Source organism: Agrobacterium sp. YIC 4121, assembly GCF_002008205.1.
In the GTDB taxonomy this organism is placed as follows: Bacteria; Pseudomonadota; Alphaproteobacteria; order Rhizobiales; family Rhizobiaceae; genus Agrobacterium; species Agrobacterium leguminum.
In genome coordinates, this window is record NZ_MRDI01000017.1 from 1 (window position 1) to 57,671 (window position 57,671).

Sequence of the window (57,671 nt, forward strand, 5' to 3'; positions counted from 1 at the left end):
CGCCATCGCGCTGTCGCCCTTCACCAATGAGATCACCTATCTGGTGGATGGCGACTGCGCCATCGTGACCCGGCAGGGTGCTGAGATCATCGATTTCTCCGGCAAGCCGGTGAAGCGCGAGCGTCAAATCTCGCAGGCGACGGCCTATGTGGTCGACAAGGGCAACCATCGCCACTTCATGGAAAAGGAAATCTACGAGCAGCCGGAAGTCATTTCCCATGCGCTCAGCCACTATGTGGATTTCGCTTCCAAGACCGTGAAGCAGGCGGACACGGCCATCGATTTCGCCAAGCTTTCCGGCCTTGCCATCTCCGCCTGCGGCACGGCCTATCTGTCCGGCCTGATCGGCAAATACTGGTTCGAACGTTATGCCCGCCTGCCGGTGGAAATCGATGTCGCCTCGGAGTTCCGCTACCGCGAAATCCCGCTCGTCCCCACGCAGGCTGCGCTGTTCATTTCGCAATCGGGCGAAACTGCCGATACGCTGGCGGCCCTGCGTTATTGCCAGCAGGAAGGGCTGAAGATCGGCGCGGTGGTCAACACGCGTGAATCCACCATGGCGCGCGAATCCGATGCGATCTTCCCGATCCTCGCCGGTCCGGAAATCGGCGTCGCCTCCACCAAGGCCTTCACCTGCCAGCTTGCCGTGCTCGCTTCGCTCGCCGTTGCCGCCAGAAAAGCGCGCGGTACGGTCACGGCCCAGCAGGAAACCGACCTGGTTCGCCATCTCACCGAGATGCCGCGCATCATGAGCAAGGTTCTCAACAGCATCCAGCCGCAGATCGAAGCGCTGTCGCGCGATCTGTCGCGGTTCAAGGATGTGCTTTATCTCGGCCGTGGCACCAGCTTCCCGCTGGCGCTGGAAGGCGCGCTGAAGCTCAAGGAAATCTCCTATATCCACGCGGAAGGTTATGCCGCCGGCGAGTTGAAACATGGCCCGATCGCGCTGATCGACGAGAACATGCCGGTCATCGTTATCGCGCCGCATGACCGCTTCTTCGAAAAGACCGTTTCGAACATGCAGGAGGTCGCCGCGCGCGGCGGTCGCATCATCTTCATCACTGATGAGAAGGGGGCCGCCGCATCCAAGCTCGACACCATGGCGACGATCACGCTGCCCAATGTCGATGAGCTTATTGCGCCGATGGTCTTCTCGCTGCCGATCCAGCTGCTCGCCTACCACACCGCAGTCTTCATGGGCGCGGATGTGGACCAGCCGCGCAACCTTGCAAAATCGGTCACGGTGGAATGATTATTCTTGATATTGGGAGTCGGCTAAAGTAGGCGCTAGGAAAATTAGGGCGCGGACTCGTTAAATGATGCAATCCATATCCTTATCGCTGCGAGCTTGAGTGCTGCCAGATAGTTGTCGGCCCGGCGGTCATATCGCGTTGCAAGGCCGCGCATCTGCTTGATACGATTGAAAAGCGCTCGACGTGGTTGCGCTGGCGATAGACCCAGCGGTTTCCTTTTTAGCGTTGGCACCGTGCTGGTGAACGCGAACGTAGGAGCTGTTGATCATCACGATGTCACCCGCATAACGCCGCCGCGATATTCCGCTTTCAGATCAGGTGGCGCAAAGCACACCCCAAATCGCAAGATAAAACCTCGTCGATCGTTGCAACCGGTCGCTGATTTATCTAAGGCTTTGGAGTATTTCGCGTGAGGGGCGCATGAACACGACACAAAAAATTCCGGCCAGTGATCACCGGTCGAACTCATTTGACTTGTTTCGGCTGCTTGCAGCCTCGATGGTAGTGGTTGGCCACTCATACGTGCTGTTGGGTAAAGCGCCGCCGCTACTGTTTGGCATACCTGTGCACGTGATGGGGGTCTTCAGCTTCTTCTCGTTGAGCGGCTACCTAATCACTCAAAGCACAATGCGAGACTCGAACCCAGTCAGGTTTTTCGCTCGCCGTTTGGCCAGGATAATGCCAGCGTTATGGGTCTGCATCTTTCTTTCAATTGTATTCGGGGCTTTCCTGTCCCGGCTTTCGATGGCGGAGTATTTTGATCACCCATCCACGATCGCTTATCTCCAGAATCTTATTCTTCGAATTCAGTTTTTCCTGCCCGGCACATTCGAAGAGTCGAAGGTGACCTCCGCTTTTAATGGTTCTCTATGGAGCATATCAGCCGAATTTTTGATGTATTGTGTCGCGCTATCTGTAGCGTTGGCATTGCGGTTCCGGGTGATAGTGCTTGTTTCCATTTTTGCCATCGCAACGATTGTTCGGCTGACAACGGAAGATTTTGTCTTTTACAACATATCATTTTATCAGCTTTACTCAGCCGGCATTTATTTCGTGTTCGGGATGTGCGTTGCGCTGATGCCTTCTTCTACGGTTGATCGGAAATATGAGCTGTCGGCACTTCTGCTATTTGCGTGCCTAATGTTGTCTTCCGCTGGGACATTCCAACAATTCGGCCTACCCGCGCTATATTCGTTCGCAGTGATCTCGATTTGCCGCACAGGTTCGACATCAAGCAAAGCGATTTCCAGTAAGATCGGGGATGTTTCCTACGGCATATACCTGTATTCCTTCCCAGTGCAGCAGGCTCTCATATTCAATGCTGGAATCAAGTCTGCGTTGGTTCTGATACTGATCACCTTCGCTATTGTCCTGCCGCTGGCATATGCGTCTTGGCGCGCAGTGGAAAAGCCATGCCTGGACTTTGTGAAAACCACGCTTAAAAAGAAAAGGGGAGCTATCGCATGAGACGAGTCCTTGGGATTGCGACAGCTATCGGATGCCTGTTTGGGCAAACAGCGTCAAACGCTGGCGTCGGTTACTTCAGCCCTAGCGGTGTGCGCGCGGAATTTGCCGCGGCAGTAGATATGGCAACAATAAACGCCATCGACGGGCCAGCACATATCGCTGAAAACTTCCGACTAGCAGCGGAGTCTGGGCTAAAGATCAATCTCGACATTGGCCCCTTAATTTCCAAGCCGCGCCCAGCCGGAAAACTCGTTACTTCATACGCAGCCCAGGACGGGAGCCGAAAAGAAAAGGCTCTTCCCGGCATGAAAACGAACAAGCTCCGCGATTTTGTTTCAGACGATCAAATTCGAGAATTCTTAAAACCTTATCTGGATGCCATTGCGCCCCACAAATCAGCGCTTTACAGCGTCTTCTTGGTAGACGAGCCATATCTTAATGGCGTCTCTAAAACGGAGCTTCAGCGGGTCGCAAGCCTCGTTAGATCGGTCTTCGCCGAACATGGATACCCCGAGATCAAGATCGGTGTTATTTTCGCTGGCGCCATGTTCAATAAACGCTTCTCCGCAGCGGCACAGAAAGCCGCGCTTGCGTACGTGGATACCATTGACAGCTATGCCCAATCTGAACAAGCTCGCATCGAAACCCTTCCGAGAAGCGAAGCTAAAACCGCACGTGCCGAATTCGATAAATGGAAGGAAGTCATAAACAATTTCCGCCTTACGACCTACGACACCGCCGGGAACATCTACGACGGTGGCGGCATCCCTGCTGGCTTTGATATTCTGGCGTTCGATCTCTACGTATCCACGGCATTGCTCGACGGGGCTTACGAGGACGCAATGTCCGTCTTGGCGTCGGAGTCTGGGATTCCAGAATGCGCGGACTTTGCTAATGTAAAGATGAGCAAATTCAGGTCCACACTCTCATTCATGCAGTCTGGTCCCATGTCGGCTGGCGACCATCTGAGGGACAATGACAACGATAGGCTCACTCGCTTCTATAACTGCCGGGTGAAGGGGACGATTAAGCTCTTGCAAGACGAAGCGAAAGCCTCTGGCTACTCCAAGTTTGAAACGATGGTGATCACCGAATCCAGTTCGAATGGATTTCTTGAGTTCGCCGCCGATGGTAGCCCCGAAGCCGAACAGCCTGAATTGCTAGTGAAAGCCCGTGTGGTCGAGGAAGTAGAAAGAGCGATCAGGCTCTACAAAGAACCTGGGTCCGGCATAGACCATATGTTGTTTTTCACGTTCGACGACGAATACGACAAAAGCATCAACCTTCAGGTCGGAGGGGTAGCCTCCAACCTTAAGGCTATAGCGGCGATCTCCGCCGCCTCTGACCGAAATTAAACCGGCCGGTGAATTGCGAACCCGAAACAACGTCCGCTGCGGCGGGCGTTGGAGGCGCAAGCCAAAGGAAAGGTGTTGATCCACTCGGATCAGGGCTCCCAGTTTACCAGCATGGACTGGGCACCGTTCCTAAGGCACCATAATCTGGTTCGCTCGATGAGCCGACGCGGAACTGCCATAACAATGCGGTGGCGAAGAGCTTCTTCAATCTTCTAAAGCGACGGCGGATACGTCGCAAGGTCTACCGTTCACGCGATGAAGCACGCCACGACATGTTCGACTACATCGAAATGTTCTACAACCCGAAACGCAAGCACGTCAGAAACTGGATGCTGTCGCCCGTCGAGTTTGAGAAGCAGCAAAAAATCTAACCCGAGGACGTCTACCAAACTGGGAGCTATTCAGCTTGAGCCCTTCTGTTTATGCCAACTGTCCGGTCGAAATGGGGCAGTTCACAGGCTAAATTGGCGCGTCCCGACGCCATCTGGCTCGACTTGGTGAAAATAATAAGGTATCGCCGGCAACTAGAGCGGGCGCGGAAGAACCGAGGCTATGCAAAGCAATGCGAATTATCTAGTACTACCGAAACAAAAAATGCGCCATTAAGCTGCAGGTCGCGTTTTTATTTTTGACACAAATCGGATCGTTGGCGCGCACATAAGGCTTTCGTCGCCACACCGGAATTCAGGAAAAGATGGGATATGGAATTCACAGGCGAGCGGTATATTCCCGGCGTGGGAGGGAGCATTGCACTCGAGCACGAGCACAGATACCGCATGTGTCTCGACGCCGTTAAAGGCAAAACGGTACTCGATATTGCATGTGGCGAAGGCTTCGGATCCTCATTGTTGTCAAAAAACGCTGAATTTGTCTTCGGCGTGGATATCGACCCTGAGGCAATCAGCCATGCTTCGGAAACTTACGATGCCGAAAACATCACATTTTTACAAGGATCTTGCTCACAGATCCCGATTGAGGATAACTCGATAGACATCGTCGTAAGCTTCGAAACAATAGAGCATCACGACGAGCACGAACAAATGATGCTGGAAGTGCGGCGCGTTTTGAAGGCTGATGGCGCTCTTATAATATCAAGTCCTGACAAAAAAACATATTCAGATTCACGCAATTTCAGAAATGAGTTTCATGTCAAAGAGTTATATCGTAACGAATTTCAAGAATTGCTTACAAAACATTTCAAGTATGTGGCCATGATGGGCCAAAGAATTGTCTACGGTTCTGCGATTTTTAAAGAAGAGGGAAAGGGGGAAATTCAATCCTACGGTATCGAATCCGTCGAGCCGACACCAGGTCTTCCAGACCCCCTGTATTTAATCGCTGTTGCTTCAGACCATCAAGGCTGGGACGAAAAGGTGCGCGGAGGGCTTCTAGAAGAAACTGTGTACAGAAGTGAAGCAATCATCGAAAGAGCTCATCAGCATAGTAAGGTTGCTGAGGCAATGCGCGCCGAGATTGCTTTGTTAACAGGAACAATGAGTGCCGCTGAAATGATTGACGGCCTAGTGGGCAAACTCAGTGCCGCAATGTCGATTGCGGACACCCTTGACGAAAAATTGCAACATTTGAGCAATGAACTAAATTCGAGGGGAGAAAATAACGTATCGGTATCTAATAGCCCGGCCAGAGGCTCAAAGCTAATGCGGCTTGCATTTCACCGGGATGGCCGTCCTCGGGGATGGCTGCGCAAGCTTGTCCTCAAGGATCGGAAATTAGGGCTGCCCAGAGAATCAACGAAACGGATTTTGCTAAAGAAGGACGGTCGCGTACGGCCCTGTTTTCAACGGTGGTATTCACGTTACGACGCGAGCCCAGAATTACACTTTAACTTAGAATATACTGACTTCCTCCGCGAGATATTGAGGTCGGGCACGGTTGCGCGAGCGGAAACGTTGCACATCGTAACCACGCCCCATACAAAAATAATCGCTCAACTGATCCAGGAGGCGCTGAAGCACAGCCGATTTAAGTTCTCAAGCTCCACTGTGATGCCTGATAAATTTGAGCATGACCTGTACGTCGTCGTGGCACCTCAGATGTTTGCATTGATGCCACCTGCCAATAAGACGATAATCTTCCAGATGGAACAGGTTAGGGCATCTTCTTGGGCCACTAACGAGTATTTGGGCAGACTCAGCAACAGTTTGGCTGTGATCGATTATTCCTCTGACAACATTGCCGCCCTTCACGAAAGATCGCTGCCGTCCAAGCAGCTATATTACGTTCCGATCAGACCGTTACAGCTCCAACCCGAGAAAAACGAGGTGGAGCGAGATATTGACGTCCTATTTTATGGTTCGATAGCGGCGGAGCGGCGCGGGCGCTATTTGAATGCGCTATCAGAGAAATTCAATATTCGAGTGGAATCGAACCTTTTCGGCAACGACCTCCAAGACCTACTGAAAAGAACTAAAGTCGTCGCTAATATACACTACTACGAAGGCGCATTATTGGAGACAACGAGGTTAAGCGAAGCTCTTTCTTTTGGGGCCCGTGTAGTATCGGAGGAGTCAGTAGACCAAGTCGATCGAACAGACTTTGCAGACTTGGTCGATTTTGTCCCCGTGGGCGATGTTCAATCATATTTGACGCAAGTTCAAAAAGCCTTGGATGGTTGGGATGGACCGGCGACAGTTGACAAAGATACCGACTTTTCCGGAATGACGTATCATCTCGCGCGGGTTTTAAACGGGATCGGCGCGATATCAATGGAAGAAGTGTTTGACCTTTGTCGTGATTTGCGCATGCCATCGGCTAGGGCCGTTCTTGCACTTCCTGAGCAGACAGAGCGTTACAACTTCGCAAAAAGAAATCTTTTGCCCGATGCTTGGCTCTTTAATGGCTTGAGGGACATTGATGGTTGGAAGGGTTGTGCCAGAAGCTATAAGTTTCTCGCGTCTCAGGCCCTTCGTCAAGATTTCTCTAATATGATGATATATGAGGATGACGCAGGTTTCCAAGTCGAAGTAAGGGAAAGGCTACAGATAGTCGAGCAGTACCTGTCCCAGAGTTCTGACTGGGATGTGTTTTCCGGTCTACTCAGTGATCTTTCCGACGATGCCGTTGTAACAAAAGTAACCAACTTCGGCGGAGAGGAATTCTTGCACCTTAATAGCGTGATCGGGATGGTGTTTGGTATCTACAACAAAAGCGCTCTGGAAATGCTAGCGCGTTTCGAGATTGAGGGAAATGATACTCAGAAACATACGATCGACCGTTACTTGGAGGCTTTGTGCCCGAAGTGCATTACAACGCTACCGCCGATAGCGAGTCATTCTGAACATCTCATTTCAACCCTTTGGCCGGTCGATAATTCCGCAACGATAAGGATGATCTCAAGAAGCCTTGAAAAGCTGGATTCTAAACGGTTGTCTGTTGTCCACAGCAGTGGATCGTAGATTACGCTGAATGAGCCCCCGAAAGGTCCGGACATGCTCCCCACTTAGCTAAGTGGGTAGGAGTAATGTTGGTAATATGACTAGTAGCAACTTTAAGATGGAAGTCCTTTCGGGTCCGGAACGGCGACGGCGCTGGAGCACGGCGGAGAAGCTGGCCATCATTCAAGAGACGTACGAGGCGGATGCGACGGTGAGCGTCGTTGCCCGGCGGCACGGCATTCAGCCGAACCAGTTGTTCGCCTGGCGCAAGCTGGCGTCTCAAGGGGCGTTGACGGCGACGGCCGCCGAAGAGGAGGTTGTCCCGGCATCCGAATATCGGGCGCTTCAGGCCCAGGTGAAGGAGTTGCAGCGCCTGCTGGGCAAGAAGACGATGGAGAGCGAAATCCTCAAGGAAGCCCTCGAAATCGCCGGAGGCCCAAAAAAACGGATGTTGCGCTCGATCTCTCTTCCGAAGGACTTTTTGAAATGAAGACCGTCTGCGAGACTTTGGGTGTCGCCCGGTCGAATATCGCTGCCCGTGCCACAGGTTCCCCTTCCAGCGCCAGAGGACGCCCGCCACTCCCGGATCGGGAGCTGGTGGAAGATATCAAGGCCGTCATCGCCAACATGCCCACCTACGGCTATCGCCGGGTCCATGCCATCCTGCGCAGGAATGCCCGAAAACAGGGCAAGTCATGGCCCAATGCCAAGCGCGTCTACCGGGTCATGAAACTGCATCATCTACTGCTCGTGCGACATAGCGGAGCCGTCGATGATCGTCTTCATGACGGCCAGGTCGCCGTCGCCCGCTCGAACACCAGATGGTGCTCCGATGGCTTCGAGATCGGCTGCGACAACAAGGAGAAGGTCCGAGTGGCCTTCGCTCTCGATTGCTGCGACCGGGAAGCAATCGCCCATATCGCCACCACGGAAGGCATCAAGAGCCGGGATGTGCAGGACCTCGTGATCACGGCTGTCGAGAACCGCTTTGGCCGCATCAACATGTTGCCGCAGCCTATCGAATGGCTCACCGACAACGGCTCCTGCTTCATCGCCAAGGACACCAAATCCTTGCTCCGCGACATCGGCATGGAGCCGTGCTCGACGCCGGTGCGCAGCCCGCAGTCGAACGGGATGGCGGAGGCCTTTGTCAAAACATTCAAGCGCGATTACGTCTCGGTAAACCCAACTCCGGATGCCGAAACCGTCATCGCACAACTGCCCTTCTGGTTCAGCTCGCAATCTCAAACCTGAGCACGTCCGGTCTTTTGGGGGCAACTCCAGATCGTAGATTACGCTCCGCGCCAAGTACATGACGATCGTTGGCTGTGTACCCACTTCGACTCAAAGCCTGGCGTCGCCACCTGGCGGCGGACAAAATATCGTGGATGCGGCTCCAGCGAGGAAGCCGGCTGCTTTCGCGCGCCGCCGTGCCGAATATATGATCGCGGGGGATGCAAAAAGAGCAGCGGCTTGCATAAGAGTCGAAAAAACTACAAGCGGCCGCTGATGCTTCTTTCCAGCATAAATTCTTGATTGCGCCATATGAAACGCCTTGAGCCGAGCAATTTCTGGAGATCGTCCCGATGAGTGTCCCGCGGTGTGGTAAACAAGGGCATCTCGTACGAATACAAGTTGTCCTAGTTTCGCAAGACGCAATGATAGGTCATCGTCTTCATGATAGAGAAATATTGCTGGATCAAAGCCTTCCACAGCAACGAATTTTTGTTTTGCAACAAAAAATGCAGCGCCGCTCAAGACCGGAACGACAGTGTCAGCCACTGGCCAGCCCTTTTTCATGTAGCGGTTGCGCGGCAATAGCCAAGACCTCCGCTTGAAGTACTCACTCCCGTCCGAGTTTGAGATTCTTGGATTGAAGGCGACGCCCAAGGGATGACGGGCGACTGCTTCCAGCAACGCCTCAACTGACCCAGTTGTTAACCGGGCGTCGGGGTTCAGAAACAGTATCCAAGGTGTCTGCACAAGGGCTGCGCCTGCATTACAACCGCGTCCGAACCCCTGATTCTCTTCCAACTGAACGATCCTGATGTCCCTATCTGCAGGCAGGTTAGCGAAACTGTTTGTTTTCCCGTTGTCAACAAGAACGATTGGTGTTGCTTCTGGGATGGTTGCGATCATATCCGCTATTAGCGCATCGCTCTTATAGCAAACAGATACAACCGTTACGTCCGAGAGCGACAAGCTAGCCATTTTGACCCCAGAAGTTAGGCGCATCATCCCACGCCCCTTGGCGAATTTGTTTATTAGCTTCTGTGGCAGAACGCCGCGGCGCAGTTCGCATCAATAGACTCGAAAAAATACTCGAAAGAATTAATTAGAGGCGAGTCTCCTCAGATAAATGCCATAATCGCCTTTGCCGGCATTTTCTGCGAGCGCTGAGAACTCGGATTTCGTGATAAAGCCCTTGCTCAAGGCGATCTCTTCCGGGCATGCAATCTTGAAACCCTGTCGCTTCTCCAACGTCCGCACGAATTCACCGGCTTCAAGAAGACTCTCTGGCGTGCCAGTATCAAGCCACGCATAACCGCGCCCCATGATAGATACCTTCAGCTTGCCACGCTCGAGATAGGTTCGATTTACATCTGTAATCTCGTATTCGCCGCGCGCGGACGGTTTTAGATTGGCGGCGATATCGACCACATCGGCATCGTAAAAATAAAGACCGGTGACCGCCCAGTTGGACTTGGGTTTTGCCGGTTTTTCCTCGATGGAGAGGGCGCGCATTTCACTATCGAAATCGACCACGCCATAACGTTCGGGATCGTTCACATGATAGGCGAAGACCGTAGCACCGTCGTTAACGCTCGTACCAGCCTGCAGAAGTTCCGGTAATCCATGGCCGTAATATATGTTGTCACCCAGGATAAGGCAGGACGGCGAACCCGCCACGAAGTCCGCGCCGATCATATATGCCTGCGCCAGCCCATCCGGGCTCGGCTGGACCGCATATTCAATGGAAAGTCCCCATTTTGAACCATCACCCAGGAGAGACTGGAAAAGCGGCATGTCATGGGGTGTCGAGATAATGAGAATCTCGCGAATGCCGGCCAGCATCAGCGTGGTCAGCGGGTAATAGATCATCGGCTTGTCGTAGACTGGCAGGATCTGCTTCGAGACCGCCAATGTCATCGGATGCAGACGCGTGCCGCTGCCTCCGGCCAGAATGATACCCTTCATGGCATTTCCTTTTTGCTCTGCGCAAGAGCGGTGACCACCGCGCGCGTTGATGTTTGCCAGCTCGGTAGCTTTATGCCGTAAACCTCTTCCAGCTTGCTGCAATCAAGCCGCGAGTTTGCCGGGCGCCGGGCCGGGGTAGGGTATTGCGCTGTCGTGATGTCGTTGACGACAATGGACTTCCCGCCGTTTTCCGCGGAAAGGGCGAATATCTGTTTCGCGAAATTCGCCCAGTTCGTTTCACCGGTTCCAGACAGATGAAACACCCCACGAAGAGGGGCCGAGGAATCTTCCACGAGCTTTCTTGCGATTGTAACGACCGCGGCAGCGATATCGTTGGCCGAAGTAGGGCATCCAAACTGGTCCGCAACGACGTTGATTTCGTCGCGGTTCTCGCTCAGCCGGAGCATGGTCTTCACGAAGTTGTTGCCATATTCCGAATAGACCCATGCGGTCCGCAGAACCACATAATTGTCGGTGGCCTCCGAAACGGCTCGTTCGCCTTCGAGCTTCGAGCGGCCGTAGACGGAAGTGGGGCCTATCGGATCACTTTCGACATAAGCGGTGTCCTTGGTGCCGTCGAAAACATAATCCGTAGAAAGATGAATAACGGGAATGCCGATGTCACTTGCCGCTTGTGCAACAGCCCTTGCTCCATCCCGATTAACGGCAAAAGCGATATCCTGCTCGCTTTCTGCCTTGTCGACGGCTGTATAGGCTGCAGCCGATACCACGACATCGGGTTTTACCTCGCGTAGCGCCTTCAAAACAGTTTCAGGCTGTGCAAGGTCGAGTTCCGGTCGACCAAGAGCCACGATCTCCAGCTCGTCACTCGCCAATGCCTGGAGGGCGCTGACGACCTGACCATTTTTGCCCGTAACTGCCAGCCGCATTCGCTCAGCCCTTTGTCAGAACGCCGAGGCGTTCTCCGGCGTAAACACCCTCGCGAAGCGGCTGCCACCACCACGCATTGTCGAGATACCATTCCACCGTCTTGCGGATACCGGTAGCGAAGTTTTCCTGCGCTTTCCAGCCGAGTTCGGTTTCGAGCTTGGTCGCATCAATGGCATAGCGGGCATCGTGGCCGGGACGATCCGTCACATATTTGATAAGCTCGGCATAGGGCCTAGATTGTGGGCGCAACTCATCGAGAATGGCGCAGATGCAGTTGACCACATCGATGTTCTTCTGCTCGTTTCTGCCGCCGACATTGTACTTCTCGCCGGCAAGACCTTTCTGGACAATGAGCCACAGGGCGCGGGCATGATCATCCACATAAAGCCAGTCGCGGATGTTCGCGCCGTTTCCATAGACCGGCAGAGGCTTGCCTTCCAGCGCGTTGAGAATGATCAGGGGAATTAGTTTTTCCGGGAAATGGAATGGTCCGTAATTGTTGGAACAATTGGAAATGACGACCGGAAGGCCATAAGTACGCTGCCAGGCCGTGGCAAGATGATCGCTTGCGGCTTTCGAGGCGGAGTATGGCGATGAAGGGTCGTAGGGGGTTGTTTCTTCAAACAGGCCGTTGTCCCCGAGCGAGCCATAGACCTCGTCGGTTGACACGTGGAGCATGCGGAAATTCGCCTTGGCGTCTTCCGCAAGGCCGCTCCAATATTGGCGCGCCGCCTCCAGCATCGTGAAAGTGCCGTTGATATTGGTTTGAATAAAATCGGCGGCGCCGGTTATGGAGCGGTCGACATGGCTTTCAGCGGCCAGATGCATCACGTAGTCCGGCTGAAATGCCGCGAATGCCTCATTCATCGCAGCCCGGTCACATATGTCGGCCTGAAGAAAGCGGTGGTTCGGCGCATTTTCGATCGGCTTGAGGGACGCCAGATTTCCTGCATATGTCAGCTTGTCGACAGTGAGAACATCCGCGCCAACCTCGCTAACGAGATAACGTACGAGGGCTGAGCCGATAAATCCGGCGCCGCCGGTAACGAGAACGCGCATCATCAGTTCCCAGTGTTTTGGTAGGTGAAATATTCGGGCAATTCCGACAGAAGCGGTTGCCTCTCGTCCTTCTCGGAAAGCACGCAGCCCTCCAGCTTTGGCCAATTGATGCCAATCGCTGGATCATCCCATTTAACACCGCGGTCGTTGGCAGCACTGTAGGGGGCCGTGACTTTGTATGAGATGACCGTGTCGTCAACGAGCGTCATAAAACCGTGGGCAAATCCCGCCGGAAGCCACAGCTGCTCGCCATTTTCGGGCGAAAGCTCGACGGAGGCCCATTGTCCGAAGGTGGGCGATCCTGTTCTAATATCAACTGCCACATCGAGCAGCCGTCCGCGAACACAGCGGACAAGCTTGCCCTGTGCAAAAGGCTCGGTCTGAAAATGAAGGCCGCGGACAGTTCCGGCTCGCGCAGAGAGCGATTCATTATCCTGCACGAACTCCACGTCCGCTACATTTTCGCGAAACCACTCACTCCTGAAAACCTCGCTAAAGTAACCCCTGCTATCACCGAAACGGGTAGGTATTACCTTTTTCAAGCCAAATATCGAAAACGCCTCGAATTGCATTCACTCATCCCGTTTCGTAGACATACCCACGGTGGTATGGCGGTCACCCCATTCACAGTCAATATCGCTTTCTTGACCTCAGATACAAGTCCCAGACTTACACGTTAATATCGCAAACACGCTTCGAACTGTGCCTGAGGCTTACTCTGCTGGAACAAGCACCGGCCGCATCGAGACCAATTTTGCACTGAACCACACAATCGTACGCAATCGAAACGCGCGGCCTATAGCTGGCCTTTAAAACACCTTCAAGTCTCCACCTCCGTCGACGCTCATAGGCAAAATGCAGATGTTCTCTGGCTCGCTGCGTTTGCTCGAATAAAGCCGGCAGACAATTACGACTGGAATTGGGCGGCCGACCACCAAAACCCGATTTTTCCGCGTCCTCGGCTCCCTCTTACCCGTAGATTTAGTCCTATAGGCGGCAGGGCGCCAGATTGTAAACTGCAAGTCACAATCGCAGAGATGGCCACCAAATATTGACAGCATTGGGAGTTCGACGTATTTGCAGCGCTGCAACAAGGTAACTCGGAATGCCGGCAAAAATCACTGCCTCCTCAACGGCTGGATTTACACATGAGGTGAGCCATTTTTGAAAACTCCGGCAAGCGGCTCATTTACCAAAACTGAATAGGATGCTTCCTTGATCGGATCGTTTTTGTCGCCAAACGACAAGAAGTTGCTGACGCGGCTCTTCAAAGAGAACTTTAAAAAACACGTTGGTTGGTATTCCGCGGCGATAGCGGCGATGGTTGTGGTGGCCGCGTCGACCTCTTTGAGCGCGTGGATAATGCGCGACATCGTCAACAGCGTGTATTTGAAGCAAGGATTTGACGTCGTCCTCGAGATCGCCTTCGCTGTCGCCGTAATTTTCATTGTGAAGGGCCTAGCAACTTTCGTCCAGAGCTTCTATCTCAGCAAGGCTGGCAATAGTATTGTCGCAGAGCAGCAGCGCAAGATTTACGACCGGCTTTTGAAACAGGGGGTGTCCTTTTTTCAAAATTTGCCATCTTCTGAGCTTCTCATCCGCGTGACCTATAACGCCCAGGCTGCACGGAGCGTCATTGACACAATCGTCACATCTTTCGTGCGCGATCTGTTTTCGCTCATCGGTCTGATCATCGTGATGTTTGCACAAAATTTCCTTTTGAGCGCGATCTCCATGATCATAGGTCCGTTGGCGATATTCAGCGTCCGCCTCGTGCTGCGGCGCGTCCGAAAGATCATGGAGGCTGAGCTTGCGTCGCTTGGTGAGATCGTCAACGTCGTCCAAGAAACCAGCATCGGTGTGCGGGTCATCAAAGCCTTCTCGCTTGAAAAGTTGATGCGTCAGCGCATGAACAAAGCGGTTTCCGATGTAGAGCAACGTGCCAACGGCATAGCCAAGCTGGAAGCGGCGACGAGCCCAATTATGGAAACGCTATCTGGCCTTGCCATAGCTGTGGTCATTGCCGTTTCCGGTTACACTGTGCTGGAGAAAGGTGGCTCCCCCGGCGATTTGATGGCATTTATTACAGCACTTCTCTTAGCCTATGAGCCTGCGAAGCGATTGGCACGTATGCGGGTCCAGATCGAAAGTGGGATGATCGGCGTGCGTATGATGTTCGAGGTCCTTGATGCCCCTCTGACGTTGACCGAGAAAAAAGGCGCAGTCGCGCTTCCTAAGGCAAGTGGCGATGTCGAACTCAAGAACGTCAGCTTCGAGTACGTTTCCGGCCAGCCGGTTCTCAGGGATGTCAGCGTACTCTTCGAAGGAGGCAAAATGACTGCACTGGTGGGCCCTTCTGGCAGCGGCAAATCTACCATCATCAACCTCATAATGCGTCTTTACGACCCACAGAACGGCTCCGTTGAAATCAACAGCACGGATCTGCGCGATGTTTCTTTTGCTAGCCTGCGCGAACACGTTTCGTATGTCGGCCAGGAAACCTTCCTGTTCTCCGGGACGATCAAGCACAACATTTCCGTCGGCCGCGACAACGCGACTGAGGAGGAAATCATAGCGGCAGCAAAGGCTGCAAATGCGCATGATTTCATCATGAAGATGCAAAACGGATACGACACCAGGCTGGGCGAAAACGGCTCCGGCCTGTCGGGCGGGCAGCGACAGCGTGTGGCGATTGCACGCGCAATGCTTCGGGACGCGAATATCCTGATCCTTGATGAAGCGACAAGTGCACTGGATTCCGAATCCGAGGCTCTCGTGCGTGATGCGTTGGAACGCCTGACGCTCAACAAGACATCCATCGTGATCGCCCATCGCCTTTCCACAATTAATCGCGCCGACAAGATCGTCGTCATGGACAATGGTGAAGTGGCCGAACAGGGAAGCCGGCGTGAATTGCTGGCGAATGACGGCCTTTATAAACGACTTCATAGTATCCAGTTCGATGCAGACGTCGCTTGACACCAAAATAAAACGGGCGGCCAGTGCCGCCCGAATTTTATTTCAGCTGCCATTTGGGCGAAGAAGAGCCGTTCCCGCTACCAGGCCATTTCCATGTCGCTTGCAGCCCTTGCCAGAAGCGGCAATATCTCCGCCACGCGCTCCTCCGTGAGACGTGTCAGCGGCACCGCAACGCTCATGGTGCCGACGACCTCATTCCCTTGGCGGATGGCGACAGCAATTGCACCCACTCCCTCCTCAGCGTCGCCAACTGCACGGCCGTAACCGAGACCTGCAACGGAGTCGAGTTCCCTGTTCAGCGCCTTGGCCTAGCCCTGCTTTAAGGGCGATCCTGAGCGCCCTCTCCCGCTCCAGGCTCGCGAGTCATATTTTACCGTTTGCCGTGCGTAGGGGGACTATGCCGGCGCTCATATCGGGTTAGAAGACAAGGCCCGAGCGGTGGCCGCGGGCGGAACCGATCCATACGAGCGTATTGTTCCGTACAGCCGTCAAGCGAACAAGCTCGCGCGTGCGCTCCGCGAGTGCATTGAGAATCGACTGACGCAGATCAGAGACCTGCAGCCGCGCCAGTTGTTTCTGCCCCACCAGCGCCATCCGCATGGTCAGCGCATAACAATCGCTCTCAGGTCTTTGCCACGCCTAGCCATTATCAATAAGAGAGGTAAGGATGCGGCGGCATGCACTTTTTGGTATATTGAGTTGATGAGCGATTTCGGATACCTGAAAATTAGCCCGCCAAGGCGAGGAGCATGGCGATCGTCCGCTCTACGCCGCCGCTTAGTACATTGATAGTCCTGTCAATTTCATTCTTTGGTCACATCTGCGTCGCTAATTTCCATCAAAGGGCAACGCCTCATTACGAGGATATAGGACCATCTGCCACCGCTCAACAGCTGGGCAAAAGGCCCTATCGGATCAGGCATGGCGTTGCCAAATTCCACATAATACCGGACGAAATCGGAGACGTGAAAATCTTGTCCTGTGGCTCGACGTCAACGGCCAACGCATACAGAGCGGTTCGACATCCAAGATGATTTTCCCGATCGCAACGCTTGTTTCTCACATCAGCCGCTTCATGCGCCTCACGCCGGGCGACGTCATCACCACGGGCGCGCCGCCCGGGGTCGGCCCTGAATGAAACTGCCAGTCTTCCTAAAAGCCGGCGATGTGGTCGCACTCGGCATTGATGGCCTTGGCACACAGCGTCAAATCGTGACAGCATTCGGCGCATGAGATCATCAGGAGACGTAAGTGAATGACGGCAATCGAAAAACTGGCGGAAATCTTCACGACAGCGAGCCGCGAGGGGGCGAAGATTTCTCTGGCGGCGGTGCAGGCCGAGGGTCTCATTCCTGCTTCGCTTGGAGAGGCTATGGCGGTCCAGCGGGCTTTTGCTGAAAGCTGTGCGAAACCGGTTGCCGGCTGGAAATTGGCTATCCGCGCGGATGGCAAGGCCATCGGGGCGCCTATGTTCGATTGTGTGCGGGTCGATGAAGCCAATGCCGCTTCTTTTCCCCATGACGGCACCGAAGGCATCGAGGTCGAGATCTGCTTTACGCTTTCGGCGGATATTCCCGCGGCTGCGGCGGGACCGCTGACCAGGGAGGACCTGATAGGATTTATCGACAAGGTCCACCTTGGTGCTGAACTTCTCCGCTACAGGCTGGTGGAGAAAAATCAGGTGCCGTTTCCGCTTTTTCTCGCGGATCGTCTCGCCAACCACGGCTTCGTCACCGGCCCGGAAGTCGATAAGGACATCGTGGACGTCTTTGCCGGAAATGGCGAGAACCTGCCGCAGCTCACCGTTACCGAGGGGTCGGCATCGCTGTTCGATGCCGGGGTAAAACATCCGAATGGCGATCCGCTCGCGCCGCTGATCGCCTTTGCCAATGCGGCATTCAACACCGGCGAGATGCTTAAGGCGGGCAATGTCGTGACGACTGGCAGCCTTTGCGGCGCGATACCAAGCACACTTGCCGGCGAAACACACATTTCGCTGAAATCGGCTGGCGCCTTCGCGCTGTCCGGTCCGAGACCATAGGCGTCCGGCCATCCGGATGCACCTTTTTCCAGCCGCCTGCCGTCTTCATCCCGCCGCGACTTCCGATGCCATCGGAAGGTCATTTCACTCGCCCATATTCGCCGAGAAAATCGAGCAGGGCCCGAATGCGGGCGGGAAGCGGCCCGCGCTGGCCGACATAAACGGCATGAAACATCTCCGTCTCACCCGTATCGAGGTGATCGAGGACCGGTATGAGCCGGCCGGCGGCGATATCCTCCCGCACGGTGAAGGCGGCAAGGCGAACCAGCCCGACACCGGCAAGGGCAACACGGCGAAGGCCCTCGCCATCGCTGACCTGCACGCGCCCTGTCGCCGGAATGACGACGGTCTTTCCGGCGTCCCGCAACGGCCACCCGTCGACTGACCGCGCGTAACCGAATCCGAGCCGATTGTGGTCTTCCAGATCGGCGACGGTTTGCGGCACGCCGCAGCGCTGCAGATAAGCCGGGGCGGCAGCAATGATCATCCCTGTCTCACCGAGTTTCCGGGCAACGAGAGTTGAGCTTTTGAGCGGTCCGGCGCGTACCGCCACATCCATGCGTTCCGCAAGAAGGTCAACCACCATATCCGTCTGGACGATATCGAGCGTGATGCCCGGATGAAGCGCCAGAAACCGTGGCAGGATGGGCGCAAGAATATGCGTTGCATAAGAAGCGCTGGTGTTGATCCGCACGCGGCCGACAGGCTGTTCGCCCTCACCGGCGGCGCGTTCGGCCTCTTCGAGATCGGCGAGGATACGGGTGGCCCTTTCATAGAAGGCGCAGCCCTCCGGCGTGATCTGAAGCTGCCGGGTGGAACGGTTGAGCAGGCGCGCGCCCAGGCGGCCTTCCAGCCGCGCGATCAGCTTGCTCACTGCAGAAGGCGTCATGTTCGCCGCCGCGGCCGCGCGGGAAAAACCGCCGAGTTCGACGACCCGCACGAAGATTTCCATCTCCCCTGCCCGGTTGATCTCCAGTCGCGCCATGATGACTTCATCTCACAAGTGATAGTATTTTCGGCATTCTATTTCATTGAAGAGCGAGCGTCTATCTTCAGACAGCGATTGAAACGCATCGCAATCTTCATCTGCCAGATCATGACGGGATGGACAGAGCGCGGCGCGGCCATAGCCCCACCCGCGACCATTTCGAAGCAACAAAGGAACGCCCCATGGAATATCGTCATCTCGGCCAATCCGGCCTGAAAGTGCCGGTCTTGAGTTTCGGCACCGGAACCTTCGGCGGCTCCGGCCCGCTCTTCAGCAACTGGGGCAATTCAGACGCCACGGAAGCCCGGCGCCTGATCGATATTTGCCTGGAAGCCGGCGTCAACCTGTTCGATACCGCCGATGTCTATTCCAATGGCGCATCGGAGGAAGTGCTCGGCGAAGCCGTCAAGGGAAGGCGCGACAGCGTTCTGATCTCAACCAAGACCAGCCTGCCGATGGGCGATGGGCCGAACGAGGCGGGCTCGTCCCGCTTCCGGCTGCTGCGCGCGGTGGATGACGCCCTGCGCCGCCTAAAGACCGACTATATTGACATCCTTCAGCTCCATGCCTTCGATGCCTTCACACCGGTTGAGGAGGTGCTGTCGACGCTCGATACGCTCGTCCGCTGCGGCAAGGTGCGATATACCGGCGTCTCGAATTTTTCAGGCTGGCAGATCATGAAATCGCTTGCCGTCGCGGACCGATATGGCTGGCGGCGTTATGTGGTCAACCAGGTCTATTACTCCCTGGTCGGCCGGGATTACGAGTGGGATCTGATGCCGCTCGGCGCGGATCAGGGTCTTGGCGCAATGGTCTGGAGCCCGCTTGGCTGGGGGCGATTGACGGGAAAAATCCGCCGCGGCACACCGCTGCCTGAAGGTAGCCGCCTGCATGAGACCGCCAGCTTCGGCCCGCCGGTTAATGATGAACATCTCTACCGCGTAATCGATGCGCTCGACGCTGTCGCGCAAGAAACCGGCAGGACGGTGCCGCAGGTCGCCCTCAACTGGCTGCTCAGACGCCCCACTGTTTCCACGGTCATCATCGGCGCACGCAATGAGGAACAGCTTCGCCAAAACCTCGATGCCGTGGGATGGGAATTGACGTCCGCACAGGTAGCGACGTTGGACGAGGCAAGCGCGACGACTGCTCCCTATCCGCATTTCCCGTATCAGCGCCAGGAGGGGTTTGCCCGGCTTAATCCACCGGCCGTAACACGCCAGACCATGCCGTTCTAAGGCAGGGTCAGGCCGCCTGAACGACATGCGGCCTGACAGATGGTGAGCTTCAGGCGGCTTTGTTGGCGGAGCCTGCGTCTACACGGCCGGAAAACCAGTTTGCCAGGATTGCACCGGAAATATTGTGCCAGACGCTGAAAATGGCGCTCGGAACCGCAGCGAGAGGCGAAAAATAGGCCGTTGAAAGTGCCGCGCCAAGGCCCGAATTCTGCATGCCGACCTCTATCGCAATGGCCTTGCTTCGCAAGCGACAGGCCCGTTGCCTTTGCCGCGAGGTAGCCGAGGAGATAGCCAAGGCCGTTGTGCAGCACGACGACGGCAAAAATCATCAGGCCGGACTGCGCGATGGACGCCTTGGATCCTCCCACCACCGCCGCGACGATGAGGACGATGCCAATGACGCTGACGAGTGGCAACGCCGGTACGGCGGTTTTGACAAGGCCGGGCAGCAGCTTTTGCAGGGCGGCACCCAGCGCCAGCGGAACCAGAACGACCTTGACGATGCTGAGGAACATGGCCCAACCGTCGACGGGCAGGAACTGGCTTGCGAACAGCCAGACGAGGAATGGCGTCACCAGCGGCGCCGCGAGCGTGGTGACCGAAGTGCAGGCAACGGACAGCGCGACATCGCCCTTGAAGAGGTAAGTCATGACGTTGGAAGACGTGCCGCCCGGGCAGCAGCCGACCAGAATGACGCCAGCCGCGACTTCCGGCGGCATGGGAATGATAAGCGTCAGCAGGACGGCCAGAAGCGGCATGATGAGAAACTGGCCGAGTACGCCGATCGTCACATCGAACGGCCTTTTCACGACCTCCCTGAAGTCGTCGACCGAAAGTGTGAGACCCATGCCGAACATGATGATTGACAGAAGCGTTACGATCCAGGGCGCGATCTGCTTGAACGTATCCGGAAAGAAAAAGCCGAGGACGGCAAACAGGATGACCCAGATGGCAAAAGTCCCACAAAAGCCGAAACGGCTGCCAGCGTCTTCATTTTCATACTCCCAACATGATCATGAAAACCCCTCTAGACTCCTGTGGTGCCCTGTCAAGGTCATTACCCCGTTGCTAGACCTCGCGGTCGAAAACGATCCCTCCGCCGCGATACCACCGTCGCCACAGGACTGCAATTTGGACGAAGGCTCATCTATCCGCTTCCCGTTGCGCCGAAGAGAGCCCAAGGGCCGCGTACACAAGGTCTCAAATGCTGGACTGCCTTTTCGTCGTGCATCCGTTAGACTGCGTCAAACATCTCCCTGAACTCCGGATCGGCAAAATAGGCAAGCTTGTTAGCGAAAATTGGCCGTTGCCCGGCCAGGAACAGCAATTGTCCGTGCGCCGGCAGATTGCGCACCTCGTCCGGGGTGAGTAGCGGCCGGCCGGTATGTTGTTGGCTGTAGGAAATCCCGGTCTTATCGGAATCGAGCGCTCTCGCCATCGTCTGGAACACGACCGTTTCCTGTCCGAGCAAATCAGAGATGAGGCGGGCGCTGTCATTATCATTGACGCCAAAAACCTGCAGCACGCCGGCGTTCGACAGGAAAGTTCCGGCGCGATAACCATATGTGGCCCGCAGCTGATGGATGTCCTGGAGAATGGGCCAAAGCTGGACACCATAACCCGCCATCAGACCCATCGCGCGTTCGACCGGCGCCAGATGCCCAAGCGATGCGAACTCATCGAGCAGATAAAGAACGGGTGTCACCGGCTTTGCCGGATCGCGGGCCATTTCGAGCAGGCTTTGCGAGACAAGCAGGCGCAGCCAGCGCGAATAGGTCGAAAGGCGGTCGGGCGGAAGAACGAGGAACACCGTCACATTGCTGCGCTTGAGATCCGCAAACCGGAAATCAGAGCGGCTGAGCACGGCCGTCATGCGCGGTGAATCAAGAAAATGCGTATGGCGTTGGGCGGCCGACAGCACGCCTGCGGCTTCGCGATCGGATTTTCCGAGGTGGCGGTTTGCGGCACGCGCAACAAGACCTCCCGCAGCATCGCTGTCCTGCATACGCTTGAGCAACGCCGCGAACTGTTCAGGAGCGAGGGTAAGATACTCGCGAAGTGTTGCAAGGTGCCTGCGTCTCAAAGGCTCCGCCGCAACGATCTCGAGCAGCAATCCGGCAATCAGCGCTTTTGCCTCCTCGCTCCAATGCGCCTCGCCCGCCATTCCCGGTTCATCGAACACGAGAGCGTCGGCAAGGGTACTGGCATCTTCTGCGACATCAAGGCTGTCGGGATGGAGCAGGGCCAAGGGATTGAAGGCTGCCGAGGGTTTTCCAGTGACAGCAAAAGGATCGAGTATATGAACCGGACCGAATTTTTGGCGGGCACGGCCGGTGATCCTTGCATTCTCGCCTTTTGGATCGACGCAGATCACCGAACGATCGGCGGTCAGCAGGTTTGGGATGATGGTACCCACGCCCTTGCCGGTACGGGTCGGCGCCATTGTGAGGAGATGGGCCGGGCCATCATAGCGCAGAGGCTTGGCCGTTTTCGTGTCACGACCAATCAGGAGGCCTGAGCCGGATGAGGTGAGAGCGCCTATCTCCTTATTTGTCGCAAAGCGAGCGGAGCCATGGGTCTCATCGTCATTCTCCCCGAAATGCAAAATCAGTGGAGCGGTGATGAACCGGAAGGTGATGGCGGCGAGCGCCAGCAGGGTTAAGAGGCCCGGAATGATGTAGACAGGCGAGCCCCGCTCGAAACCCATTTGCTCGAGGAGATGACTGCCACCCATGCCGATCACAAAGGTGACGATGATAAGGATGAAGAGAAATCCGGCGAGCGGTTTCCAGATCCGGAACGGCGTGGCAATCAAAGATAGGACCGCCCAAAGCGGATCACGCGCGGCGGCTCGCAACATGTTCTTGAATGCGCCCCGAGAAAGTCGCAACCGGTTCATGGAGCACCCTGCCCGCTGTCGCCACCCTCTCCCGTGCATGGCAGTCCTTGTCCGATCAGATCGACAAACAGCGCCTTGTCATTGTCGCGTGTCAGAAAGCCCGGCAGTTCGCGGCGCAGCCATGCACCGAGTTGCTGCTTGAACTCCTGATCATTCGAGGTTTCGAGGAGATGCAGAACGAGCGATCCGATCAGGACCTTGCGACGCGTATCGTTGTTGCGCTCGGTTTTCGAGAGACGGGCCTTGAGGGCAGACCGTTGCGCATCCAGTTCAGCCAGGCGCTGTTCGATGGTTTTCCTTGCCACGATTATTCCTTTCGATTGCGGTCGCACCGGAACGGCCGTTGTTGACCACGGCTTTGCTCCTGGAAGACAGACCAGTTTCTATGAGGAGATCGACATAGCGATTGTGAGAGTTGGTTGGACCCTTCGGTTAGGCTCAGCCGCTGGCGTTCGCGGCCTGTTTGAGCTTCTCAATGTGCTCGCGGCAAAGCGTTTCAACCAGCTTATGAAGTTCCGCCGTCCGCTCCTGAAGCCAGGTCAGCGCCTCTTCAGAAACCTCGAAACGCTTCGAATAGCGGGCCTTGACGTAGGCCTCATTCAGAATGTTGTACCACGTGGTATATCGCTGACGGTCGCGCGGCCAGATGTCGATCAAACGGTGGTCACGACCTTCGGAAAGACCCCGCAGGAATTTGAGGTTGTGCGACGCGGGGGAATAGTTTGTCAGTGTCAGGAGGTAGCAGTTATAGGCGCTCTCCACTGCCTGATGAAGATTGAAGGCGGCCAGGTGCAGGTTACCCTTCGCAACGAGATATTTTGCTACATCAGCGAAATCTCGCGCATCAGGAAAATGCCTGCGGAAATGCCCCTCGGCCACCCTGAGTGCATCGGAAGGGCTGAGCGGTTTCGCTTCTGCCAGCGGTCTGTCGTCGAATTCATAAAGAACAACACCTTCGCGGGCGAGGTCGACGAAGAAGTACTGGCCATCATGCAAAAAATTGCTGATCTCGCGCGCGCCATGCACGATGAGGCCAACAGGTGTCTCGATCTCCTTGTCCCACATCAGCCGGTCGGTTGCCTTGTCCCAGTATTTGGGATCGGCCAGTTCCTTGTTGCTAACGATGACGAGAATATCGAAATCCGAGCGATAACCTTTCGACGTATGCGGTTCATCAACCCAGTTGCCGCGCGCGTAAGAACCGAACAGGATGATTTTGAAGATCCGTCCATCCTTCTTGGCGTCAGACTTGGAGCGCTCCACCAGATCAGCAAACTCTTCCTGGATAATTCCGACGACGCGCGCAAGTTCGCGTTGCTTTCGTTCCGGCAAATGCTCAAGGCTGGTCTTCATGTCTGCTCCGTTTCTGGACGGTATCCTGTATGGGCCATTGTAAACTTCTTTGAAACTCCGATTTTTGGCAGCCGCCAATCGAGTGCCTGTCTTACCGGACTATCCACATGCGCCCCTTGTCTTCGTGCGATCAACCGGCGCCCATCGCCATACCCTGATGCGTTTTGTCTCCCTATTCAAACACGAGCAATTGCCACTTGGCGACTACTACTTTTAGTAGTCGAAGTGCCTGTTCGATGTTGCTAGCCTCGCAACCGATTAACAGACAAGGGCGCACTTACGACTTGCAGCGGAAATCAGCGTTGATTTCCGCCTTGAGAACCGGAGATTTCGGTTGGCGATTTATCATCTCAGCACCAAGCCTGTCTCGCGCTCATCCGGCCGAAGTGCTGTGGCATCTGCCGCCTACCGTTGCGCGGTTCTCCTCACCAATCAGCGCGACGGCCTCGTGCATGACTTCACCCGCAAAGAGGGAGTGGAGCATAAAGAGATCGTGCTGCCGGAAGGTCTTTCTGCCGATTGGGCCCTGGATCGTTCGGCTTTGTGGAACGCTGCCGAGTTTGCAGAAAAGCGCAAGGATGCCCGCGTTGCCCGCGAATTCGAAATCGCGCTTCCGCGTGAGCTTTCGCCAGAGGGGCGACTGAAGGCTGCGCGCGCCTTCGCGCAGGATCTGGCAAACCGCTATGGCGCGGCTGTGGATTTTGCCATCCATTCGCCAGGTGAGCATGGTGATATCAGGAACTACCATGCGCATGTGCTGATGACGACGCGGCAGGTTGGTAGAGCCGGCCTTGGCGAGAAGACCCGTCTTGAGCACAAGAACGCAAGGCTGTTGGCAAACGGTATGGCGACAACCGACATGCAGATTCAAGCTATCAGGCAGTCATGGGAAGGCATCGCCATTCGTCAGCTTCAACGCGAAGGTCTGGATGTCCGCATCGATCATCGCTCCCTTGCTCAGCGCGGCCTCGAGTTGTCGCCGACCGGGCATATGGGCGTGCATGCCTCGCAGATGGAACGGCGAGGGATAGCAGTCGAGCGCGGCCGGCTGGATGACAAGGCAGCACGGCGAAATGCCGAGCTGATCCGCCAAAAGCCGGAACAGGTTTTGTTGCTGATCAGCAATGAAAAGAGCGTGTTCGATCGGCACGACATTGCCAGGAACCTGCATCGCTATATCAACGATGACGCGCAGACATTTCGGAACACTTTTGCGGCTGTTATGGCATCACCAGCGCTCGTCGAGCTTCAGGCTGAGCGCATCGATCCTGAGACAGGCAACGTGTCCAATGCGCGCTATTCGACCCGCGAGATGATCGATCTGGAACTCGCAATGGCGCGGTCAGCGAAGCGATTGCATCAGGCGCATTGCCATCGGGTTGATCCCCGCCATGTCGCGCGTGCAATCGAGAGGCAGGATCGCTCTATCCGGAAAACCTCCGGCGGAATGTTGGCTGCGCGCGATCCGTCAACAGGATTGTCGGACGAACAGCGTGATGCGATCAAACATGTTACGGGCCCTGAAGGCATCGCGGCTGTGGTCGGGTTCGCTGGTGCGGGAAAGTCCACCATGCTGGCAGCCGCGCGTGCGGCGTGGGAGGCTCAAGGTTATCAGGTCCATGGGGCGGCGCTGGCCGGAAAGGCGGCCGAGGGTCTTGAGGAAAGTTCCGGCATTCAAAGCCGCACCCTGGCGTCATGGTCTTACAGCTGGGACCACGGCCGGGATCTGATCGGCCGACGCGACGTGTTCGTCATCGACGAAGCCGGCATGGTCGGGAGCCGGCAGCTTGCCCGGTTCATCAGCGAGGCTGAAGAGCGAGGAGCAAAGATCGTTCTTGTCGGCGACCATGAGCAGCTCCAGGCAATCGGGGCCGGAGCACCCTTCAGGGCGATAGCCGAGCAGATTGGTCATGTCGAACTTTCGGACATTCGCCGCCAGCGCCATGATTGGCAGAGGCAAGCATCGGTTGCCTTTGCGACCCACAAGACGGCCGAGGGCCTTTCCGCCTACCGGGATCACGGCGACATCCACTTTGCGGAAAGCCGCGACGCGGCGTTGGCAGAAATCGTGCGTGATTATGTTGACGACAGTACTGAGCATCCGGATGACACCCGGATTGCCATGGCGCATCGCCGTGCGGATGTGGGGGCCCTCAATGCCGCCATCCGTTCCGAGCTTCAGAACAGACAGCGACTGGAGCGCGGCCACGGGCAGAACGCCGGTGGAGACCGTGGGGATGTTGAGGATCGTGGGAACAGTGAGGACGGCGGAGAACTCACGTTCCAGACCAGTCACGGCAAACGCGCCTTCGCCGCCGGTGACCGGATCATCTTCCTCGAAAACAACCGCGACCTCCGCGTGAAAAACGGCATGCTGGGCACGGTCGAGCATGTCGAAAAGGGCAAGATCATCGCCCGGCTCGATGGTCGAAGCGGCGATAGCGTCAGCATTCCCACGGACAGCTACCAGGCGATTGACCACGGCTATGCGGCGACCATCCATAAAAACCAGGGCGCGACGGTCGATCGCGCCTTTGTGCTGGCATCCAGCACCATGGATCGGCATCTGACCTATGTCGCCATGACCAGGCACCGCGACAGCGTGCAGCTCTATGCCGACATAAAGGAGTTCACTAATGCGGGCCGGCTGGTTGATCACGGCGTTGCGCCCTACGAGCATAATCGCCAGGCGCGAGAAAGCTATTTTGTGACGCTGGAGAATGACAAGGGCGAGCGGCACACGGTGTGGGGCGTTGATCTCAAACGGGCCATGCCAGATGCATCGGCAAAGATCGGAGACAGGATCGGACTACAGCATGAAGGCGCCACGCCCGTCACGCTTCCGGATGGCACGCAGGCCGAGCGCAATGCATGGCGTGTCGTCAAGGGTGACGAACTGGCCTACCAGAAGCTGACAAGCCGCCTGTCGCGTTCCGGCGCCAAGGAAACGACGCTGGATTACATAAGGGACTTTTCCGAGCGGCGGGGTATCGCAGAGCAGCTCGGGGTCAGGAGCGAGATCGAACTTGCTTCGGCCCGAGATGAGCGCCAAGAGGTTTCGTCCCGTGCAGTCCATCTGCAACGGGAACAGCAGGGCCGGCCATCGGAACGTCAGCAGGTTTACGAGGAACCTGGAGGCGATCTGGCCGGCCCTGTTCGCCGCAAAAATCGTCGCAATGAGTTCGCCCGGAAAATCGATGACGGTAAGCAAGACGACCGGACAGAGGACAATAACGGATATCGCCGCATTCGGTGGTCCGACCTCATGTCGCAAGACGGCGGCGTCCCCGCCTCCACCGAAGCTCTCAGCCAGCAATCGTCGCTGGAACCCGGCAAGCCATCGCCGCTGGTACCAGCGATTACCCGATACCAACGCAGTATCGAAGAGGTGGCGCAGCAAAGGGCGATGTCCGTCATCGATCAGCAATTCGATACAGTCGAATCTCTGGTGCGGCACGTGTTCCGTGATCCGGCCGAGGTCGCTGCAAGACTGCGCACCGCGATGACCGAAAAGGAAGGCAATGGCAATATCATGGCGAAGGCCATGGCCGAGCAGCCAGAGCGCTTCGGGGAGCTACGCGGCAGGTCGGGGATGTTCGGAAACAACAAGGAGCGGAAGGAGGCGCTACAATATGCCAGATCTCTCTCTTTCCATATTGGCTATGTGTCCGAGGCATGGAAGCGCCGGCTTGGCGAAGAGCGTCAAAGCGAACAATGGCAGCGGGAACGGCGTGACGTGATCGAGGTACCTGGCCTCACGCCGCGCAGCACCGAGATCATTGCCCAGGTCGAAAAGATGCCGGTCGAAAAGCGGGACAAATTTATCGCGGAACTGCGATCGTCACCTGAGGGCCGAGCCGCGCTTGATGAGGCCAGGCTGGTGGTCGATGCACTCACGCGGCGGTTCGGTAGTTCTGATCCTCGCAGGTTCGCCGAGGAGTTGGAGACACGCCCGGAGCTCGCAAAACAGGCCGGGCAGATCCAGATTACCGCCCGTATCGTGAACCAAACGCACATGGCCGAGCTTAGCCATGACCACGCACTCAGACGGCAGCTTAACCGGTCACAGGGGCTTGGACTGAGTCGATAGGCCGGCGACTCTACCATCCGCAGGTCCAGAAACTTGGGGCGGTTCAGCGCCGACAGCACGGAGGTCGACTTGGCGATAGGCTGGAACATGATATTGCGGGGGCTTCCGGCGCGGGTCTTGCGTCATGCCTTGTCAGGACCGGCATCCTCGCAGAGCACCCCGATGCTGAACTGGATGGAATTGCCGCTGGATATGATATTCGCCCCAATTTCCTGATGGATCGGTTCGTAGTTTAGGGAACAAAAGACCGGGGCCGACGGGGCCATAAACTACTCTCAGGAAGCACAACCTCTTGCAGTGGTAGATATATGTCGATAAAATTACTTTTCATCGACATTACATAGAAATATGTCGATTGCATCGACATATTAAATCCCACATGTCGACCAAATAAGGAAACATCGACATGTCCTTCCTCGCTAACCGTCCCTACAACGATCTCCCGGCACTTCCACCACGCAACGACGTCGAAACCAAGACAGTACTGAAGGCTTGCATCGCTGCGAGAGCCGCACTCGCAGAACTGCGGGTGTCCGGGCAACTCATTCCAAATCAATCAGTCCTGATCAATTCGATCCCACTGCTCGAAGCACAGGCAAGCTCAGAGATCGAAAATATCGTCACGACGACGGACAAACTTTTCCGTTTTGCGAAGGAAGCTGGAAACCAAGCAGATCCGGCGACAAAGGAGGCCCTGCGCTATCGCACAGCTCTCAACGAAGGGTTCCAGTCGCTTAAAGACCGGCCAGTCTCGACATCAACGGCTGTAGCCGTGTGTAGAACGATCAAAGGCGTCAATCTCGACATTCGATCAACGCCGGGTACCGCGCTGATGAATGAGACAACTGGTACAGTGATTTACACACCGCCGGAAGGACAAGAACTGCTGCGGACAAAACTCGCCAATTGGGAACGCTATATTCATGAGGCAGAGGAAATCGACCCGCTGATCCGGCTTGCGGTAATGCACTACCAATTTGAGGCCATTCATCCCTTCACTGATGGTAATGGCCGCACCGGCCGCATCCTGAATCTGCTCTACCTGGTGGACAAGGGACTGCTCGATATTCCGGTACTTTATCTCAGCCGCTACATTATCGGTAACAAGCGCGCCTATTATGATAGGCTTCTTGCCGTGACGGCTGACAGCGCCTGGGAAGATTGGATCATCTTCATGCTAGAAGCGGTGCGAGACACAGCCCAGTGGTCAACAGCCCGCATCCGTGCCATCCGCGATCTTTTGGATCAGACCGCCGAACGTATACGGCGCGATCTTCCAAAAATCTATTCACGAGAACTCGCCGAGGTGATCTTTGTGAACCCCTATTGCCGCATCGGTGACCTGGTAGAGGCCGGGATTGCCAAACGACAATCCGCATCTGCGTATCTCAAGGCACTGGCCGAGAACGGTCTGCTCAACGAAATCAAAGCCGGTCGGGAAAATCTCTACATCAATCCGGCATTGTTAGCGCTCCTCAGCGACCGGCCAGCAAGATAATCTGGAATGCATCACCCTTACCGAAAGCAGAGAACTCGTGCTGCACCTTCGGCAACTTGTCCAGCAGTGTACGGAAACCGTAACACCGGCAAAGGTTTTCTCTTGCATCTCCTGATAATTGGTGCGGATTGCGCACCTGTCCGCAAGACCCAGAGGACGACCAAAATTAAGGGGAAGCTAAAATTGCGTCCCCAATAGGGGTATGCAAAGTCGATAAGATGACGCGAATCAATAACTAAAACCGGTACGTCAGCCCCAGTACAGGCCCACTCAATCGGGAATCAAAAACGTACCCGTCATCCGAGTAATCGACATCGAGTACCTTGTAGCCCGCCGAAACGGACAGTGTGTCCGTAAAGATGTAGTTCACCGTCGCGAGCGCAGACCAGGTGAGATCCGCCCCCGCTCCAAAGCCGCCGATATCGACCTGCCCCTGCACGGAGAGTTTATCCGTGAGGTTGAAAAAGGCGCGCGCGCCGATCACGGGATCAACCCACCCGAAGCTTTCCTTATACGTGGCGGATACGCTGCCGATCAGGGGATGGCTGGCAGTGACAGCCACCGCGTTGGAGATATGCCAGAAGCGGGCTCCCGCCAAGGCGTCGAGCGAAAATCCGTCTGCATCCACGATCCGGTAACCGGCCTGTAATGTCGCCATGAATTCCTGCGTATCGACGTTCGCATCGATTGCGGCGCCAGCCGGAAGGGTGGGCAAACCCGGGATTTGCAGCGCCGGCAGCGGCCCGGCCGCCTTGCTGTCCGTGGTGTCAACATACATTAGATCGCCGGACAGGACGAAGCGGTCATAACGGCCCCAGATGTTCAAGAACCCGCCGAAATTGAGATCGTCCATGACGTCGGAGAAGGATTTTTCGACATGCAGCGTCGGTGCGCGACGGAACGGCGAGATGTTGCCGTTCAAACCGGTCGCCCACAGATAACCCGTTGCCTGGAACGCCCAATCGGCACTGTCAACCTTCGCGGGTAGGGAGCCGGGTTGATCCGCGGCTGAGGCCGCGCTTGCAGAAAAAGCCATAAGGGCGGCAAAAGCTGGTAATTTTAGCAATGACTTCTCCCCAACCGATCGCCTGCAGCTAAACCTATTTGACACGCCCCAACAAGTCCGATCTTCTATCATACGCTGTATTTGTACCGCGAGACCCGGAGACGTTCCCATGCCCCTGAACACCCTTCCGTTTATTTCCGCCTGCACCGCCGCGATCTTTTCCATCGCGACGCTCACAACCTCTGTCGCGCAGGCCTGCACGCGGTTCGTCTATCTGGGCGAAAATAATCAGGTGATGACGGCCCGGTCGATGGATTGGAAAACGGATGTAGGAACCAATATCTGGGTCTTCCCGCGCGGCATGGAGCGCTCTGGCGAGGCTGGGCCGAATTCGGTCAAATGGACTTCGAAATACGGCAGCGTCATTGCATCGGGCTATGATATTTCCACGACGGACGGCATGAATGAGGCGGGGCTTGCTGCAAACGTCCTCTGGCTGGTTGAGTCGAGCTATCCCGCCTATGACGGCAAATCGCCGGGTCTGTCTATCGCGGCCTGGGCGCAATATGCACTCGACAATTTCGCGACGGTGGAAGAGGCAGTCGCTGCGCTCGAGAAAAACCCCTTCACAATCGTGACCGACAATGTGCCCGGCGAAGAGCGTCTGGCAACTTTGCACCTTTCCCTTTCGGATGCGAGCGGCGACAGCGCTATCATTGAATATATCGATGGCAAGCAGGTCATCCATCACGGGCGTCAGTTTCAGGTGATGACCAATTCGCCGACCTTCGACCACCAGCTGGCGCTCAACGAATATTGGCAGCAGATCGGCGGCACTGTCATGCTGCCGGGCACCAACCGCGCATCGGACCGGTTTGCCCGCGCCTCTTTCTACGCCAATGCCATTCCAAAGAGCGAGAACCCTGTCGAAGCCATCGCGAGCGTCTTTAGCGTGATCCGCAACGTCTCCGTTCCCTACGGCATTACCACACCAGACCAGCCGAACATTTCCTCAACCCGCTGGCGCACGGTGATAGATCACAAACGCAAACTCTATTTCTTCGAATCGGCTCTGACGCCGAATATCTTCTGGATCGACATGACGAAACTCGATCTCTCGAAAGAAACCGGTGCGGTCAAGAAACTCGATCTCGGCCCCAATCAGATCCATATCTATTCGGGTATGGCGAATGAGAGCTTGAAGGACACCAAACCCTTCAAGTTCCTCGGGCTTTGAGGGCGCCGATCGTGCCGCAAGGCATATGAGCAATTGATTGAGAAGGCATGACGCGCCGGACAGAGATCAGAATCTGTCAGTCAGACTTGTGCTTATCGCAATCTGAGCGACCGCCCTCCTCGGAAGCCCATTTCGAAACAGCGCGGCCACCGATCCGGCGTCAACCCTGGCGCGAGGTAAAGCACTCACCTTCGAGGCGATCCGGCGGGGCACAAATATCATCAGCTCCGAGCGGGCTCCCACAATTCCACCGGATTACCTTCCGGATCATGTATCCTTGCGAAGCGTCCCACCTCCGAATCCCATTCGGCGCGGGTTTCAACCTCGATGCCGTCTGCCGTCAGCTTCACGATAAGAGCATCGAGATCATCCACCCGGAAATTGATCATCCATTGCTGTTCAGCACGACCGAAGTATTCGCTATTTCTGTCGAAAGGCCCAAAAATCGTCATTCCGGCCTCCTGATGCCACACGGATTTATGCAGATCGTCGATGCCGAGATGTTTTTCATACCATTCGGCCAGACCGGCAGCATCTGCTGCCCTGAAGAATACGCCACCAATTCCAACGGCTCTGGCCAAGACTTTCTCCCTCTCCTCGATAACGGAAAGCATGCTGCGCAGTCGCTGCCGAAATATCAAGCAGAACGGCAGTCTTAGAGGCTATTAAGACCGGTGGAGCATAGTGGCTCTGCTCTGCCGGAGCCGCTCTACCGGATCCAAAAGCGCTTTCTTCCGCTTGCCCGTCAGCGTTGCGTGGCCCTTAAAAAAACCTCTTGACCTGAACCATGGTTGAGGTCCTAGAAGTACTGTCACCTTGTTTTCGCAAGGCTCTTTCCATGCTCTTGAGCGAACAGTTGACAAAGGATACCCCATGGCTTTCCAGCTTCCCGACCTCCCCTACGCCCATGATGCGCTCGCCCCCTCGGGCATGTCAGAGGAGACGCTGAAGTTCCATCACGATCTTCACCACAAGGCCTATGTCGATAATCTCAACAAGGCGATCGTCGGCACCGAATGGGAAAACAGGAGCCTCGAAGAGATCGTCCGGGGCACCTATGAGAAGGGTGCAGTGGCGCAATCCGGCATCTTCAACAATGCCTCCCAGCACTGGAACCACAATCTCTTCTGGGAAATCATGGGGCCGGAAAATCATGCGATCCCCAAGGTGCTGGAAGATGCGCTGACGCAGTCCTTCGGCTCGGTCGCGCTGTTCAAGCAGAATTTCGCCCTCTCCGGCGCCTCCCAGTTCGGTTCGGGCTGGGCGTGGCTGGTGGTGGATACCGACGGCTCGCTGAAGATCACCCGCACCGAAAACGGGGTCAATCCGCTCTGCTTCGGGCAGAAGGCGCTTCTTGGCTGCGATGTGTGGGAACACAGCTATTACATCGATTTCCGCAACAAGCGCCCCGCTTACCTCGAAAATTTCCTCGACAATCTGGTGAACTGGCAGGCGGTCGCCGCCCACCTTTGATTTGAGCCCCACCGATCCAGCCGGTCCCGCTGCCCTGGGCGGCCGGCCGGATCAGGCGCAGCCGGACAGCCGCCGTCCGGCTGCAACTCCCTTCGAGCGTCTCAATGCCCTATGTCGTCACCGAAAACTGCATCGCCTGCAAATATATGGACTGCGTGGAAGTCTGTCCGGTCGAATGTTTTTATGAAGGCGAGAACATGCTCGTCATTCACCCCGATCAATGTATCGACTGCGGGATTTGCGAGGGCGAATGTCCCGCCGCCGCGATCCGGCCGGATACCGAAGCGGGGCTGCATGTCTGGCTCGACCTCAACCGCCACTATTCCGGCATCTGGCCGCGCGTGCACGAGAAAAAGTCACCGCCTGACAATGCCGACATCATGAATGGCGCTGCGGCAAAAATGTCCATTTTTTCGAAAAATCCGGGAGCGGGCGGTTAGCCCGGCACATCATGTCTCATAATCTAAGGCTGATCGATGGCGGTGTGGTCAATCACGCGCATGTTCCGCTGAAAGCTTGCGCCTCTCCGATGATCTCCCCGCGTGAATTCAAGGATTCAATGGCCGGCCTAAGCTTCACCGTGGCGGTGGCCACGACCTGCCACGCCGGAGAGCGGGTTGGGCGCACCATCACCTCCTTCATGCCGCTCAGCGCGGAACCGCCGCTTCTGATGATTTCCATCGACGCCAGCAGCCGCATGGTCGACCTCATCGCAGCGAGCCGACGCTTCTCCGTTGCGGCACTGGCCAGAGGACAGGAGGAGATTGCCGATGTCTTTGCGGGCAAGGGAAATCACACGGACCGGTTCAGCATCGGAGACTGGGATGCCTGGCCGTCAGGAAGCCCCAGACTTGCCGATGCGCTTCTGTCCATGGACTGCGAACTTGTCGGTTCCATCGATGCCGCAGACCATATACTGTTCGTAGGCGCCATAATCGAAGCAATATCGGACCGGCTGCGCAGAGCCCTGCTCTGGAGCGAACGCGCCTATACCGGCACGGATCAACGTCACTCTCTCTAGATGGTCCGAAAAGGCTCCCGCCGCCGCCATGACCGGCACGGCTGCAGAAATCCGCGCAGTCAGTGCCTGTCGCTGTTCGCACGGGCAAAGCTGCCCGGAGCGACACCCGTTCTCCTGCGGAAAGCGGTGCTGAATGCGCTGGCGGATTCATAACCGATCTCATCCGCAATATCGTCGAGCGACTTTACCCCGCGCATCAGCGCGTCCCTGGCAAGCGCCATCCGCCAGCGGGCCAGATATTCAATCGGCGCGCAGCCGAGCATTTCATGAAAACGCGCCGCGAAGGCCGAGCGCGACATGCCGGCGATGCCGGCCAGTTCGCCGACGGTCCAGTTCGCGCGGATATTGGCGTGCATGGCGGACAATGCGCGGGCAAGCCCCGGCAAACGCATTCCCTTCACCAGTCCCGCAGGAATAGCCTCGTTGCCCGCGTTCGGCCGCCGCAGCACTTCAACCAGCAAAACCTCCAGCATACGCCGGATGATCAGTTCCTTGCCCGCATCCTCGCGCGCGCATTCTTCCGCCAGCAATTCGATCAGACGCGCCAGCCGGGAGGCTCCGCCCTCACCCGCCGGCACATGGATCAGCTCGGGCATCAACGAAAGCAGCAGCGCCGCATTGACCCGCTCGAACGTGAAACGTCCCCCCAGCGCAACGAAATCGGGTTCCCCTTCGCATTCCCCATGCCGCACCGCCTGATCTTGCGGCTCGACCGGAATGCAGTCGACGTCGGTATCGCTGCAAAGCGAGAAGGCGGGTGTGGAGGGCAAAAGCAGAAAATCACCGCACGCCAGCCGCAGCGGTTCCCGGCCATCGATCATAAGCCACGCCGCACCGTCCAGCACGACGGCAAAACCCGGCGCATCATAGGCGCGATAACGCACGCCCCATCGGCCACGTCCGGAAATCGGCTTCGAAACGGCGGCGCTCGGCCGCAGAAGATCGATGATATCGCTAAGAGGATCCATTGTCTGGACGATCAATAATAAATTACGGTGTCTAAAGCATATATCATCCAGAAAACATCGTCTATCTCCGGTCCTATCGAACAATGGAGATTATGATGACCAGAACGATCCTCATCACCGGCACCTCATCGGGCTATGGCAAGGCAACTGCAGAGCTCTTCCTTTCGCGCGGCTGGAATGTCGTTGCCACCATGCGGCATCCGGATCCCAACCGCTTCGTTGGCGACACCGAGCGGCTGCGCGTCCTGCCGCTAGATGTGACGGACGAACAAAGCATCGCGGCGCTGATCGATGCGGCAGGTCCGGTCGATGTGCTGGTCAACAATGCCGGCATCGGCATGGTCGGCGCTTTTGAAGCGACACCCATGCCGGCAATCCGCACGATCTTCGACACCAACAGCTTCGGTGTGATGGCGATGACGCAGGCGATAATCCCGCAGATGCGAAAGCGCCGATCCGGCACCATCATCAACGTCACATCCAGCGCCACGCTCGCCTCCTTCCCGCTCGCCGCCGCCTACACCGCCAGCAAGCAGGCAATCCAGGGTTTCTCCGGTTCGCTTGCGCATGAACTCGGTCATTTCAACATCCGGGTGAAGCTGGTGGAACCGGGTTATGCCCCGACCACCCGCTTCACGACAAACGCCATCCTGCCGCTGGCGCAGCTGCTGCCGGAAGACTACATGGACTTTGCAGGACCAATCCTTGAAGGCTTCGCCAAACCGGCCATGACGACCAGCGAAGGCGATGTCGCCGAAGCGATCTGGAGCGCCGTCCATGATGTATCCGGCCAGCTTCGTTTTCCCGCAGGTCCTGATGCAATTGCGCTGTCCCGGGCGAACTGACGAGCGATAGCGGCCTGACCGGACATTGCCCGGTTGCGGCGTTTCAGCCGGCTGATATGCAGATGGCAGATGTTTCAACACATCTGCCATCGACTTTATTAGGACGATGGCGACGGCGCTTCGAGACGCTTGCTCATCTTGCCCATGCTCTACCGGTCGCGGCGGGGGCCGTCTTCAGCCAGCCGGTAAAAGCTTCGACCTCATCCGTCTGGATCGCTCCGACGCCGGCCTCGGCGAGAGCGCCCCACACGGCTTCAGGGGCCGCCAGCGCGCGCGTGTCATTGAAATCGAGGCAATGGGCGACGTCGAGCGTGTTGATCCAGAGACGGATGTTCTGGCGTTCCATCTCGGTACGACCTTCAGCCAGATCGGCTATATCGGTGAATTTCACCTCGATCATCGGCGCACGCAACGCCTCGATACGGCGTAAATCCTCCGCAAACTTGCCCTTCCGCACCGGGAACATCGGCATATGCGGGATCTTGCCGAACCAGTGCGCATCCAGCACCTCGAAACGGGCGGCTTCCGGGTCGATATCAGTCTTCACCAGCACCTGATCCTGAATATCGAGCCGCAGCACGGTTTCCATGACCAGCGGCAGATCGCGGGCGAATTTGGTGTCGATATTGACGGCGATCCTGCCGCGCGCCTCTTCCAGTAATTCTTCCAGCGTCGGCACGCATTCATCCGTCACCTCGGCCGCATCGCCACCCGCACCGGCCTTCAGTCTCGCGGCGCGGACCACCTCGAAGGGCAGCGCATTCACGATGCCCTTCCCCGTCGTCGTGCGGTCGAGTGTCCCGTCGTGAATGACGACCAGCCGGCCATCGGCCGTCGCCTGCGTGTCGATCTCGATCATCTCTACCCCCGCAGCAACCGCGGCACGGACGGAAGCCAGCGAATTTTCGGCGGTGGCGGTCCAGAAACCGCGATGGGCAATTGTCAGAATGGCCGGATTGTCGCGCGAGCAGAGCGCAAGGACATTGCAGGGGCTGGAGGTATTTCGAGAGGCGGCAAGGGTTCGATGCATGATTTTTCACTTTCAGACGTTGTGTTTACCGGCGCTGGTTGCCGGGCTCAGACTTTCCCCGTGCCAGTGGCCGAGCCGGCTTCTGCGAACCGGTTGTTGACCGTCTGGATTTAATACACTCATAGTGTAATATTTATAACAGGATCCATGAAAAGTCATTTCAGGCATGGTGGCCCGCATTGCAGCCGTCCCGCACAGCCATTATCCAGAGCCATGACCATGGATCAGACCCAGCCCCAGAGTTTCGACCGCCAGCCGCTTGCCAGCGAGAATGAGCGCCTCGTTCTCGATATCATCCGCCGCCACGGCCCCATTGCCCGCGCATCGATCACCGGTCACACCAACCTGACGCAGCAATCCGTGCACCGGCTGATCGAAGGCCTGCTGGAGCGCGGACTTCTGCAAACCGGGGCACCGCTCAAGGGCACGCGCGGCCAGCCGAGCCCCACCATCGAACTGGTGCCGGAAGCGGCCTATTCGCTTGGCATTTCCATCAACACAGATTCCGTGGTGATCTGCATCGCCGATTTCCGCTGCGACGTGATTGTCGAGGAAAAACTGAAGATGCTTCCGGAGGACCGGGAGGAGACGCTTGCGGCTTTGTCGCAGAGCCTCGAACGGCTGCTCTCGGAACACGGCATCCCGCGCGAGCGTCTGCTTGGCCTCGGTTTTTCCATGTCCGGCTTCTTCGTGTCGGAAGACCGCGCCTTCAATGCGCCGGAACCATTGCGCGACTGGTCGCTGATGGACCTGAAGCCTATCCTTGAGGGGAGATTCCACCTGCCGGTCTGGCTGGAAAACAACGCCACTACGGGAGCGATCGGTGAAAGCCTTCGCGGCGTGGGCTCCTGGTGCCAGACCTTTGCGTACTTGTCGTTCAACTACGGTTTCGGCGGCGGGTTGATCCTCGGTGGCCAGCCGTTTCACGGCTTTCATGGCAATGCCGGCGAATTCAGCGGCATATACAGCCCGGATGAATCGCCCAAACGCCCGGCCCTGCAATATCTGATCACCACCTTGCAGAAAAACGGGGTCGATATCCATTCCATCGAGGCGCTTCACCAGCGGTTCGACCCCGCATGGCCGGGCGTCGAGGAGTGGCTCACCGAGACGATGCCGCAGGTGGACAGGCTGGTGGCGAGCCTGATAGCGGTTCTCGATCCGCAGGCTATCGTCTTTGGCGGGCAATTGCCGCGTGCGCTTGGCCGGATGATGATCGAACGCACGCACATGCCCTCCCGGCGCGAACATCGTTACGGTGTCGGCCCAAAGGAGGCGAAGCTGGTTCTCGGCGAGGCTAAGGGCGATCCCTCGGCTCTCGGCGCGGCGCTGTTGCCGCTCAGGGTGCGTTATTTCCTGTAACTCAGCCCAAGCGGCCTGATGTAATCCCGCAACAATCATCACGGAAACGTGAGCCTGATTTCGCCCCCGGTTTTTTACTGGTTGGCAGCTTGCATCCGAAGGCGATAAATATGATTAGAAATATCATGTTTATCGCGACATGACGCAGCATATCCGCCTGCTTCATGCGCCAGGCCAATACGTCACCGGGTCGATTGATGAGCAAAGCCCTGTTACAGGTTCTCGATGCCGAGGAGGAAAGCCGCCTGATGCGGTTTTTCCGTCGGCGCCTGCAGAACCGGGAAGACGCTGCCGACGCCATGCAGGAAACCGTGCTGCGGGCGCTGGAGGTTTCTCATGCGACGCTGATCGACAATCCTCAGGCCTATCTCTTCCAGATCGCCCGGTCCGTCGCCCGCCTGACAGCCATTCGCCAGTCGCGTGAGCGGCCGTTATTCGCACCTTACGAAGCGGGCTTTGCCGTTGCCTGCGAAGAGCCGGGGCAGGAGCGGATCGTCGCCGGGCGGCAGCACCTTATTTTAATGGCGCGGGCCATCGAGGCACTGCCCAAGCGTTGCCAGCAGGTCTTCGTGCTCAGCCGCCTGCATGGCCATTCCAACGGCGAAATCGCCGCCCTTCTCGGCATTTCCCGCAACATGGTGGAAAAACACATCATCAAGGCGCTGCTGCACTGCCGTCAGGTCCGCGCGCACATAAAAATGTAGACCGGCATCAGGTGTTCGCATCCTTTTTCACTCTATAAGGGAAAAGGACCACATCTCAGCACGCAACAAACGGCAGATCAGGACATGAACAAGCGCCCGGACGGTCTGAAGGATAACGGCTTGACCGATGACGGTCTGGCCGAAGAGGCCGCGCTGTGGGTGGCGCGCATGCAATCGGCAGACGCGACAGAAGCAGAGCGCGAGGCGTTTCATGTCTGGCTGCGGGCCGATGCCGCCCATGCCAGCGCCTATGAGGACATGCGGAGCCTCTGGGGTGAGCTTGGCGATATCGAGCTTGCGCCGGTCGAGCAGCGAAAACGGCGCGGACCTCGCCGGGCAATGCTGGCGGGTGTTGCCGGTCTCTGCCTCATCGGGCTTGCAGCGCTGTTTGCGGAGAAAAGCGGATTGAAGGATCGCTGGCAGGCGGATTATTACACCGAAATCGGCGAAACACGCCTGCTTTCGCTGGAAGACGGCAGCCGCATCAGCCTGAACACCGACACGGCGATTGCGGTTCATTATTCGCAAAAGGAACGGCGTATCACCCTTCTTCGCGGCGAAGCCTATTTCGATGTCGCCAAAAACCCGGAGCGGCCTTTCATTGTCGAGGATGGAGCGCTGACAGCAAAAGCGCTCGGCACCCATTACTCGGTGCGCACCGGCAATGGCGCGCTGCCGCAGGAGGTGCAGGTGGAGGAAGGCCGGGTGGAAGTGACCACAGGCGCCGAGATCGCCGTGCTGACGCCCGGAGAGGCCGTGACCCTTGGTGGCGACGGCAGGCTGGTGCGCGCCCGCAAGGATGTCGCCAACAGCATGGCCTGGCGCGAAGGCAAGCTCGTCTTTTCCGGCCAGCCGCTGCGCGAGGTTCTCGATATTCTCTCGCAATATCGCCGGGGCCGCATCGTCATCCTCGATGAGGCGGCGGCGAGGCAGCACGTCTCCGGCATCTTCGACCTGAAGGACACGGATCAGGCGCTCACCATTCTCGAAGAAAGCCTTCCCGTTTCCGTATCGCGACTTTCCGGAATGCTGGTTTTCGTCCGCTCGCGATAAAATAACTTTTTTCGCAGATCCGACGTCAGGAGTCGGCCCGCCTTTTCACTCTAGGCAATCAGGACCCGTTTAATCGGGGGGCATGAGATCACGAGTGAGAGGGAATGACATGAATTTGGGCAAGCAGGCACGCGGCTGGTTCTGGCTGACGACGACGGCGATCATCGGGGGTATCGTCGCCGCAGGTCCGGGCGCCATGACCGCCAGCGCGCAGACACCGCCCGCCGCAAGCGGCGCACCCGCCACCGTCACCGTGTCCATTCCCGCAGGGCCGCTGGAAAACGCCATTCTGAGCTTCGGCCGCCAGGCCAATCTGCGCATGGTCTACCCCTCCGCGATCACCAGGGGCCGCGGCACGGCCGGCGTCAAGGGCACGCTCAGCGTATCGGCGGCCGTCAGCGGGCTTCTGGCCGGATCGGGACTGAACTACGCATTGGCCGGCGGCAATACCGTCCGCATTTTCGATCCCGCCAGCCAGACCGGCGAAGGCGGCGGTTCGGCTGCCGCCGGCAGCACCCTGCTTGCGCCGATCACCGTGCAGGGCACCGGCCTTGAAGGCGCCAGGGGCATCATCGAGAGCAATGGCTATGTCGGCAAATCCGGCCGCACCGCCACGAAGACCGATACGCCGGTTGCCGAAACAGCCCAGTCGATCACCACCGTCAGCCGCAAGCAGCTCGATGACCTGAAGCCGCAGAACCTCTCGGAAGCGCTGAACTACACGCCCGGCGCGCGCATCGGCCAATATGGCGCGGAGCCGCGCTTCGACGCCTTCAAGGTGCGCGGCACCGATCTCAGCACCACCGGCATCTTCCGCGACGGCCTGCGGCAGGTCAGCAGCCAGAACGGCAGCGCCCGGCTTGAGCCCTATGGCGTGGAAGCGGTTTCCATCCTGCGCGGTCCCGCCGCCTCCATCTATGGTGCCAGCAGTTCCGGCGGCATTGTCGATATCATCTCGAAACGCCCGACCGAAGAGACGCTGCGCGAGGTGGAGCTGCAATATGGCTCCTTCGGCCGCGTTCAGGGCGCTTTCGATCTTTCCGGCGCCGTCGATGACGAAAAGACCATGCTTTACCGCCTGACCGGGGTGGCCCGCGACGGCCGCAACGACATCAGCGCCATCAAGGACGACCGGCTGTTCATCGCGCCGGCCTTCACCTTCCAGCCGGATGCCGGCACCAAGCTGACGCTGCTCGGCGAATATATGGACAGCACCACCGGCGGCACCTGGGGATACATCAACAATTACGGCAGCGACGGCAAGTCGATCGGCGCGACGCCGGTTTATGGCGGCGATTCCCGTTTTAATGATTTCGAGCAGAAACAATGGCGTATCGGCTATGAGTTCGAGCATGAAATCAACGACAACGTCACCTTCTACAGCAAGGCGCGTTATTCGGCCCTTTCGGCCGACCAGCAATGGGTCTTCGCCAACTATCCCGGCATCACCATCGAAGACAATGAAGGCGTCTCCGCCGACAATTACCTGAAGACAGAATTCGACACAGGCCCGGCGAAACATACGCTGCTGACCGGTATCGACGTCAGCCACATGTCCTACACCTCGAAACAGGGCAATGGCACCAGCCCCTTCACCGACACCTTCACCTATGTGCCTGATGTGTCGCTGATACTGAAGCAGAGGATGAACACGCTCGGGATCTATGCGCAGGATCAGGTCGAAATCGACCGCTGGCGCCTGACGGCCGGCATTCGTCACGACTGGCTGGACACCGAATATCAGGCCCAGACCGTCGGAGACGCAACGGCCCCCACCTATGACGGCGATGAAACCAAGACGACCGGCCGCGCCAGCCTCGGTTATGTCTTTGACAGCGGCGTGATGCCCTATGTCAGCTACGGCACCTCCTTCGTCGCCAATCCGGGCGTCATCATCACCACGGGAACGGTAACGGGTCAGGCGCAGCCGACGGTCGGCAAGCAATATGAACTCGGCGTGAAATATGCCCTGCCGCAATATAACGCCCTGCTGAGCGCCGCCTTCTTCAATCTCGATCAGGACAATGCGACGGTCTACGAGACCTCATCCGGCATCAACCTGCTGCGCCAGCTCGACCTGCGCTCGCGCGGCGTGGAACTCGAAGCCACGGCCTCGCTCGACAATGGCTGGAGCCTCATCGGCTCCTATTCCTATAACGACGTTGAAATCACCAAACTGACGTCGGAAACCGTGGGCAAGCAGCTCAATTCATCGCCCTATCACACCTTCTCGCTGTGGGCCGATTACGAGTTCCAGAGCGGCGCGCTCGAAGGCCTCGGCATCGGCGCGGGGCTGCGTTATGTCGGGTCGAGCTTCGGCGACAACCAGCACACGCCCATTCTCGACAACGAGGCCCGCACCTTCGTCGACGCCTCGCTGCGCTACGATCTCGGCAAGGCCCTGCCCTCGCTGGAAGGTGTGAAACTGCAGATCAACGCCACCAACCTTCTCGACGAGGTGAAACAGGTCTGCACCACGGGCTTCTGCTATTATGACGAAGGCCGCAAGGTCGTCGGCAGCATCCGGTATCGCTTCTGATGCTGCAGCAGAACCCTGCCACAACCAAGCCGTCGCCGGCCGCCGTCTTCGTGGCAGTCGGCGGGCTTTATGTCGGCCAGAGCGTGATTGGCGGGCTGACCTTTCTCGGCCTGCCGGCGGTGCTCAGAACCGCCGGACTGCCGCTGGACCAGATCGGCCTGCTTTATCTCGTCGTTCTGCCCTGGGCGCTGAAATTCCTCTGGTCGCCGCATGTGGAGCGTTACCGGCTGCCGCCCGTCGGCAGGAACCGGTCTCGGGTGATCGTCGGCACGGGCATCACCGCCTGCGCCTGCGGCCTCGCTGTTCTTGCTTTCACCGGCCCGTCCCCGGTTTCCGTCGCAATCGCCATCCTGTCGGTGATCGCACTGGTAACGGCGACAGTCGACATCGCCTGCGACGGCTATGCGGTCGAAACGCTGGCGGAAGAGCATCATGGCTGGGGCAATGCCGCACAGGTGGGCGGCTCCTATCTCGGCTCCGCCATCGGCGCCGGCCTGTTTCTGGTGCTGGTGGAGCGCGCCGGCTGGACGAGCGCCACGCTGGTCATGGCCGGGCTCGTCATCCTGCTCGCGCTCCCCTTCCTGTTCGGCCCGGCGGCCAAAACGGTCACGCAAACACGGGACCACCTGCCATCGATCAAAAACGCGCTCAAGCGACGGGAAGTCCGCACCGGGCTTCTGGTCGCGGCTGTTTATGTCGCGGCGCAAAAATGGGGTCTGGCAATGCTCGGCCCGTTCCTGGTCGATTACGGTTTCGATCTCGCCACCATCGGCGCGCTGAATGGCGTGGGCAGCATGATCGTCGGTTTCGCCGGCGCGCTGCTCGGCGGCACGCTGGTACGCCTCTACGGGGCGTCACGAATCCTGCTCATCGCCATCTTCGTGCAGACGGCGCTGTTGTGCCTTTTCGCCTATTTCAGCGTTCATCGCGATATTTCGCAATGGGTCGTCATGGCGGTTGCGGTGGCAAGCTCGTCGGGCATCATGTCCATCGGCTTCGTCGCGCTTTACGCCTGCTTCATGGGCTGGTCCGACCCGCGGCAGGCCGGGGTCGATTTCACCCTGTTCCAGTGCATGGATGGCGTTGTCGGCATGGTCGGCGGGCTGGGCGCAGGCGCGATCGCCGAAAAATTCGGTTATCAGGCCTCCTTCATCATTGCCGCCATCGTGTCGGTGCTCGCCGCACCGGTCATCTTCCTGCTGATGCGACGGCAGAATTCTTGAACCGAAGCCCCGGGCGCGGCGGCTTAAACCGCGCCCGGCAGGCCTCTTGCATCGGCCTATTCGACCACCACCGAAAGTGCCGAACCGGTATAGACCGGCCGCAGCTTCACATTGCCCGCATCTATCGAGGTAAAGGTTCCGGTCAGACCGTTGGCGGAGATCACATCGAGCCGCGTGCCGGCGGGTGGCGCGCCGCCATCGAAAGCGAGCTTCAGCGTCGCGCCGTCCAGCACCGCATTGCCCTTGATCCGAAGCGCAGCCTTCTGCGGGTCGACCGCCAGCGTGCCGCCCGACTGCGTATAATCGCCGCCGATGACAAGATCCGTCTCTCCGCCGAGCGAAAGCGTGCCGCCGCTGACCAGCACGCCGCCGGTTCCAAGCGCATCGGCAGATGACGCCACCAGCGTTCCCTCCCTGAGAATGGTGCCGCCGCCATAACTGTTATGGCCGCCAAGCGTCAGCGCTCCGCTGCCGGATTTGACGAGACGCCCTGCCCCGGCAATATCGTTCGTCCATCTGTCCGCCGCATTGAACCCGCCGGCGGCAGCGTCCATCGTCACCTCGACATCGCCGTCAAACGCGCCGTAACCGCTGGCGGCAGCGACCAGATTGATGCGACCCCAGCCATTGCTGTCATCCAGCAGCGGATAACCGGCCTCGATGCCGGTGGAAAACAGCACAGCGCGCCGCTGGGCGGCATCGAGATAGGGCAAACGTGTCTCCAGCAGGACCTCCGCCCCCTTCGGCACCACCATGGGCGCATCGCCTGCGGCCCTGTCGCGGCTGAAGGAATAGGTCATGCGCCTGCGATAATCCGCCCCGTTCTTCGCCGCATCGGCAAATTGGTCGACATCCGGCTTTGCGCCATGGGCGAAATCGATGAGCGACTGGCCCTGCGGCAGGCGCTTAGTGAAATAGGCCTGCAAGGCCTCATGCGCCGCCTTCTTCACCTCGGCATTTTTCGGGTCCTGCAACATAGCCGCGGCCATGGCGGTTGCGGTGATGCGGCCGCCGATCACGTCGAGCGGCGAATGCATGCCGGCGACGATGCGGCTCTCGCCGAGTTCGGAGGCAGCCGTCAGCAATTCGGAAAAGCGCTCCGGCACCGCATAGGCATAGGCGATGGCGGCCAGATAGGCGGCATTGGTGTGCCCGCTCGGAAAACCGCCATCCTTGCCGCGCCCGCGATTTTCCCGCGCATATTTCAGCGCCGGCACGGTGACGCCCGGATCGCTGTCATGGCTTTCGAAGCTGCGGTCGCCAATCGTCTCCTTGCCGGTTTCGATCACCTCGCCTTTGTCGTTCATGCGCCAGGGCCGCGGTGAGGAATAGAAATACTTCGCCGGCGACGTCGTGCCCTCCGGGCCGCGGATCACCTTCATGAAGGCGACGAAATCCTTCAGTTCGCTATCGGCGGTACCTGCCTCGGTGCCCTTATCGTCTTCCTTGCGGGTGATGACCTCGTTCGGGTCGAAATCAGCGAGCGTATGATTGATCGTCGTCGTTGCGCCCGCCCCTTCGCGATACCAGGCAGCAAGCGGCCCCATTCCGTCGATGACACTGTAACCCTGCGAACGGCGGTCATTCATATAGGCTTCGAAAGCGGCAGCGCGCGTGCGGTTCTCGCCGGTGACGGACAGCACGTAACGCATGTTTTCCTGCCAGACCGCGGGATCGACGATCTTCACATGGCTGAAATCCGCCGGGCCATCGCCATTGGCGCCGCCATCCGCCCATTTTTCATCGCCAAGCGTCCAGATGCGGTTGAAACCGGAGAGGATTTCGATGATCGGGTTGTCCCGGTCATCATAGGCGCGAACCGCCTCGCCCTTCTCATTCTTGCCGGTCTGGTTGCGATAATTGTCGGCAAGCGGCAGCGGATATGTTGCCGCCGGTTCCGGCACCGTGATGGCATAACCCTCACCTGCCGGCCCGGTGCGATCGAACGCCTGCGCGCCCGGAACCAGAACCAGCAATGCGACGGAGGCGAGCAGGCTCGAACGTGCGGAAAAGAAAGACGACATTTTCAGTCTGGCCATGACGAATCCTATGATTTTCAGCGAGTGACGCGTGACGAAAACAGGCGGCGCGGCGTTCCGCGCGCCTCATCGTCAGGTTTAAACGGAGCGTATTTCAGTTTTTCGATGGGCCGCCGGGAACGGCTCCCTGCGGCAATTGCTCCAGCGAAAATGCGCCGCCTTCGGAAAGAAACGGCGCGATATGCCCGGAGCACCCCTCCGGGCATATCCTTCGAGAGCTTCATCATTCCGCCGGAGGCGGACGGTCGGGCCGTTATTTCTTGACCGCGACGGCCTCGTTGATCTTGGCGACGTCATCTTCCAGAACCTTGTAGGTCTGGTCGAGCGTCAACTCACCGACGATGAGCTGGCTCATGCGCTGCACGATCTGCTGATACATGGCGCTGCCGCCCTTGGCGCGTTCGAACTCACGGGCGGCCTGCGGCACGTTCTTCTTGTTGTCGAGGAACACCTTCATCGCCGCCTTGGCGTCTTCGCTCTTCAGCTTGTATTGCGGATCGACGATCTCCGCGCCGGTCAGGATGACGTAGTTCTCGGCGATTTCCCGCTGCACCTTTTCAGAGCCGAGGAATTCGATGAAGTGAGCCACATCTTCCGGATATTTGGTGCGCTTGAAGCCGACAATGGCGGTGCCGCCGGGCATGGCGTAGCATCCGGCCTCACCGCAGGGCGCATTGATCGCCGTCCATTCGAAACTGTCGCCGATCTTGTTCTGGAACGGATTCACCATCCAGTTGCCGGCCAGATAGGTCACGACATTGCCGTTGACGAACTCGTCACCCATGTTCTTGTACTGCGAACCGCCGGCCGCACCCCACATCTCTTTTGGGAAGCTGCCATTCTGCGTCCATGAATAGATATCGGCGATATATTTTTTCGCCGCATCGTCCGGGAAGCTGAACTTGCCGTCCTTCACATAGGTCGCGCCATAAGCAAAGGCGCCGCCGGAGAAGCGGTGGCCGGAACGGTCCATGGTGAAGGGAATCTGCACGCCGGTCGCCTTGGCGACACGGGCGGAGGCCTCGACGATCTCGCTGAACTTTGCGGTTGGGCCGGGCAAGGGTTCGCCCGCCTGCTCGAACAGCGTCTTGTTGACGAAGGGCAGGTTCAGCGTCTGCGATGCCATGTAACCGTTGATCGACTGCGGATCGTTGACATTGGGCAGGCGAAGCTGGTTGAGGCTGGAACCGTGCAACTTCGCGAAGGCTTCCGCATCCTTCATATAGGGGCGCATGTCGAGATAATAGGGCGCAAGCTGCCAGTCGGTGATCTTGGCGATGTCAGGACCTTCGCCGACCGCCAGCTGCACCGGCAGCTGCTTGGAAACCGCGTCATAACCCGAAGACACGAAATTGATCTTCACACCCGGATTGGCCGTCTCGAACTCCTTGCTGAGTTCCGACATGCGCTGCACATAACCCTGGTCGTCATCCGTAAAAAGGAAAGTAATCGTGCGGGTCTCGGCCTGGGCCGTCGCAAGACCGGCGACAGAGGCCACCACAAGGGCGCTGACGCCCGAAAACAATTTCATCATGCTCATCCTCCCAATGAAAATATTTTCATAAATCGAACGAAAGCTCCTCTGCTTAATTCGATTTATAATGTTTTGCGGCTTGACAGAATAAACGTCAAGCTGTTTGTTTTGCATAAATCGCACAAATCGACGCGGAAAAGCGAAAATCGGATTGTGAAAATAATTTCATAAAGATCGACGGGAGGCGATCCATTATGACGGATGGACCATTTGCGGCGAACGCGTCGCAGCCGACATATACCGTCGCAAACGGCGAAACGGTGACCGCCTGGATCGTCTCCGATCTGGTGGAGACGTCGTTTCCCGGCACCGCAGCCCCCGCCGAAGACCGCGTGAACTATCGTTTCATCAACGGTTTCGTGGATGTGGGCGACCTGCCCTGCCGCAAGGCCTTCCAGCAGACCATGATCGGCCGCGATATCGCACCCGATACCAGCTGGCCGGTATCGCACCTCAACCTGCCGGGTTCCAATCGCCGCGTCGAATTCACCGGTTTCTGGCATGTTCCCACCCATGTGCAGCGCTGGCTGAAGGGCACCTTCCGCAGCGATGCGGCAAGACAGGCGCATTTTCGGCTGCGTACCTGCGGCGGCGTTCGCATCTGGGTCGGCGGCGTCGAACAGGTCCGTTTCGAACCTTTCATCCGCAATGTCGAAAACAGCCGTGACATCACGCTCGATCTCGCGGCCGGCGACAACGAGGTGCTGCTGCTCTGCGAGGATCTGGCGGAACGCGACATCATCTGGTTCTTCGAACTTGAGGTCGTCGATCCTACGCCGCTGACCGTCGTGCTGCCCGTACCGCTCGACCGGGAGGAGACGAAGCGTCTCGCCGCGCTGGTGCGCGATGTTCGCCCGGCGCGTGACGTGTTTTCCGGCACAGCCCTCGAACTGGTCTTCGGGGCGGCGCCAGCTAGCGACCTGCCGGTGCACATTGCCGTCAAAAGCCATGGGCATGAGCGCGCTTCGCTCGCGGAAGTGGATACGGTGCTGAAGGCCGGGCAATCCTCGCTGAAGATCCCTGAAACGACAGGCATTTCGGACGGATATCACGGTGTCAAAATCACCATGGGTTCGGGAGCGGGAACGGTAACCCGCGTCATCGACGCGGCGTTCATGCATGATATCGCGCCGGAAGCATCCGATGCCGATATCAACGAGCGAAAAAAAGCCGCTCTCTCCTTCAGCGCCCGTTTCGGTGCCTGGCGCATCGGCCGCGCGCTGGCGATGGTCGCCACCGGCAGCGACGATATCGAGACGATCGGCGGGATCGTCGATGCGACGCTGCATTCCATCGATCGGCGGGAAGACTGCTCCGATTTCGTGATGATCCCGCTTCTGTGGCTGGTGCGCGCCTATGGGGACCGCCTGCCGGCCGAGATGCGGGCGCGGATCGATGCCTCGATCCTCGGCTATCGCTACTGGGTGGACGAACCGGGCAATGACGTCATGTGGTTCTGGAGCGAGAACCATGTTCTCTGCTTCCACACCAGCCAGTTATTGGCTGGCGAATATCTGCCGGATGCCGTATTCACCGCCTCCGGCCGCACCGGCAGAGAACAGGCGGCGCTGGCGGCAGACCGGCTGGAGCGCTGGTTCGACAGCGTCGAGGCACATGGCCTCGCCGAGTGGAACTCCGCTGCCTACTATCCGGTGGATTTCATCGGCCTTCTCGCCATCGAACATTGGGCGGGACCAGAGCTTGCCGCCCGCGCGCGCCACCAGATCGATCTCATCTTCGAAATGATCGCGTTGCACACGCTCGGCGGCGTTCCCTCCGGTTCGCAAGGGCGGGCTTATGACAAGGAGCTGCGCGCCGGGCCGCTGACAGAACTGGCGCCCTTTGCGCAGGTCGCCTTCGGTCAGGGCTGGCTGAACAATGGCGTTGCCTCGCTGCCGATGTTCTGCTGCGGCGATTACCTGCCACCGGCGCACCTTGCCGCCCTTTCCCAACTTGAGAGTGGCCGCATGGTCGAGGCGCGTTATGCGCAGGGTCTGGAGCCCGGCAAGCTCGTGCTCTTCAAGAACGAGGCCGCCCAGCTTTCCACCGTTGTCGATCACAAGACCGGCCGCAAGGGCCATCAGCAGCACGTCATGGACATCAAGCTTGCCGGCCACCCGATGGCGCGGCTCTGGGTCAATCATCCGGGCGAAGACGATCCGTGGGGCACCCAGCGCCCCTCCTATTGGGCGGGAAGCGGCATCCTGCCGCGCGTGGCGCAACATCGCGATCTGGCGATGCTGATCTTCGATACGCAGGATCACCGCAACGACTGGACCCATGCCTATCTCGGCCGCGACGGGCTGGACGAGGTGCTGGTGGAGGGCAACTGGCTCATCACCCGCTCGGGCCACGGCTTTGCCGCACTTTATGCGACCAACGGGCTTCAGCCCATCACCACCGGCGCCACCGCCAGTCGCGAGATCAGATCGCCCGGCCGTCGCGCCGGCTGGGTCGGCATCATCGGCTGCGGGGATGTCGAGGAGTTTGCCCGTTTTCGGGAAAAAACCCTCGCCACGCAGATCAGCTTCGATGCCGAAAGCCGGCTGCTCTCAGTCACGCCACCGGGCGGGCCAGAACTTACTCTCAACTGGGACGGCGCCTTCACCATCGGCGGACAGGCCATGGCCTTCGACCATGACCACCCGCAACCAAAAATCACCTTCGACAGCGCCGACCCAGCTTCGGGCAGCGCTGCAAAACCCTTCTACTCCTAAGCGGAATTGACAGATGAACCAGCCAAGCATGGAAAAAGACACTCTCAGGACGACGATCGACAATGTCGCCGCCGCCTTCAGCCGCCTCAAGGGCATTCAGGAAGGTCTGGTCAGCGGCAGTTCCGATGGCAAGATCCAGTTCGACGAATGGGACTGGGAAGTGGGTGTCGGCCTTTACGGCTTCCTGCGCCGGGCGCTCGCCGCCAACGACCAGAAGGCATTGGATGACCTCGTGACATGGTACGGCTGGCAGATCGACCGTGGCCTGCCGCCGCGCCAGATCAACAGTTCCGCGCCGATGCTGCCGCTTGTCATCCTCACCGAACATGTCGACCGGCCGGATTTCCGGGCGCTGGTGGAAGACTGGGCCGACTGGCTGGTGCATCAATTGCCGAAAACCGAAGATGGCGGCTTCCAGCATGTCGTCAAGGAGCGGCTGAATGAGGGCGAACTCTGGGACGACACGCTGTTCATGGCATGTCTGTTCCTCGCCCGCGCCGGCGTCGTCTGCAAACGTCAGGACTGGATCGACGAGGCGGTTTACCAGTTCATGATCCATACGCGCTATCTCTCGGACCCCGTCACCGGGCTCTGGTATCACGGCTGGACCTTCAACGGACGCCATAATTTCGCTGACGCCTTCTGGGCGCGCGGCAATTCCTGGATCACCGTCGCCATTCCCGAACTCTTCGAACTGGTGCCGACGCTTGGCGAAAAGGACAGGCGTTTCCTCGCCAATGTGCTGGCAAGCCAGGTGCGGTCGCTCAGGCAATATCAGCGCGAGGACGGCATGTTCCACACACTGCTCGATGACCCGACATCGCCGGTAGAAACGTCAGCCACGGCCGGTATCGCCTATGGCATTCTGCGCGGCATCGAAGCCGGCATTCTCGGCGAAGAAAATCGCCCGCATGCGGAACGCGCACTGAAGGCGGTGCTTGGCAATATCGACGATGAAGGCGTCGTCCACGGCGTTTCCGACGGCACGCCGATGGGCCACGATCTCGATTTCTACCGCCGCATTCCCAATCTGCCCACGCCCTACGGGCAGGCACTGACCATGCTGCTCCTGATCGACGTTTTTCTGAAAAGGCCAAAGGCATCATGAACATCAGTCAGGACATCACAGTCGCGGCGGGTGGCCTCGATGCCACGGCAGCCATCCAGCAGGCTATCGACACCGTGTCGGCCGCAGGCGGCGGGCGCGTGTCTCTCTCGGCCGGGCGTCACGTCAGCGCCGGCCTCCATCTCAAAAGCGGCGTGGAACTGCACCTTGCGGAAGATGCGGTACTTGCCCCCGTTTCCGATTACGACGCCTATGCCTTGACCCGGGTTTCGGTGATTGCCGAAGACTCCGATCGCGGCATGATCATCGCCAGCGGCGCAAGCAATATCGCCGTCACCGGTCCCGGCCGCATCGAGGCCGGCGGTGAAAACTTCATCGTCGGCGACGACAAGGCCATGGGCACCTATGTCCCGGCAAAAAAACGCCCACGAGTGATGGTGCTGGAAAGCTGCCGCAACGTGCGCCTTGAAAACCTCTCCGTCAGTGGTTCGCCGATGTGGACGTTGCACATGGTCGATTGCGAAGACCTTCATTTCCGCAATCTGCGCATCGAAAACGACCGCCGCCTGCCGAATACCGACGGCATTGTGCTCGATGCCTGCCGGCGCGCCCTGATCGAGGATTGCTTCATCTCGACCGCCGATGACGGCATCTGCCTGAAGACCAGCGCCGGGCCGGATGGCGAGGCGGTGGGAGCCTGCGCCGATATCACCGTTCGCCGCTGCACCGTTTCCAGCATGAGCTGCGCGCTGAAGCTTGGCACGGAATCCTTCGGCGATTTCACCAATGTCGCGTTCGAGGATTGCAAAATCGTCCAGTCCAATCGCGGCGTCGGCCTGTTTTCCCGCGATGGCGGCGCGATGCGCAACATCCGCTTTTCAAGGATCGAGACCGAATGCCACGAAACGCCGGGCGGCTTCTGGGGTTCGGGTGAGGCTGTCACCGTCACCGTCGTCGACCGACGCCCCGAGCGTCAGGCCGGCAGCGTCGACAATCTGGTCGTGGAAGACTTGAGCGGCTCCATGGAAGGGGCGATCAACCTCGTCGCCATATCGAAGGCCGGCATTCACAATGTCCGGTTGGAGCGCATCACGCTGTCGCAGCAACCCGGCAAGCTCGGCACCGGCCTGCAATACGATCTGCGCCCAACCAATGCGGATATTGCGCCAAGCCCCCATGCCGCCGGCCGCGCCAATGCCTGGACGCAGGATGCTGAGGGCAGGATCGTCGGAATGGAGGATTATCCCGGCGGAATGCCGGCGGTCTATCTTGCCGGCGTGGAAGGATTTGCGGCCCGCGATGTCGCCATCAAAAGAACGACGCCCTTGCCCGAGGGCTGGAACAGCCAAGAAATCGTCGCGACGACGAACTTGCCCGAAGGGAGCAGGTGATGGGAAGTCTGAAACTCGAAAACCTCAACAAGGCGTTCGGCGCCGTTCATGTGCTGCATGACATCGATCTTCAGATCGAGAACGGCGAATTCGTCGTCTTCGTCGGCCCTTCGGGCTGCGGAAAGTCGACGCTGCTGCGCATCATCGCCGGACTCGAGGACGTCACCGCCGGCACAATCGCTATCGGCGGGCGCGATGTCAGCGCGCTGTCTCCGGCCGAGCGCAAGATCGCCATGGTCTTCCAGTCCTACGCGCTTTACCCGCATATGAGCGTGCGCAAGAACCTTGCCTTCGGCCTGGAAAACCTGCGTTTCAAGCGGGCGGAAATCGAAAGCCGCATCAATGAGGCCGCGCGGATGCTCGCCATCGAGCCCTATCTCGACCGCAAGCCGAAACAGCTTTCCGGCGGCCAGCGCCAGCGCGTCGCCATCGGCCGCGCCATCGTGCGCGAGCCGGATATCTTCCTGTTCGATGAGCCGCTTTCCAACCTCGATGCGGCGCTGCGCGTGCAGACACGCGCCGAAATCACCCGCCTGCATCGCGATATCAAGACGACGATGATCTATGTCACCCATGATCAGGTGGAAGCCATGACCATGGCCGACAAGATCGTGGTGCTGCGAGCCGGGCTCATCGAGCAGGTGGGCAGCCCGCTTGAGCTTTTCGACAATCCGCGCAACCTTTTCGTTGCCGGCTTCCTCGGCTCGCCGCGCATGAACATGCTGAAGGGCACGATCACCAAGGGCAGCGACGGTAGCATCGCCATCGACGCCGGCTACGGTGTGTCCCTGCCCTGCCTTGTCGATCCGGCAGCCGTCAGCTCCGGGCAGGCGGTTCTCGCGGGCATCCGCCCCTCGCATTTCACCATCTCCGACAGTGCCGGCCTGCCATTCGAGGTGCAGTATCACGAAAGTCTCGGCACCGAGACCTATCTCTACGGCAATCTCCAGGGCGAGAAAGAGCAGATCATCGTGCATCAGGCGGGCCATTTTGCCCCCGCTTCCGGCTCGGTGCTGAAGATCATGCCGGCGCGGGAAAAGGTGCATGTCTTCGATCCCGCCACCGAACTGGCGTTGCCGCGCCTGAACAGCGAAGGGAGAGGTTAGCATGGCCAATCCGACGCTTGCGAGACTGTCCGACCGTGCGCTCGATGCCGTGATGGCGATTGCCGAAGTGCCGCTCAACTTCATCGAGCGGCTGATCGGCAAAAGGCGCATGCCTTATATTTTCCTGATGCCGAACCTCGTTCTCTTCGGCATCTTCACCTTCCTGCCGATTGCCATTGCCGTCGGTTACGCCTTCACCGGTGGCACCGAACTTCTCATTACCGACCGCCCCTTCGTCGGGCTGGAAAATTTCGGGAAGCTGCTGGATTGCCAGAGCTACATGGACCCCGGAAGCTGCCGGGAATCGCTGTTCTGGACCGCGATCTGGAACACGCTGTGGTTTGTCGGCTTCAACGTCGTCGCCACGCTGCTGGTCGCGCTCATCACCGCCCTCATCCTCAACCGGGCGATTGCCGCGCGCGGTTTCTTCCGCGCCATGTTCTTTTATCCGGTGCTGCTGTCGCCCGTCGTCATCGGCCTCATCTGGAAATGGTTCCTCGACCGAAACGGCCTGCTCAACGCCTTTTTCCAGATGCTCGGCGTGCCGCCGGAAATCTTCCTGCTGGATGTCGGCTGGTCGCGTTTCTTCGTCGTGGTGGTCTCGGTCTGGTTCCACATGGGCTTTTATACGCTGATCCTGCTGGCCGGCCTTCAGGCCATCCCGAAGGACCTTTATGAAGCCGCCGCCATCGACGCCGCCTCGCCCCGGCGCACGCTTTTCCGCATCACCCTGCCGCTTCTCGGCCCCAACCTGCTCGTCGTGCTCATCCTCCTGATGATCCGCTCGGTGCAAATCTTTGATGAGGCATGGGTTCTGACCAATGGCGGCGGGCCGGGCACGGCCAATACATTCGTCGTGCAATATATCTACCAGATGGCCTTCGGCAGCGATCTGAGGCTGTTCGGCCTTGCGTCCGCCGCATCGGTTCTGATGGGCCTTGTGCTTCTCGCGCTGACGCTCGTGCAACTGCGCCTCGGCAAAAAGATGGAGTCCTGACCATGTCCAACGCCGTCTCCTTCCTCACGCGCACCCGCCGCCCCGGCCGGATCGGTCTCACCGATATCCTGTCATGGGTCTGGCTCATCGGCGGCACGCTCGCCGTCCTCATCCCGGTCGTCTGGGCCGCCATGTCATCGCTGAAACCGGAAGCCGAAATCACCCGGTTTCCGCCGAGCCTTCTGCCGCGCGCCGCCGTGCAGGTGGACGTGCAGGGTTACGACAAGCCGCTCAGCCTCTGGAAAGCCCCCATCGACGGCATGGAGCGGGAAATGGCCATGGTCCGCCGCATCGGCCTGAAAGCCCAGATGGTCGACCCCGCCAATCCCGGCCCACCGGTCAGCGTCGATACGCGGGAAATAACACCCGTCCAGAAACTGACTATCGCGACGGAGAACTTCACCGATCCGCTCACCCGCTTCAGCTTCCTGACCTTCCTCAAGAACTCGGTCTTCGTCACCTTCGTCGCAACCGTCCTGACGCTGATCGTCAATGCCATGGCCGCCTTTGCGCTGTCGAAGTACCGCTTCCGCGGCGAGAAGGCGATCTTCGTGCTGATCATCTCCACCCTGATGATCCCGCTCACCGTCGTCATGGTACCGGCCTATCTGGTCATCGTCGGCGTCGGCCTCGTCGACAATCTCTGGGGCGTCATTATCCCAACGGTTGCGACGCCGACCGGCGTGTTCCTGCTGCGGCAATATATGCTGACCATTCCCGATGAGCTGATCGAGGCGGCCCGCGTCGATGCGGCAAGCGAATTCCGTATCTTCTGGCGCATCATCCTGCCGCTGACGGCGCCGGCGCTTGCGGTTCTCGCCATCTTTTCGGTGCTTTGGCGCTGGAACGACTTCCTCTGGCCGCTGATCGTTCTCAGCAGCCGCGAGAACTTCACGCTGCAGGTGGGGCTGAACGCCTTCCAGGGCGAGTTTTCGGTGCAATGGCACTATATCCTCGCCATGACCTTCCTCAGCCTGGCGCCAGTCACCGTCGTGTTCCTGTTCCTGCAGCGTTACATCACGACAGGGATTGCCGGCACGGGGATGAAATAAAACGACAAATCATTTGGGGGGCGGCGCGATGCTGCCCCTCAGCACAAGGCGACAACCGAGTTCCAGCCGGTGCGCCGGGCGGGTGGGATCGGCCGCCACAAGCCGCTGCTCCAGCAGCGCAAGCGCCGCACCGCCCAGCCTGTCGGCGGGCAACTGGATGGTGCTGAGCGGCGGGGTACTGAAGGCCGCCGGCATGATATCGTCAAACCCCAATACCGAAACATCGTCCGGCACCCGGATTCCGGCTTCCGTCAGGGCCTTCAGGCAACCGAGCGCCAGATTATCGGCGGCGCAGAAAATCGCCGTGGCGTTTCTGAGCGGTTTTTCCTCGGCCAGCAGGCGGCGGGTGGCGGCCTCACCCCATTCCGGCTCATAGCTCTCCACCTCGATGACCATATCGGCGGGAACAGTGAGACCCGCCGCGAGATACGCATCGCTATAACCGTCATATCGGCGGCGGATCGTCGTGCGCCCTTTCCAGGTGATGTGCAGAATATTGCGATGCCCGAGCGACAGCAGATGTTCGATACCGAGCCGCGCGCCAAAACGGTTCTCGGCCGTCACCGTATCGACGATCATGGCCGGGTCCTCGCCATTGATCAGCACCACCGGCCGCGAAAGCGCAGACAGCGCCTCGACCAGCTGCGGCCTGTCATCGTTCAGGATCACGATACCGTCGACATTGTCGGCATCCGCCGCCGCTGCCACCGCAACCGGATCGAGCCGGCTCGTTGTGCTGACATAGGGAACGATGCGAATGCCGCGCCGCTCGCATTCGCGCCGGAAGCCGTTTAGCATCGTCCAGCTGACCATGTTGAGATCGCTCTGGGGGGCGGCATCATTGGTCATGGCCAGAAGCACAACACGCAAAGTGGCGATGGTCGCCTTCTGTCGCCGGTTTTCGAGATAACCGAGTGTGCGTGCAGCCTCCAGCACCCGCTCGCGAACCTGCGTGGTCAAGGGTGCTGTGCCGTTGATGGCGTGCGAAGCCGTGCTCAGCGAAACATTCGCCTCCCGCGCCACGTCCTTAAGCGTCGTTTTCCTGTCTATTTTCATAAAGGGGAAATTCAACCACTCTACTTCGGACGGTGCGGGCAGAAAGCCTGCCTCACGCAGTCGATCTGAAGAATACCCGTGCCTGTTTGCTGCTCTCTCGTCGCTCGAAGACTACAGCATCATCCGTAAATGCGGAATTGATTTCTCTGGTTTTTAATCTCCCGCAAGAAACGCCGCCCGCAGCGAACCGCGGGCGGCAAGGCGGTCAGAGCGCCTGGGAGATATGGTCGATGCTGCTCTTTACGGCAGCGGCCGGATCCTTCAGTTCGTGCACTTCCGTCGCGAAGGGTTCGAAGCTGTAAGGTCCCCTGTAACCGACCGCCTCGAGCGTCCTGATCTGGGCGATATTTTCCAGCCGGTCGCCGCCATCCACCAGAACGCGGTGGGCGTCGAGCATGTCGGCGACGGAGACGGCAGGATCGATCACGCCGGAAATGTGGACCAGTCCCGTTCGCTCCGGGAAGAACTCCGTCTCGCCCGCAAGGTGATGGTGGAAGGTGTCGTGCACCAGCCTGTAGACGTCACCGCCACCGGCCGCATCGATGGCC

General features: G+C 58.4%; 45 protein-coding genes and 5 pseudogenes (1 of these 50 running past the window's edge). 29 read left to right on the plus strand and 21 right to left on the minus strand.

Annotated elements, in window-relative coordinates; translation table 11 throughout:
• On the plus strand, positions 1-1,252 hold a 1,252-nt coding region (glmS, locus tag BTE54_RS16070; RefSeq protein ID WP_078053129.1), incomplete at its 5' end, for a glutamine--fructose-6-phosphate transaminase (isomerizing).
• 44 nt (positions 1,253-1,296) lie between these two features.
• Here glmS and BTE54_RS16075 read toward each other — a convergent pair.
• Positions 1,297-1,466 (minus strand): annotated as a pseudogene (locus BTE54_RS16075) (transposase); the annotation flags it as partial.
• Positions 1,467-1,673: 207 nt separating this feature from the next.
• On the opposite strand from BTE54_RS16075, the gene BTE54_RS16080 reads away from it, so the two are divergent.
• The 5 genes and pseudogenes from BTE54_RS16080 to BTE54_RS16100 form a co-directional block, all read left to right on the plus strand.
• Positions 1,674-2,720: an acyltransferase gene (locus tag BTE54_RS16080; protein WP_078053130.1), complete on the plus strand. Its 1,047-nt coding sequence runs from the start codon at positions 1,674-1,676 to the stop codon at positions 2,718-2,720.
• On the plus strand, positions 2,717-4,075 hold the full coding sequence (locus BTE54_RS16085) for a hypothetical protein (protein ID WP_078053131.1): 1,359 nt from the start codon (positions 2,717-2,719) through the stop codon (positions 4,073-4,075). Before BTE54_RS16080 ends, BTE54_RS16085 begins: the two co-directional genes overlap by 4 nt.
• A gap of 49 nt (positions 4,076-4,124) precedes the next feature.
• Positions 4,125-4,446 (plus strand): annotated as a pseudogene (locus BTE54_RS16090) (IS3 family transposase); the annotation flags it as partial.
• Between the two features lie 330 nt (positions 4,447-4,776).
• Positions 4,777-7,491, plus strand: a complete 2,715-nt coding sequence (locus BTE54_RS16095) for a class I SAM-dependent methyltransferase (RefSeq protein WP_078053132.1) — start codon at positions 4,777-4,779, stop codon at positions 7,489-7,491.
• Between the two features lie 76 nt (positions 7,492-7,567).
• A pseudogene (locus BTE54_RS16100) lies at positions 7,568-8,703 on the plus strand (IS3 family transposase); the annotation flags it as partial.
• A 111-nt stretch (positions 8,704-8,814) separates the two neighbouring features.
• On the opposite strand, the gene BTE54_RS16105 reads toward BTE54_RS16100, so the two are convergent.
• From BTE54_RS16105 to rfbC, 5 genes are all read right to left on the minus strand, one after another.
• Positions 8,815-9,681: a glycosyltransferase family 2 protein gene (locus tag BTE54_RS16105; RefSeq protein WP_078053218.1), complete on the minus strand. Its 867-nt coding sequence runs from the start codon at positions 9,679-9,681 to the stop codon at positions 8,815-8,817.
• 120 nt (positions 9,682-9,801) lie between these two features.
• Positions 9,802-10,668 (minus strand): glucose-1-phosphate thymidylyltransferase RfbA, encoded by an 867-nt coding sequence (gene rfbA / locus BTE54_RS16110; protein WP_078053133.1) that lies wholly within the window; start codon positions 10,666-10,668, stop codon positions 9,802-9,804.
• Positions 10,665-11,558, minus strand: a complete 894-nt coding sequence (gene rfbD / locus BTE54_RS16115) for a dTDP-4-dehydrorhamnose reductase (protein ID WP_078053134.1) — start codon at positions 11,556-11,558, stop codon at positions 10,665-10,667. Before rfbD ends, rfbA begins: the two co-directional genes overlap by 4 nt.
• A gap of 4 nt (positions 11,559-11,562) precedes the next feature.
• Positions 11,563-12,618: a dTDP-glucose 4,6-dehydratase gene (gene rfbB / locus BTE54_RS16120; protein WP_078053135.1), complete on the minus strand. Its 1,056-nt coding sequence runs from the start codon at positions 12,616-12,618 to the stop codon at positions 11,563-11,565.
• A 2-nt stretch (positions 12,619-12,620) separates the two neighbouring features.
• Complete coding sequence (rfbC, locus tag BTE54_RS16125) at positions 12,621-13,190, minus strand: dTDP-4-dehydrorhamnose 3,5-epimerase (protein WP_078053136.1); 570 nt, start codon at positions 13,188-13,190, stop codon at positions 12,621-12,623.
• A 643-nt stretch (positions 13,191-13,833) separates the two neighbouring features.
• Between rfbC and BTE54_RS16130 the strand changes: the two genes are divergently transcribed.
• Entirely contained in the window at positions 13,834-15,597 is a 1,764-nt protein-coding gene (locus BTE54_RS16130) for an ABC transporter ATP-binding protein (RefSeq protein WP_078053137.1), read from the plus strand.
• A 77-nt stretch (positions 15,598-15,674) separates the two neighbouring features.
• Here the strand turns inward: BTE54_RS16130 and BTE54_RS25305 are convergent, their stop codons facing one another.
• Positions 15,675-15,896, minus strand: a complete 222-nt coding sequence (locus BTE54_RS25305; protein ID WP_245316625.1) for an IclR family transcriptional regulator C-terminal domain-containing protein — start codon at positions 15,894-15,896, stop codon at positions 15,675-15,677.
• Positions 15,897-16,236: 340 nt separating this feature from the next.
• Positions 16,237-16,308, minus strand: coding sequence for a hypothetical protein (locus tag BTE54_RS25310; protein ID WP_348555770.1), 72 nt, complete (start codon positions 16,306-16,308; stop codon positions 16,237-16,239).
• Between the two features lie 256 nt (positions 16,309-16,564).
• On the opposite strand from BTE54_RS25310, the pseudogene BTE54_RS24750 reads away from it, so the two are divergent.
• Together BTE54_RS24750 and BTE54_RS16145 are read left to right on the plus strand one after the other, a co-directional pair.
• Positions 16,565-16,830: pseudogene (locus tag BTE54_RS24750) on the plus strand (fumarylacetoacetate hydrolase family protein); the annotation flags it as partial.
• A gap of 22 nt (positions 16,831-16,852) precedes the next feature.
• Positions 16,853-17,638 carry a 2-keto-4-pentenoate hydratase gene (locus BTE54_RS16145; RefSeq protein WP_078053138.1) on the plus strand — a complete coding sequence of 262 codons (786 nt, stop codon included), beginning with the start codon at positions 16,853-16,855 and terminating at the stop codon, positions 17,636-17,638.
• Positions 17,639-17,717: 79 nt separating this feature from the next.
• Here BTE54_RS16145 and BTE54_RS16150 read toward each other — a convergent pair whose 3' ends face one another.
• The gene (locus BTE54_RS16150; RefSeq protein WP_078053139.1) at positions 17,718-18,623 is read right to left on the minus strand and encodes a LysR family transcriptional regulator; all 906 of its coding nucleotides are present in this window, start codon (positions 18,621-18,623) and stop codon (positions 17,718-17,720) included.
• A 185-nt stretch (positions 18,624-18,808) separates the two neighbouring features.
• Here BTE54_RS16150 and BTE54_RS16155 point away from each other — a divergent pair, with 185 nt between their 5' ends.
• On the plus strand, positions 18,809-19,864 hold the full coding sequence (locus tag BTE54_RS16155) for an aldo/keto reductase (protein WP_078053219.1): 1,056 nt from the start codon (positions 18,809-18,811) through the stop codon (positions 19,862-19,864).
• A 49-nt stretch (positions 19,865-19,913) separates the two neighbouring features.
• Here the strand turns inward: BTE54_RS16155 and BTE54_RS16160 are convergent.
• The 4 genes and pseudogenes from BTE54_RS16160 to BTE54_RS16175 form a co-directional block, all read right to left on the minus strand.
• A pseudogene (locus BTE54_RS16160) lies at positions 19,914-20,858 on the minus strand (bile acid:sodium symporter family protein).
• 240 nt (positions 20,859-21,098) lie between these two features.
• Complete coding sequence (locus BTE54_RS16165; RefSeq protein ID WP_078053140.1) at positions 21,099-22,763, minus strand: type IV secretory system conjugative DNA transfer family protein; 1,665 nt, start codon at positions 22,761-22,763, stop codon at positions 21,099-21,101.
• On the minus strand, positions 22,760-23,068 hold the full coding sequence (locus tag BTE54_RS16170) for a mobilization protein (RefSeq protein ID WP_143240732.1): 309 nt from the start codon (positions 23,066-23,068) through the stop codon (positions 22,760-22,762). The genes BTE54_RS16165 and BTE54_RS16170 overlap by 4 nt, the downstream gene beginning before the upstream one ends.
• 133 nt (positions 23,069-23,201) lie before the next feature.
• Positions 23,202-24,116: a nucleotidyltransferase and HEPN domain-containing protein gene (locus BTE54_RS16175; RefSeq protein ID WP_078053142.1), complete on the minus strand. Its 915-nt coding sequence runs from the start codon at positions 24,114-24,116 to the stop codon at positions 23,202-23,204.
• A gap of 334 nt (positions 24,117-24,450) precedes the next feature.
• Between BTE54_RS16175 and traA the strand changes: the two genes are divergently transcribed.
• From traA to BTE54_RS16190, 3 genes are all read left to right on the plus strand, one after another.
• Positions 24,451-28,206, plus strand: coding sequence for a Ti-type conjugative transfer relaxase TraA (gene traA / locus BTE54_RS16180; RefSeq protein WP_078053143.1), 3,756 nt, complete (start codon positions 24,451-24,453; stop codon positions 28,204-28,206).
• An 80-nt stretch (positions 28,207-28,286) separates the two neighbouring features.
• Entirely contained in the window at positions 28,287-28,442 is a 156-nt protein-coding gene (locus BTE54_RS16185) for an HAD hydrolase-like protein (protein WP_280530252.1), read from the plus strand.
• Positions 28,443-28,612: 170 nt separating this feature from the next.
• Entirely contained in the window at positions 28,613-29,704 is a 1,092-nt protein-coding gene (locus BTE54_RS16190; protein ID WP_078053144.1) for a Fic family protein, read from the plus strand.
• 235 nt (positions 29,705-29,939) lie between these two features.
• On the opposite strand, the gene BTE54_RS16195 is transcribed toward BTE54_RS16190, so the two are convergent.
• The gene (locus BTE54_RS16195) at positions 29,940-30,740 is read right to left on the minus strand and encodes a hypothetical protein (protein ID WP_078053145.1); all 801 of its coding nucleotides are present in this window, start codon (positions 30,738-30,740) and stop codon (positions 29,940-29,942) included.
• Between the two features lie 139 nt (positions 30,741-30,879).
• On the opposite strand from BTE54_RS16195, the gene BTE54_RS16200 reads away from it, so the two are divergent.
• Positions 30,880-31,947 (plus strand): linear amide C-N hydrolase, encoded by a 1,068-nt coding sequence (locus tag BTE54_RS16200; RefSeq protein ID WP_078053146.1) that lies wholly within the window; start codon positions 30,880-30,882, stop codon positions 31,945-31,947.
• A gap of 221 nt (positions 31,948-32,168) precedes the next feature.
• On the opposite strand, the gene BTE54_RS16205 is transcribed toward BTE54_RS16200, so the two are convergent.
• Positions 32,169-32,528 (minus strand): VOC family protein, encoded by a 360-nt coding sequence (locus tag BTE54_RS16205; protein ID WP_078053147.1) that lies wholly within the window; start codon positions 32,526-32,528, stop codon positions 32,169-32,171.
• A 292-nt stretch (positions 32,529-32,820) separates the two neighbouring features.
• Between BTE54_RS16205 and BTE54_RS16210 the strand changes: the two genes are divergently transcribed.
• From BTE54_RS16210 to BTE54_RS16220, 3 genes are all read left to right on the plus strand, one after another.
• Complete coding sequence (locus BTE54_RS16210) at positions 32,821-33,420, plus strand: superoxide dismutase (RefSeq protein WP_078053148.1); 600 nt, start codon at positions 32,821-32,823, stop codon at positions 33,418-33,420.
• Positions 33,421-33,524: 104 nt separating this feature from the next.
• Positions 33,525-33,860: a ferredoxin FdxA gene (gene fdxA, locus BTE54_RS16215; protein ID WP_065655313.1), complete on the plus strand. Its 336-nt coding sequence runs from the start codon at positions 33,525-33,527 to the stop codon at positions 33,858-33,860.
• An 11-nt stretch (positions 33,861-33,871) separates the two neighbouring features.
• Complete coding sequence (locus tag BTE54_RS16220; RefSeq protein WP_198939166.1) at positions 33,872-34,441, plus strand: flavin reductase family protein; 570 nt, start codon at positions 33,872-33,874, stop codon at positions 34,439-34,441.
• A gap of 59 nt (positions 34,442-34,500) precedes the next feature.
• Here BTE54_RS16220 and BTE54_RS16225 read toward each other — a convergent pair whose 3' ends face one another.
• Complete coding sequence (locus BTE54_RS16225) at positions 34,501-35,409, minus strand: AraC family transcriptional regulator (RefSeq protein ID WP_078053149.1); 909 nt, start codon at positions 35,407-35,409, stop codon at positions 34,501-34,503.
• Between the two features lie 95 nt (positions 35,410-35,504).
• Between BTE54_RS16225 and BTE54_RS16230 the strand changes: the two genes are divergently transcribed.
• Positions 35,505-36,254 (plus strand): SDR family oxidoreductase, encoded by a 750-nt coding sequence (locus BTE54_RS16230; protein WP_078053150.1) that lies wholly within the window; start codon positions 35,505-35,507, stop codon positions 36,252-36,254.
• A 133-nt stretch (positions 36,255-36,387) separates the two neighbouring features.
• On the opposite strand, the gene BTE54_RS16235 is transcribed toward BTE54_RS16230, so the two are convergent.
• On the minus strand, positions 36,388-37,284 hold the full coding sequence (locus tag BTE54_RS16235; RefSeq protein WP_078053151.1) for a glycerophosphodiester phosphodiesterase family protein: 897 nt from the start codon (positions 37,282-37,284) through the stop codon (positions 36,388-36,390).
• A gap of 213 nt (positions 37,285-37,497) precedes the next feature.
• Here BTE54_RS16235 and BTE54_RS16240 point away from each other — a divergent pair, with 213 nt between their 5' ends.
• From BTE54_RS16240 to BTE54_RS16260, 5 genes are all read left to right on the plus strand, one after another.
• Positions 37,498-38,646, plus strand: a complete 1,149-nt coding sequence (locus BTE54_RS16240) for an ROK family protein (RefSeq protein ID WP_078053152.1) — start codon at positions 37,498-37,500, stop codon at positions 38,644-38,646.
• A gap of 197 nt (positions 38,647-38,843) precedes the next feature.
• Entirely contained in the window at positions 38,844-39,350 is a 507-nt protein-coding gene (locus BTE54_RS16245) for a sigma-70 family RNA polymerase sigma factor (RefSeq protein WP_078053153.1), read from the plus strand.
• 84 nt (positions 39,351-39,434) lie between these two features.
• Positions 39,435-40,403 carry a FecR family protein gene (locus BTE54_RS16250; protein WP_078053154.1) on the plus strand — a complete coding sequence of 323 codons (969 nt, stop codon included), beginning with the start codon at positions 39,435-39,437 and terminating at the stop codon, positions 40,401-40,403.
• 109 nt (positions 40,404-40,512) lie between these two features.
• The gene (locus tag BTE54_RS16255; protein WP_078053155.1) at positions 40,513-42,942 is read left to right on the plus strand and encodes a TonB-dependent siderophore receptor; all 2,430 of its coding nucleotides are present in this window, start codon (positions 40,513-40,515) and stop codon (positions 42,940-42,942) included.
• Positions 42,942-44,165, plus strand: a complete 1,224-nt coding sequence (locus BTE54_RS16260) for an MFS transporter (RefSeq protein WP_078053156.1) — start codon at positions 42,942-42,944, stop codon at positions 44,163-44,165. Before BTE54_RS16255 ends, BTE54_RS16260 begins: the two co-directional genes overlap by 1 nt.
• A 56-nt stretch (positions 44,166-44,221) precedes the next feature.
• Here BTE54_RS16260 and BTE54_RS25445 read toward each other — a convergent pair whose 3' ends face one another.
• Together BTE54_RS25445 and BTE54_RS16270 are read right to left on the minus strand one after the other, a co-directional pair.
• Complete coding sequence (locus tag BTE54_RS25445; protein ID WP_078053157.1) at positions 44,222-46,204, minus strand: phosphatase PAP2 family protein; 1,983 nt, start codon at positions 46,202-46,204, stop codon at positions 44,222-44,224.
• A 253-nt stretch (positions 46,205-46,457) separates the two neighbouring features.
• On the minus strand, positions 46,458-47,738 hold the full coding sequence (locus tag BTE54_RS16270; protein ID WP_031233411.1) for an ABC transporter substrate-binding protein: 1,281 nt from the start codon (positions 47,736-47,738) through the stop codon (positions 46,458-46,460).
• Between the two features lie 194 nt (positions 47,739-47,932).
• On the opposite strand from BTE54_RS16270, the gene BTE54_RS16275 reads away from it, so the two are divergent.
• Genes BTE54_RS16275 through BTE54_RS16300 form a run of 6 tightly spaced genes read left to right on the plus strand, consistent with a single transcriptional unit; the run spans position 47,933 to position 56,067 of the window.
• Complete coding sequence (locus BTE54_RS16275) at positions 47,933-50,455, plus strand: hypothetical protein (protein ID WP_078053158.1); 2,523 nt, start codon at positions 47,933-47,935, stop codon at positions 50,453-50,455.
• Between the two features lie 13 nt (positions 50,456-50,468).
• Entirely contained in the window at positions 50,469-51,563 is a 1,095-nt protein-coding gene (locus tag BTE54_RS16280) for a glycoside hydrolase family 105 protein (protein ID WP_065655324.1), read from the plus strand.
• A complete protein-coding gene (locus BTE54_RS16285; protein WP_078053159.1) occupies positions 51,560-52,912 on the plus strand; it encodes a glycoside hydrolase family 28 protein in 1,353 nt (450 codons plus the stop codon). Before BTE54_RS16280 ends, BTE54_RS16285 begins: the two co-directional genes overlap by 4 nt.
• Positions 52,912-54,018 (plus strand): sn-glycerol-3-phosphate ABC transporter ATP-binding protein UgpC, encoded by a 1,107-nt coding sequence (gene ugpC / locus BTE54_RS16290; RefSeq protein ID WP_078053160.1) that lies wholly within the window; start codon positions 52,912-52,914, stop codon positions 54,016-54,018. Before BTE54_RS16285 ends, ugpC begins: the two co-directional genes overlap by 1 nt.
• 1 nt (position 54,019) lies before the next feature.
• A complete protein-coding gene (locus tag BTE54_RS16295) occupies positions 54,020-55,015 on the plus strand; it encodes a sugar ABC transporter permease (RefSeq protein WP_020808843.1) in 996 nt (331 codons plus the stop codon).
• A gap of 2 nt (positions 55,016-55,017) precedes the next feature.
• Positions 55,018-56,067 carry a carbohydrate ABC transporter permease gene (locus tag BTE54_RS16300; RefSeq protein ID WP_020808844.1) on the plus strand — a complete coding sequence of 350 codons (1,050 nt, stop codon included), beginning with the start codon at positions 55,018-55,020 and terminating at the stop codon, positions 56,065-56,067.
• A gap of 9 nt (positions 56,068-56,076) precedes the next feature.
• Here the strand turns inward: BTE54_RS16300 and BTE54_RS16305 are convergent, their stop codons facing one another.
• A complete protein-coding gene (locus tag BTE54_RS16305; RefSeq protein ID WP_198939167.1) occupies positions 56,077-57,123 on the minus strand; it encodes a LacI family DNA-binding transcriptional regulator in 1,047 nt (348 codons plus the stop codon).
• A 205-nt stretch (positions 57,124-57,328) separates the two neighbouring features.
• Positions 57,329-57,671 carry the final stretch of a TIM barrel protein gene (locus BTE54_RS16310; RefSeq protein WP_078053162.1) on the minus strand. 443 nt of this gene lie beyond the right edge of the window, so the window shows 343 of its 786 coding nt (coding positions 444-786); its start codon lies off the right edge, out of view; its stop codon occupies positions 57,329-57,331.

Bases quoted from the DNA above. Each gene is read 5' to 3' on its own strand.
- BTE54_RS16080 (WP_078053130.1), top strand. From the start codon at position 1,674: ATGAACACGACACAAAAAATTCCGGCCAGTGATCACCGGTCGAACTCA.
- BTE54_RS16085 (WP_078053131.1), top strand. From the start codon at position 2,717: ATGAGACGAGTCCTTGGGATTGCGACAGCTATCGGATGCCTGTTTGGG.
- BTE54_RS16095 (WP_078053132.1), top strand. From the start codon at position 4,777: ATGGAATTCACAGGCGAGCGGTATATTCCCGGCGTGGGAGGGAGCATT.
- BTE54_RS16105 (WP_078053218.1), bottom strand. From the start codon at position 9,681: ATGGCTAGCTTGTCGCTCTCGGACGTAACGGTTGTATCTGTTTGCTAT.
- rfbA (WP_078053133.1), bottom strand. From the start codon at position 10,668: ATGAAGGGTATCATTCTGGCCGGAGGCAGCGGCACGCGTCTGCATCCG.
- rfbD (WP_078053134.1), bottom strand. From the start codon at position 11,558: ATGCGGCTGGCAGTTACGGGCAAAAATGGTCAGGTCGTCAGCGCCCTC.
- rfbB (WP_078053135.1), bottom strand. From the start codon at position 12,618: ATGCGCGTTCTCGTTACCGGCGGCGCCGGATTTATCGGCTCAGCCCTC.
- rfbC (WP_078053136.1), bottom strand. From the start codon at position 13,190: ATGCAATTCGAGGCGTTTTCGATATTTGGCTTGAAAAAGGTAATACCT.
- BTE54_RS16145 (WP_078053138.1), top strand. From the start codon at position 16,853: ATGACGGCAATCGAAAAACTGGCGGAAATCTTCACGACAGCGAGCCGC.
- BTE54_RS16150 (WP_078053139.1), bottom strand. From the start codon at position 18,623: ATGGCGCGACTGGAGATCAACCGGGCAGGGGAGATGGAAATCTTCGTG.
- BTE54_RS16155 (WP_078053219.1), top strand. From the start codon at position 18,809: ATGGAATATCGTCATCTCGGCCAATCCGGCCTGAAAGTGCCGGTCTTG.
- BTE54_RS16165 (WP_078053140.1), bottom strand. From the start codon at position 22,763: ATGAACCGGTTGCGACTTTCTCGGGGCGCATTCAAGAACATGTTGCGA.
- BTE54_RS16175 (WP_078053142.1), bottom strand. From the start codon at position 24,116: ATGAAGACCAGCCTTGAGCATTTGCCGGAACGAAAGCAACGCGAACTT.
- BTE54_RS16190 (WP_078053144.1), top strand. From the start codon at position 28,613: ATGTCCTTCCTCGCTAACCGTCCCTACAACGATCTCCCGGCACTTCCA.
- BTE54_RS16195 (WP_078053145.1), bottom strand. From the start codon at position 30,740: ATGGCTTTTTCTGCAAGCGCGGCCTCAGCCGCGGATCAACCCGGCTCC.
- BTE54_RS16200 (WP_078053146.1), top strand. From the start codon at position 30,880: ATGCCCCTGAACACCCTTCCGTTTATTTCCGCCTGCACCGCCGCGATC.
- BTE54_RS16210 (WP_078053148.1), top strand. From the start codon at position 32,821: ATGGCTTTCCAGCTTCCCGACCTCCCCTACGCCCATGATGCGCTCGCC.
- fdxA (WP_065655313.1), top strand. From the start codon at position 33,525: ATGCCCTATGTCGTCACCGAAAACTGCATCGCCTGCAAATATATGGAC.
- BTE54_RS16220 (WP_198939166.1), top strand. From the start codon at position 33,872: ATGTCTCATAATCTAAGGCTGATCGATGGCGGTGTGGTCAATCACGCG.
- BTE54_RS16225 (WP_078053149.1), bottom strand. From the start codon at position 35,409: ATGGATCCTCTTAGCGATATCATCGATCTTCTGCGGCCGAGCGCCGCC.
- BTE54_RS16230 (WP_078053150.1), top strand. From the start codon at position 35,505: ATGACCAGAACGATCCTCATCACCGGCACCTCATCGGGCTATGGCAAG.
- BTE54_RS16235 (WP_078053151.1), bottom strand. From the start codon at position 37,284: ATGCATCGAACCCTTGCCGCCTCTCGAAATACCTCCAGCCCCTGCAAT.
- BTE54_RS16240 (WP_078053152.1), top strand. From the start codon at position 37,498: ATGACCATGGATCAGACCCAGCCCCAGAGTTTCGACCGCCAGCCGCTT.
- BTE54_RS16245 (WP_078053153.1), top strand. From the start codon at position 38,844: ATGAGCAAAGCCCTGTTACAGGTTCTCGATGCCGAGGAGGAAAGCCGC.
- BTE54_RS16250 (WP_078053154.1), top strand. From the start codon at position 39,435: ATGAACAAGCGCCCGGACGGTCTGAAGGATAACGGCTTGACCGATGAC.
- BTE54_RS16255 (WP_078053155.1), top strand. From the start codon at position 40,513: ATGAATTTGGGCAAGCAGGCACGCGGCTGGTTCTGGCTGACGACGACG.
- BTE54_RS16260 (WP_078053156.1), top strand. From the start codon at position 42,942: ATGCTGCAGCAGAACCCTGCCACAACCAAGCCGTCGCCGGCCGCCGTC.
- BTE54_RS25445 (WP_078053157.1), bottom strand. From the start codon at position 46,204: ATGGCCAGACTGAAAATGTCGTCTTTCTTTTCCGCACGTTCGAGCCTG.
- BTE54_RS16270 (WP_031233411.1), bottom strand. From the start codon at position 47,738: ATGATGAAATTGTTTTCGGGCGTCAGCGCCCTTGTGGTGGCCTCTGTC.
- BTE54_RS16275 (WP_078053158.1), top strand. From the start codon at position 47,933: ATGACGGATGGACCATTTGCGGCGAACGCGTCGCAGCCGACATATACC.
- BTE54_RS16280 (WP_065655324.1), top strand. From the start codon at position 50,469: ATGAACCAGCCAAGCATGGAAAAAGACACTCTCAGGACGACGATCGAC.
- BTE54_RS16285 (WP_078053159.1), top strand. From the start codon at position 51,560: ATGAACATCAGTCAGGACATCACAGTCGCGGCGGGTGGCCTCGATGCC.
- ugpC (WP_078053160.1), top strand. From the start codon at position 52,912: ATGGGAAGTCTGAAACTCGAAAACCTCAACAAGGCGTTCGGCGCCGTT.
- BTE54_RS16295 (WP_020808843.1), top strand. From the start codon at position 54,020: ATGGCCAATCCGACGCTTGCGAGACTGTCCGACCGTGCGCTCGATGCC.
- BTE54_RS16300 (WP_020808844.1), top strand. From the start codon at position 55,018: ATGTCCAACGCCGTCTCCTTCCTCACGCGCACCCGCCGCCCCGGCCGG.
- BTE54_RS16305 (WP_198939167.1), bottom strand. From the start codon at position 57,123: ATGAAAATAGACAGGAAAACGACGCTTAAGGACGTGGCGCGGGAGGCG.